The organism is Paenibacillus sp. RRE4 (assembly GCF_031844205.1).
Classification (GTDB): domain Bacteria; phylum Bacillota; class Bacilli; order Paenibacillales; family Paenibacillaceae; genus Paenibacillus; species Paenibacillus xylanexedens_B.
Genome location: NZ_JAUZUT010000019.1, coordinates 1 through 49,779, shown reverse-complemented (window position 1 = coordinate 49,779; position 49,779 = coordinate 1). Strand labels below are relative to the sequence as shown.

Here is a 49,779-nt window from a genome sequence, read left to right as displayed (position 1 = left end):
ATTTTTATTAATTAATGAAGATCATAAAAATCTTCAATCAAGGAATACTTAAACTACACTAACAATAAAAGCAGGCGTACCGATCTAAATGAAAGGGCGCTTTTTTGTTATATTTTCGAGGCTTGTCCACGTAAGGAACACAGTTGTGTGCAAGGGGAAGCACACCTGATTGTTCCAAGGAGTTTCCCTTGACATTCTAAATATCGCTTTGCTAAGATGGACAATAATATATTTTCAGAAAACGAATTTTCGGCATACAATACAGCCTGGAATCTTCGGGTTTTGGTCGGTAAAGCTGAGCAAACATAAGGAGGAACACTTGCGTGTGGGAAGATAAATTTGGTAAGGAAGGCTTCACCTTTGATGATGTATTGCTAGTGCCACGGAAATCCGAGACACTGCCTAAAGAAGTAGACGTGTCCGTTCGTTTGAGCGATAACGTCAAATTGAACATTCCTTTGATTAGTGCAGGGATGGATACTGTTACTGAAGCGACATTGGCAATTGCTATTGCGCGTGAAGGCGGTATTGGTATTATTCATAAGAATATGTCCGTTGAACAGCAAGCTGAAGAAGTGGATCGGGTTAAACGTTCGGAGAGCGGTGTTATCACCAATCCTTTTTCACTCACAGCTGAACATCTGGTATCTGATGCTGAGGCAGTTATGGCAAAATACCGGATTTCCGGTGTGCCTATCGTTGAAGGAGATCAGAAGCTCGTAGGGATTCTGACAAACCGTGACTTGCGATTTATCCATGATTTCAACATCAAGATTAGTGAAGTCATGACTCGTGAGAATTTGGTTACAGCTCCTGTGGGTACAACACTGCAGGAGGCAGAAGGTATCTTGCAGAAGCATAAAATTGAAAAACTTCCATTAGTGGATGAGTCCAACACATTGAAGGGCCTTATCACAATTAAAGATATCGAGAAGGCAATTCAGTTCCCGCAAGCTGCGAAGGATGCGCAAGGTCGCCTTTTGGTTGGTGCAGCAATTGGTATCTCGAAAGATACGTTTGAACGTGCAGATGCTCTGGTCAGAGCGGGTGTGGATCTGATTACAGTAGATTCAGCTCATGGGCATCATATTAACATTATTGAAGCGGTTCGCAAGTTGCGCGAACGTTTCCCTGAGCTCACTATCATTGCAGGCAACGTTGCTACGGGTGAAGCCACACGTGATCTGATTGAAGCAGGGGCTTCCGTTGTCAAAGTAGGTATTGGACCAGGTTCCATCTGTACAACTCGTGTTATTGCAGGTATTGGTGTACCTCAAGTTACAGCAGTATATGATTGTGCAAGCGTTGCGCGTGAATACGGCGTACCTGTTATTGCTGACGGTGGTATTAAATACTCTGGAGAGATCACCAAAGCTCTTGCTGCAGGTGCTCATGCCGTAATGCTGGGAAGCCTGTTTGCGGGAACAGCAGAGAGTCCGGGAGAAACGGAAATCTTCCAAGGACGCAGTTATAAAGTATATCGTGGTATGGGTTCGATGGCTGCAATGAAACAAGGTAGTAAAGACCGTTACTTCCAGGATGATGACAAAAAACTGGTTCCTGAAGGCATTGAGGGTCGCGTAGCATACAAAGGTCCTTTGTCTGATACCATTCATCAGTTGATCGGTGGATTGCGTTCGGGTATGGGATACTGCGGAACGAGCAATCTGGATCAATTACGTAATGACACAAGTTTTATCCGTATTACAGGCGCTGGTCTTCGAGAGAGCCATCCGCATGATGTACAGATTACGAAAGAAGCACCTAACTACTCGTTGTAATGCGAAGAGAGTTAATGATTTCCAAGGCAGGCTCGGCGATTTTCGCCGGGCTTGTCTTTTTTTGCGCATACCCCTGTGATAGAATAGAACAAGCGGTGACCGTCCTAGGATGGAACGGGGCGTTGCGGCGATTTTTTGACGTGATCCATGATTTTTTTATAAGACTCAAGGTAAGCCGGTTATGACTTATCATACTAGAAAGAATGTTTATTACGTTTTACATAAGATAAGCATTCAGCAAGATGCGAGCGAAGTGACCATTGATTTGAATATTAGAGCAACGAACTTGCTCATTTCGATACAGCGCATTCAGCAGAGAATCACATATCCATTGACACAATGACAGGGACTATGAAAATAGCAGCTTAAGCTGCACTGAGGCATTATTCAGAAGCTTCAGATCGAAGGGAGTATTCATCATTGAAAGCCAAACACATGAATAAGAAAAAACGTCAGATCCTCAAAAAGAGTGTAGCCTCCGTTATGCTCGTTAACATGCTATGCATGTCCGCAGTGATGCCTGTTATGGCTGCAGCAAAGGACTCTGGTCAGGTTCTGACTGCGGCAGCTACAACAACGAAAACGCCAGCAAAAGCCGTCAGCATCCCTTCCGTAGACTCGCTCGGACTTGATGTAAGATCGGCGGTCCTGATGGAGGCTTCTACAGGTCAGATTTTACTTTCGGTTGATGCGGATAAGGCAATGCCGCCAGCGAGTATGACCAAGATGATGACAGAGTATATCGTTGCTGAACAGGTTAAACAAGGGAAGTTTGGCTGGGATGATGTAGTTACTGTTAAAAAAAATGCGGCTAAAAGTATCGGATCACGCATTTTCCTGGCTGAAGGTGACCAGCATACGGTAAAAGACCTGTATATCGCAATGGCTGTTGGATCGGCCAATGATGCCACAGTGGCCTTGGCGGAGTATGTTGCGGGTTCGGAAGCCGAATTCGTAAAAATGATGAATGAAGAAGCGAAACGGATGGGCATGAAGGATACCCATTTCATTAACTCTACTGGTCTGGATCGTGCGGATATGCCAGCTGAATTCCGTCCAGCAGAAGACAAGGAAACAGTAATGTCCGCAATAGACGCTGCTATTTTGTGCCGATATATCGTTAGAGATCATCCCGACTACAAAGATTTTACAACGATTCAATCTTACAAATTCCGACCGAACGACAAAGCACCTATTATCAACTATAACTGGATGCTGGAAGCGAATAAAAATATAACCAACTTCAAAAGCTACGCTTACGAAGGTCTGGATGGCATGAAAACAGGCCATACGAGCAATGCAGGTAATAATTTTACGGGTACGGCTGAGCGTAATGGTATGCGTTTGATCAGCGTAGTGATGGGAACCGATTCCGAATCCGCACGTTTTAGAGAAACGAAAAAGGTGCTGGATTACGGCTTTGATAATTTTGAGGTGAAGCAGGCTGTTTCAGGTAAAACCAAAGTGAAAGGCTGGGAAACGGTACCTCTGAAAAAAGGGAAAGAGACGACAGTTCCTGTCGTAACCGATAATGCGGTAAGCTTTGTTGTGCCTAAAGGCACTCAAAATCTGAATGTTACATTTAAAGCAAGTGTAACGGAAGCAGATAAACTGGTTGCACCAATCAAAGCAGGTACCAAGGTTGGTACGGTCACTTACACATACAAAGCAGAGGGAATGGAAGCACAGGAGAAAACGGTAAATCTGATTACAGCCGAAGAGGCTGAAAAAGGCGGCTGGTTCCGTCTATTCTTCCGTGCGATCAAAGACTTCTTCGTTGATCTGTTCGATGGAATCAAAAACTTGTTTTAACCGAAAAATACAAACTAATACTGAATGAGTGGATTGTATATTTTCACTTTTTCCGGTAAAATATCAAGTTAGAATTCTACGTATTACAGTATAAAAGTCTAAGGCTCTTTCATCTGAATAGAAGCGTCATTATGCTTATTGAAAAATGGGAGACAACACATACACTACGGGGGGCTTGGAATATGGAAACGGGAACATCACGCGTTAAAAGAGGTATGGCTGAAATGCAAAAAGGCGGCGTAATCATGGACGTCATGAACGCTGAGCAAGCTAAAATTGCGGAAGCAGCAGGTGCAACAGCAGTAATGGCACTTGAGCGTGTTCCTTCTGATATTCGCGCAGCAGGCGGAGTGGCGCGTATGGCTGATCCAACGATTGTGGAAGAAGTAATGAAGGTTGTGACGATCCCTGTCATGGCCAAAGCACGTATTGGTCACTATGTAGAAGCTAAAGTACTTGAGTCACTGGGTGTGGATTACCTGGATGAGAGTGAAGTACTGACTCCTGCGGATGAAGTATTCCATATCGATAAACATGAGTTTACTGTACCGTTTGTATGTGGAGCGAAAGACTTGGGTGAAGCACTTCGCCGGATCGGTGAAGGAGCATCTATGATTCGTACAAAAGGTGAGCCGGGAACAGGCAACATCGTTGAAGCAGTTCGCCATATGCGTTTTATCAACAGCCAAATTCGTAAAGTAACTAATATGTCAAAAGACGAGCTGTATGCTGAAGCGAAGAACCTTGGCGTTGCCTATGAGCTTTTGCTCGATGTGCATGAGAACGGAAAATTGCCAGTGGTTAACTTTGCAGCAGGCGGCGTAGCGACTCCAGCAGATGCAGCCCTTATGATGCACCTTGGAGCAGACGGCGTATTTGTAGGTTCCGGTATTTTCAAATCGGATAGCCCGGAGAAGTTCGCACGTGCGATCGTTGAAGCAACAACACATTATACCGATTATAAATTGATTGCTGAAGTTTCTAAAAACTTAGGAGCACCAATGAAAGGTATTGAAATTTCCAAACTTGCACCTTCCGAGCGCATGCAGGATCGCGGCTGGTAAGAGAAGGGGAACTCAGACATGAAGATCGGCGTCTTGGCACTTCAGGGTGCTGTTACAGAACATATACGCAGTATTGAACGTGCTGGAGCTGAAGGTGTAGCCATTAAGCAGGTTCAGCAGTTAGAGGAGCTGGATGGCTTGATTCTGCCGGGTGGAGAGAGCACAACCATCGGAAAGCTCATGCGCAAGTATGGGTTCATGGAAGCCATTCGTGCCTTTGCTGCAGCTGGAAAGCCGGTATTTGGTACCTGTGCGGGTCTGATCGTCATGGCCAAGCGTATTCAGGGTCAAGAAGAAGCACATTTGGAGCTTATGGATATGACCGTTTCCCGCAATGCTTTTGGGAGACAGAGAGAAAGCTTTGAGGCAGATCTGCCTGTAAAAGGTATTGAAGAGACGGTACGGGCTGTATTTATACGCGCTCCGCTAATTGAGAGTGTTGGTGAACAGGTTGAGGTTCTTTCCACGTATAAAGATGAGATTGTGACAGCACGCCAGGGACATTTACTGGCTTGCTCCTACCATCCGGAGTTGACGGATGACTACCGTCTACATGCTTACTTTGTAGACATGGCAAGGGCATATAAACAATCGGTAGAAGCAAAATAAAGTATGATGTACAACCTATGATCTCCCGGTCATCGGAGCACTCCTCAGTTGTCTGTTCTAGGCTGCTGTGGCTGTTGCATCTGGACGGATGCCTCATGTTGCTTGTAACTGCTGCATAGCGGAATCGCAGCGGAGGTGCAACCGGGGACATAGGTTGTTTTTTCGGTTATTGGCACATTGTAGGTTATAATAGATATTATTGTGTTTTTAATTGAAAATATCGAGAACGGGCCTGATATGAGGCTCCATAATGTAGGTTTATTAGGAGGGGTACGTAGTGCTTGATGTGAAAATATTGCGGAATGAATATGCACGTGTAGAAGAAGCGTTAAATAATCGTGGCAAATCGCTCGACCTGATTGCTGGGTTTACGGAGCTCGATGCAAAGCGACGGGAATTGCTTCAGGAGAGCGAGAATCTGAAGAGTCGTCGTAACACCGTATCCGCAGAAGTAGCTAGACTGAAGAAAAACCGTGAGAACGCCGATGATTTAATTGTCGAGATGCGTGAGGTCTCCGATCGAATTAAAGCAATGGACGAGGAAGTACGCGAGCTTGAGGTTAAAATTAATGACCTCACGATGGCGATTCCTAACATTCCAAATGAAAGTGTGCCTGTGGGTACATCCGAAGAGGATAATGTTGAAATTCGCCGTTGGGAAGAGCCCAAGTCATTCCCTTTCGCTCCAAAAGCACACTGGGAGATTGCACAGGAGCTGGACATCCTTGATTTTGAAGCAGCAGCCAAAGTGACAGGTTCCCGTTTTACCTTCTATAAAGGACTTGGAGCGCGTCTGGAGCGTGCGCTGATTAACTTTATGATGGATCTGCACAGCGATCAGCACGGATACGAAGAAATTTTGCCTCCATATATCGTGAATCGGGATAGCTTGTTTGGAACAGGCCAGTTGCCGAAGTTCGAGGAAGATCTGTTCAAGCTTAGAGACACCGAGTATTATCTGATTCCAACAGCAGAAGTACCTGTAACGAACTACCACCGTGAAGAAATTTTGAATGCCGATGATTTGCCGAAGCATTTTGTCGCGTATAGTTCCTGTTTCCGCTCAGAGGCTGGTTCGGCTGGACGGGATACTCGTGGCTTGATCCGTCAGCATCAGTTCAACAAGGTGGAGTTGCTCAAGCTATCTTCACCAGAGACATCGTATGATGAGCTGGAGAAGATGACACAAAACGCAGAGCGTGTACTACAACTTCTCGGCTTGCCTTACCGCGTGTTGACGCTCTGTACGGCAGATATGGGGTTCACTTCGGCTAAAACATATGACATTGAAGTGTGGTTGCCTGAGAGCAACACCTACCGTGAGATTTCATCATGCTCCAACTGCGAAGACTTCCAGGCACGTCGTGCCAATATCCGTTTCCGCAGAGAGCCTAAGGCGAAGCCTGAATTTGTACACACACTGAACGGTTCAGGATTGGCAGTGGGGCGCACGGTAGCAGCCATTCTGGAGAACTATCAGCAAGAAGACGGAACGGTGATTATTCCGGAAGCATTGCGTCCATATATGGGTGGGATTGAAGTCATTGCTCGCCGTAAATAGTACGAAGTTCGAGATAGCATAATTAACGAATCATCTTACTCCACTCGCCATTTGAGGATGGCGGGTGGGATGGATGATAAGTTGCAGTGCGGGTCACCTGTTACAATCCGGTTTTAGCACAAAGTTTAAATAAAAACACTTGCATTCCATCATTAATCTATGGTATGATAATTTTCGTGGCAAGTTTATAAAATATTTTTTGGAGAGGTACCGAAGCGGTCATAACGGGGCGGTCTTGAAAACCGTTAGGGTGCAAGCCCACGTGGGTTCGAATCCCACCCTCTCCGCCATAACTTTTAAAATTGCACACCGCATATGGATTTGCGGTGATTATGTTTGAAACACACTAGACTGTTGAACAGCGGTCTAGTGTGTTTTTTTATTTGGGACCGTTAGAGATAATCTAAAGGGAGGACTTGTAAAGGCATTTTTATGAAGATAATAAAAGGCACACCTAGACAGGTATGCCCTTATACGAAAGCTATGTAGTTTTGGCTTGCTTTTTAGACACTGCTATTTTCTTCTGCAATTCTTTATGTGCAGCAAAACTCATAATAAGGAAGATTAGGTTAACGACTGCAAAGACCGAATAGCCTGGTTGATACGTTATTGCTAATAACAAAGCGATCACTTCTGCTACGACTAAAATTGAAAAGGTTGTAAATGGTAACGTGAAAATAAAAGCCCATGCAATGAATTGAACGAAGATTAGTCCTCCGCTTAATATGCGTGTAGTTTCTCCATCATAATCTACAGGTTGTGTTGTCAGAAACTTAAAGAACATGAATACAAGCCAAAAAGCGAAGATGATGCCTGTGGCAACTCTCAATAGATGATTCCCTCCTAACTCTACATAATGAAATGATTGTATCATGCACAATTGAAATTGTAATCATTTTAATGAAGTTTATGGTATTGCCAGATTCAATCATGCATAAAAACAACCTCTTCTCCGCACGTTATAGAAGTGGAGGTGGTAAAGATGAACCGCGAACTAAACATTGATCAGAACGAACTTGTAGGCGCTTGGCAGGAGCGTTTGCCTGAAGTCTTGAATGTGGGTGATCAGGCACAGGTTATGGCAGACGAAGCAAATCATCAGGCGATTCGGATACACATTGCAACAGCAGGTCACGAAATGTATTCTTTTGATTTTAAATGCCAATATGTTGATTCCCGTGAGGTCAGTGTAGAGCTAGTTGACGTGGAACGGGATGGGAGAACAACGGATGAACGCACAGAACCGATTCAGGAACTGGCGCATGATTACACTCGGCATATTCACGAGTGTGCTCAGTCATTGCAATCGATAACAAATTCTTAATACGAACCAAAAGGGGTCGAATGGAATGACTAAAGCCAAATCGAGCGTGGATAAAAACCTGCAAAATGTTGTTGGAGATCTCGAACAAACTGGTGTTAACAGCCATCATGCGCAGCAAATACAGCAAGATTCCAATGATCGCCGCCATCAGGATGCATTAAATCATGATAAAACGGAAGATAGAGACCCATCTCATTCCTAACCTATGATGAGGAGGTACTTATATGAGTAAACCAAAAGCAATTCCTGTACCCGAAGCTCAGGATAACCATCAGCAACATCATTCATCCAAGCTCTCTTCCATGCAGGAACCATTGTCTGGCTCTAAAAAAGTGAAGAATCAGAACCATGTGGATCATCTAAATCCGGAGGGGTAACCCTATAATGTTTTTGTGTAAAAGATAAGTACCAAACATAAAAAATTACTTCATTTCAAAAGTCCCTTGTTACCTAACAGGGGGCTTTTGCGTATTCATACATATGGAAAGACTAGCAGTCAGATCATCCCGTACCTGACATAGGTCTTTCTAGCCATTTTAAAGAGGAAAAATCACAATTTTCCCAAATTAGGTTTCAGTATCGGCCGAGATGGTATATCATTGGTATTGAATTATTTTTTTGGGGTTATCACGAGAGGAGAGAAACAAATGACTAAACGCATGGGGGCGCTTCTTCTTACGTTGTTGTTAACCGTATCTTTGGCTTTAACAGCATGTAGTAGCAAGCAAGAACCAAAAGAGGCATTGAAGACGGCTGCGGCAAATGCTTCTAAATTAACTTCGTACGAAATGAGTTCCAACTTTACAATCAATGAGTTGAGCTATAAACCTGGTGATGCATCTCAGACGGATCAAAGCATGACCCAGTTTATGAGCATGCTGAAGGACGCACAACTGAATGTCACAGGTGTATACCAAAGCGAGCCAATGCAGACAGAGATGACCGTTGGCATCGAGCTTAAAGGCGATATGGGGATGACTTTTAACATTCCTATGGTAATGACCAAAGAGAAATTGTATGTAAAAGTACCAAACATCCCATTCTTCCCGATTCCGGAGAATATGGTGAACAAATTTATTGAATTCGACTTGAAAAAATTGGCGGAGCAAGAGGGTACCGAATTCAACCCTGATGCACTGGACGCTGCCAAAACACAAAAGCTGAGCAACGAAATCATGGATGCGGTACTGGGTGAGTATGATGAAGCCAAGTTCTTCAAAAACCTCGATACCAAAGATGCAAAGTTGCCTGAAGGTGTAGACGCGAAGCAGGTCGTACAATTCTCTGTAAACAATGACAATTTGAAAGAAGCTGTTACTGTACTGGTAACCAAAGCGCTTCCTAAAGTGATGGATATTGTCTCCAAAGAAGAATACAGAGATATGTTGCAACTGAGCCAAGCAGATATCGACAAAGCCAAAGAAGATTTGAAAATCTCTGAAGCAGATCAAGCTGAAATGACTAAAGATCTGGATAAACTGAAAGACGTTCTGACAATCAACACGTTCAACATCGATTTTGCGTTGGATAAAAACGACTTCCCAGTTTATCAAAAAATGGTCGCTGATATGCTGATCAAACCAGAAGATACCAAAGACGAAATGAAATTGGCCTTCACTGGTTCGAACACATACACTAAAATTAACGAAAAGCCTGAATTCAAAATCAACATCCCGACAGGTGACGATGTAATTACAATGGAAGAGTTTGAGCAACTGATGAACTCCTCTTACGGATATTAAGATCTAAACCTGATCTATGAATAAAACCCGCCTGGATACTCAAGCAGAGAATGCTCTTTTCCTGCTAGTATCTAGGCGGGTTTTATTTGTATAAATACCGCACCACTGCCTTTTATAAGAAATGGTGTGGTGTTTATTATGTAAAACAATAACGGAGGCAAGGCAAAAGGGCTTAGTGATACGATTCATCGTGCAAATCTTCGGCAAGCACAGCGTAGATCTGATGATCCTGGTAGACTCCGTTAATTTTCAAATATTTACGAGCGATTCCTTCAGGCTGAAATCCGTTTTTCTCCAGTACCCGCTTAGAACCCTGATTTGATGGCAGTACAGCGGCCTGCACCCGGTTTAACTTCAGAGCACGAAACCCATAGGCTACAGCCAGCTTAACCGCGGCAGTCATTCGTCCCCCGCCTTGATAGTCCGGATGGATGAAGTACCCCATATCTGCATAGTTAGCAACGCCGAGAACAACATTGTTCAGACTAACCTGCCCGATGAGAAGGTCATCCTTAATCGTGAAGATGCCGAACTGATAACCGGTTCCCTCGTCTGCGGCTCGCACGCGATCCTCAATCCGCCGGGTCTGAGCTTCAAGTGTGTAGAAATCATTTTCGCGAATCGGTTCAACTGCTTGATACGGGATGCGGGTAAGCTCAATCAATTCAAGATAGGTTTGTGCATCCTGGGTGTTGAGTAAACGAAGACTTATGCCATGAGCTGTATCGTATAGTGTTAGTGCCATTGTAACAGACATCCTTTCATGTGTATTTATTTTCGATTCATCTGTATCGTACATTACTTTTTACGTAAACGTCTAAAAAATTGCGTTAGCATGGAAGAACACTCCGGTTGCAGAACATCAGGGATAACCTCGGTTCTATGATTGAAGCGCGGTTCTTGAAGTAAATTCATTAATGTCCCTGCGCATCCTGCTTTGGGATCCGCAGTACCGAAGATAACGCGTGGAACCCTGGATTGCACAATCGCACCGGCACACATTGGACAAGGCTCGAGAGTAACGTACAGTGAACAGTCCAGTAAGCGCCAAGCTCCAATGACTTCGCTTGCCTCTCGAATGGCTACCATTTCCGCATGGGCAGTAGGATCGAGCGTGGTTTCCCGCAGATTATACCCACGACCGATAATCTCGTTGTTACGCACAACTACGGCTCCGATGGGTACCTCACCAAGCGCCTCTGCTTTGTGGGCCTCTGCAATAGCCTGCCGCATCCAATATTCATGTAGCTCTTCCTCGCTCAGCACTGTGAGATCAGGCTGAGGATAATCATCCTTCATAGGTGTAAAACTCCCTTCGTTAGCATTTATTCAGCGAACAAACATTCGGTTTGTTAACATGTTGTGCACAGAATTGTGGATAACTATTAGTTAATCACATAGTTATGAACATACTATCCACAACCCTGTGGATTTGTGAACAAATCCAGTGATACATCTCATTGCATTTCATAAAAAGCAAACAAACAACAATATTCGATCTATTCAGCCAAAGTAGTAACTTTCGGGCAAAGGGCAATTATCCTTTTCAAATAGTCATACAAGCGTTATGATGGATATAGGTTTTGCCATATATCGCCAGAGGGCATAAGCCGAGAGGTGAAGAACGAATTTGTCTATTAAAACGAAATTATCCATGATTATGTCGTGCTCGGTGCTCGTTATTTTGGTATTAAATATCGCACTGAGTTATTATACTACAGAAGAGAATTTGAGGCAGGATAGCGAGAACAAGATGGTACTCACAGCGAAACAAATCGCAATTTCCGTCGAACAAAATCAGTACAGTGCAGATTATGTAAAAAGACAGATCGGAAACAATCTGTGGCTTGCTTCTATTATGGCAGCAGAGGAATTAGATCCAGACATCAAGAACATTACCAATGAAGATCTGGTTCGTTTGAGTAAAAAAGTAGGTGTATCCCATATCTCACTTCTGGAACAGACGGATGATGATATCGTAGTTAACCGTTCCTCTGATCCAAGGGAGATAGGCCTCTCCACGAAATCAATGACGTACTGGTATCAGGCGTTTAAACAGTTATTCGAGAAGCATCAGGTAACGATCCCCGAGGGACAGAAGCTGGATCATTTCTGGTCAAATGGTTTCGAGTATTCGACGTCCAGTCCTACAGATATCGATATCTGGGGTTATTACCATGATGGAAAGAGAAATTACATAATCAACCCCTTCTATAATAATACTGAAGTAGATGACTATGTGAAGATCTCTAGTCCGGATGAAATCTTAACTAAAATTCGTGAAGTCAATCCTTCCATTTTGGAGATTACAGGCATCAATCCTTTGACGTTTGCGAGCCCCGATATGAGCGATGATGGAAGAGATATCAATTTCAGCAAACTGAATAACAGACCGATCCGTTTTGGTACATATCAGTATGGCTCGGTAGATGAAGACCACCGTGCTGTGGTGCGAGCTGTTCGCACGGGGCAGAATGTGTCTTTTGTGAGTGAGACGCATGATCAGAAGGTATTGAAGAGTTTTATTCCGATTTTCACTCCGAATGAGTCTTCCTATGTAATCAGTATTGTCATGGATTACAAACAAATATCATCGATGGTCTCGGAACAGTTGGTTAGCCATGCTTCGATATCTCTGGTTTTGCTGGAGATTGTGATCTTTGGCAGTTACTTGCTTGCTGGTTACATTACACGTCCCATCCAATCGATCTTGGGCAAGGTGAATGATGTGGCGGATGGACATTTTGATTTTCGTCTGAAGATAAAACGCAAGGACGAGCTGGGACAGCTCGCCAACCGGATTAATGCGATGATTCGAAATCTGGGTCACTATACAAGCCGTCTGAAGCAGATGTATGAAGAGAACCGGGCAGTGAAGGAGCACCTGGAGTCTATCATTAATCAAACAGCTGATGCAATTCATATAACAGACCTTGAAGGAAAAGTGCTACGGGTTAACCGTGCATTTGAACAATTATATGGCTTTCGTAGCCGTGAGGTGGAAGGACGTTTGCTGAAGATTATTCCTCCTGAGGCGGAAGAAGAAATGAAGCAACAGCATGCTCAGCTTATTGAAGGCATGTCGATTACGTCTAACGAAACGATCTGGATGAAAAAAGACGGAACCCGGGTTGAAGTCAGTGTAAGTACAGCGCCTGTACGCGACGAGGCGGGTGAGATTACAGCACTCATCAGTGTCTCAAGAGATATTACAAGCCGTAATCGGATGGAAGAGCTGCTTAGACGGTCGGAGAAGCTAACGACGGTTGGACAGCTCGCCGCTGGTGTAGCCCATGAGATTCGAAATCCACTTACAACGTTACGCGGCTTCCTACAGCTTCAACAGGAAAGCAACAAGCTAAATCATCGTCATCTGGATCTGATGTTATCCGAGCTTGATCGAATCAACCTGATCGTGGGCGAGTTTTTGATTCTGGCGAAGCCGCAGGCAGTTCATTTTCAAGAGCGGGATATTCGTTTTATTCTTGGGGATGTTATCTCATTGCTGGATAGTCAGGCGCATCTGCACGGGGTTGAGTTTGTGTTGCATGCATCATCGGATTCAGCTATGGTACACTGTGAAGAGAATCAGTTAAAGCAAGTATTCATCAATGTTCTGAAGAATGGTATGGAAGCTATGCCGAATGGAGGAAGCATCCATATCAAGCTGAAGGTTAACGAGCTTGCCAATCGGGTTAGAATTGAAATTAAGGATGAAGGGATTGGCATCCCGGAAGAAATGATGCCAAAGCTTGGGGAGCCGTTCTTCACGAATAAAGAATCCGGTACAGGACTCGGCCTCATGGTAAGTCAGCGAATTATTCAATCCCATAAGGGCATGATGGATATTAAGAGTGCTATGAATAGGGGAACCACTGTCATTATTGAACTGCCGGCTTCTGAAGTGCAGACACAGTTACAGGAGGCAGATCCATCAGCGGAAGAACAACAACCAGATGAAGAGAACTAGATGAGGTGAGATGACCTTTTGCGTATTAATAAATTTATTAGTGAGACAGGTTACTGCTCCCGCCGAGCAGCCGACAAATTAATTGAAAGTGGTCAGGTGACCATTAATGGCATCAAGGCGGAGCTCGGCAGTCAAGCAGAAGAAGGCGATGATGTTCGAATCAACGGGAAGCCGATTAGTGAGAAGAAAAAGCATGTGTACATCGCGCTGAACAAACCTGTAGGAATCACAAGCACAACCGAGCAACACATTCAGGGGAATATCGTTGATTTTGTTGGACATCATGAGCGGATCTTCCCGATCGGACGTCTAGACAAGGATTCGGAAGGTTTGATTCTGATGACGAATGACGGGGACATCGTGAATCGGATTTTGAGATCCGAAGGTCGTCATGAAAAGGAATATATTGTAACGGTTGACCGGACAATCACACCAAGCTTCCTCAGGGGAATGAGCACCGGTGTTAAAATCCTAGGTGAAATGACGCTGCCTTGCACCGTAACTAGAATGACAGACCGTGTGTTCCGTATTATTTTGACGGAAGGCAAGAACCGTCAAATCCGGCGGATGTGCAGTGCATTCGGATATGAGGTTCGCAAGCTGAAGCGGATTCGTATCATGAACATTCATCTTGGAGAGCAGGCAACAGGAACATGGCGGGAGCTTACATCTGCTGAAAAAGCAGAACTTGGTAGCTTACTGGACTATTCGCTGGAATAAAGGATGCCGAAAATGAGCCGGGTCAAGACTCAGCTTGCTTTAGCATGAAAGAAAAAGCATTGTTTCCTTTAAGGAGGAGGCAATGCTTTTCAGTTTAAATACAGAAGGATGCCCATTGCTTAACGCCTTAAAAAGAGAAAAACCGCTCTCCTTCATTACATGGAGAACGGTCTTGAACGCATAACGTGCTGAGGACGGCTATTTGCCTCCACTTACGGATTTTACATTCGCATTGTTACTTTGATACTTCCGGATAATCGACACTTCTACACGCCGATTCTGTGCTCTTCCGATGTTTGTATCATTGCTGGCGATTGGATGATATTCTCCGTATCCACTAGGTGTGAACTTGGAAGGATCAAGCTGCGGATTCAGCAACAGAATTTTCAGAAAGTTCAGAGCACGATCTGCACTCAAATCCCAGTTATCCTTATATTGGTTATTGGAAATGGGAATATTATCTGTATGACCGGATACGACAACTTCGTACTCAGGGAACTCTTGCAACATGCTGGAGATCGCCTTGGCCAGTGAACGTGATTCAGGCTTCACATCTGCTCGCCCAGAGGAGAACAAGGCTTTATCACTGATGGTAATCTTGAGTTCAGACTGGTTGAGTTTGGTATTCAGTTGGTCTGATAGTCCGTTCTGAGCAATATACTTGTCGAGTCGCTTCTTGAGCTTCTCTAGATCTTCCTGTTCTTTTTGGGCCATCTGGGCATCCGTAATCTGCGCAGGAGTTTTCTTTGTGATTACCTCCGGTACTTCCTTGTTTTTGCCTAGATCTGTACTGGAGTCCGTTGGATTCATTGACGTGTGATCCAGAACGCCGGAACCTCCGTTGAGCGCGCTGCTTAGTGCCGAGGCCATTTGCTCGAATTTGGCAGCATCCAGTGAACTCATGGAGAACAGGGTGATGAACAAGGCGAGCAACAAGGTCATTAAGTCGGAATAGGGAAGCAACCAACTTTCATCAATATGCTCCTCATGCGGTTCGTGTTTTTTACCCTTTTTCACCTGATGATCCCTCCTTCTCTTCCAGTTGTTTACGTTCGGAAGGTGTCAGGAATACGGATAACTTTTGGTTGATGGCAATAGTAGATACGCCAGATTGAATAGACAAGAGTCCTTCAACCATCATCAACTTGATTTCCATCTCTTTCTTGGACATCCGCTTCAGTTTGTTGGACATCGGGTGCCACAACACGTAACCACTGAAGATACCAAGAAGGGTTGCGATAAATGCCGCTGCAATCGCATGAGAGAGCTTCTCCATGTCACTGAGGTCGGCGAGTGCCGCAATCAGACCTACGACTGCCCCGAGAACCCCGAGTGTCGGTGCATACATCCCCGCTTGAGCGAAGATCAGTGCGCCGCCGCGATGTCGTTCTTCGGTTGCATGAATATCTTCCATCAGTACATCACTGACGAATTCCTGGTCGTTACCGTCAATAATCATCCGCATGCCGCTGCGAAGGAACTGATCATCGATCTCTTCTACTTTTGATTCCAGAGCGAGCAAACCTTCACGACGGGTAGTGGAAGCCCAGTCCATAAATGTGCCAATCAGAGAAACACGGTCAATCAGTTGTTGCTTTTTGAAAAGGATACCGAATAACTTCGGAATCTTCTTAACTTCAGACATTGGAAACGCCATAAAGATGGTTCCTGCCGTACCAACGAAGATAATAACGTATGCTGCCGGGTTATTAACGAGATTGATCAGCGGAGCACCCTTCAAAAACATACCAAGTACAAGGGAGACTAACCCCAAAACTAGTCCGATAATCGTTGAAATTTCCATCATACACCTCATCCATGAGATAAAATTGAATCCTTTCAGGCGGCAGAATTCGGGCTTCCAGACGAAGGTTCTGCTGCAGTCCGTTACATGTCTGGCAACCTCCAAAGCTGCCGAAAACGAATGAAACGGTCATGTATAGTATTTATCGACCAGAGGGGCTTTTTTTTTAAGGGTTATTTTCAGGTATAATAAGATCAAATCCGCCTTTTACAAGGTGAGTGGGAGTGAGAAGTCAATGGGCGTAAAGCATGGACGTGATTATGAAGGAATATTGACAGATTTAACGGTGGCCATAGGACGCATACCGGATCGCTATGTTTTCTTTGAAATGGATGCGGAAGAGTGGGGGAGACTAGGTGAACCAGAACAGCTTGAGGTGGACGAAGCGCTGGCGGAGGATTTGTTCTACGCGCTTGGAGAGGAATCCGTCATTCCGGTTGGAAGCGGTGTGGTGATCCATGACAAAGACCAACACCGAATCCATATTTTGATCGGAGAAGAAGAGCTGACCTTTGTACCTTTAATCTAAAGGATGTATTAACGATAAAACCTTGCGCCTCAAGGCACTGAGCCGTCTGTTCTATGGATTTTGGTGCTTTGACGTGGTAAGATGATACTCATGAAAAAGGCGCCGCTGGGCGGTGGCCTGCCTTTAAGGCTGTATGGGCAGCATGCAAAGGTGCCGATGGTCATGTGGATGTAAGTCCGCGATGTCTCATCATATGGGGAGGAAGATAACGCATGGTTTTTACGCAAGAGGAAGTCGAAGCTCATCTGGGAAGGCTGGAAGGCTGGGAACTGGAAGAGGGACGGTGGATTGTCCGCAAATTTGTGTTTTCTAACTATATGAAAGGGATTGCGTTTGTGGATGAAGTCGCTGCGATTTCGGAAGCATTCAATCATCACCCTTTTATTACTATTGATTATACAACGGTTACACTGCGTCTTACGTCTTGGGATGCAGGTGGCATTACATCGGTAGACATCAAAGAAGCAGAGCAGTACAACGAAGCTTTTGAGAAAATGAGAACATAATAATCTGCTACAACGTCGTTTGCAAGATGATGTTTGTAATGCATACCAAAAGAGGCTCCTGTCTCCCTAACGGGAGGGTGAGAGCCTCTTTGATGTCTTGCGCGCAAAAATTCTTATTTCTTCTCTGCCAGCCACATTGCGATATGGGCAATTTCCTCGTCCTGCAGTCTGCCTTTGAACGAAGGCATGCCGCCTTTACCTTTGACAATGGTGGAATAGATTTTCTCCACATCATCCTTACTACCAATGTTTGCAAGTGCCGGGCCTACGCCACCTTGAAGCTGATCGCCGTGACATGAAATACAGTTGGCTTTCACTAATGTCTCAGCCTGTCCAGCATCCATAGTCACTTCAGGCATGCTTGGTTTGGCTTCCTGCTCCACTTCCTCTTTACCTGGAAGCGTAAACATTAAAACAATAGCTAAAGCACATGCTGCAAAAAATACCCCGCTCATGATCCATTTGTGCATCCCTTATGTCCCCTCCAGAATGAAAGATCATCTAACTCAAACTATCCCTATCATTATAACGGAAGCTGTCGTTACATCATAGCATTTTGTGGTAATTTTTTGAACTAATCACAAAAGAGAGACAAATTGAAACCATTTACTTGTGAGTTTACTCTCTTGGGCCTTCATAGACCATGCAATGGAAGGGCTTTAAACCACTAGGAGTTTGGCGTTCATATGTATCCTGGATGACAAATCCGCTCTTCAGATATACCTGAATGGCACGGTTATTCCAAGTGAGCACTTCAAGATCAATCTCATAGGATGGATTGCGGCGGATGGCCTCTTGTACGATCGCAGTAACGAATGTTTTACCAAGACCTTGACCACACAGATCGGGGCGCATACCGAGACCGATTCGTGTGACATGCTGGAGCGGAAAATATTGTGCAAACCCATAAACCTGGTCATGTTGATCCAGGATAATGGCATATTGTTGTTGTCTGAGCTGTGCATCACCGAACTCGACTTCGAGTGCTTTCATCTGTTCCCAAGGTAGCCAGCTATAGATATTGTAAGGTGGGGCGTATTTCCAGCCACATATAAGTTCAGCATGTTCTTCTTGCATCGGTACAACATGAAGTATCAAAGAGGCTTCATTCTTCATATAACAGTGCATGCTCCTTTCTTCAATATCCGAATCATTGTTCACTCTACAAAAGAGCTGTGTATTAGGCAAGTCTTCATATGATCAGATAAAAATTGAAACAAAAGTCGTGATCATTCCGTTTATATTATAACAGGCTGGGTAAAAACATGATAAGGGCACGGACAAACGAAAGAAGGCGAACGTGTTGGTTCAGATACACACCATGACTGTAACATCATAAACCACACAGAGTCAGAAAGCATAAAAAAACCGCCGGATACATTCCTGCGGAGAATGCACCGGGCGGTTCTGTTTATACTTCCTTCGTATTTCGTTACAGTATAGTTACATGGTTCCAACATCATGTTGATTACAGCTTGTACCTAGTCAAGGGCCAGTGACTCATAATCGTCCGTGCTCATGATCCGTTTAGCGCCAACGTAGCGGTTAGCCCAGTAGTTCTCGCTCAAAGAGCTGATCGTTACACCTTTGGAAGAAGAAGAATGTGCAAACTTGCCACTTCCTACAAAAATGCCTACGTGTGATATGCCTTTACCTGTTGTGTTGAAGAACACCAGATCTCCAGGTCTCATTTCCATGCGGGATACGGAATCACCCATGTCGTATTGGGAGCTGGATTGACGAGCCAAATCAATACCTAATTTGTCGAATACATACCGTGTGAATCCGGAGCAGTCAAAACCGTCAAGCGTTGTTCCTCCGCTTTTGTATGTAGTTCCCATTGCTGAATCAATTACTTTATCCATCTTAGAATCTGCAAATGCGCTGCCTGCTCCAAGTGATAATGCAAATGTAAGGCTAAGTACTGCTGCGGTCAGTTTCTTCTTAAACAAGTGATATACCCCTTCCAACGCCTGCGAGGTTAGCTTAAGGATTCGGTTGAAGGTCCCCTATGATCCCTCTGTTTCAAGATCAATTCACCCATAACTGGTTCCCCCGCTTCCCAGGTGCCAGGAATTTGGCTATGCTAGTTATGCACCTGAAAAAGGAAAAAGAAAATTTAATTTTAAGGATTTAATTTAAAGTTGTTACAAATAAGGATTTAAAGATTACAAAGTTGTTACTAAAAACTCACTGCGCTTATTGTACCAGAGGCTTAGTACTTTGGCAACGTTTAGCAGTAAAATTAACAAAAAAAACCTCGACCTTTGACGGGGAAAGGTCGAGGTTTGCGTATTTATACGTAATAACGAATGAAATGTTTAACATGAGATGGTAACATTTTTTTATTTTTGAAAGCGATCTCAGATTGTGTGTAACATTTTAGTTCAACGTATATGATTTTCATGTCTGGTGGATGTGGACTGCCATAAACGGAAATGACTACATACTTTCCACATACTGAGTAGGCTTCGGGCAAGCGGATAGGTTTGTTGCAGGATTAATCCGGATAGTCCTGTCAAGAACCAGGAGGCGGAAGTGAATGCGCCGAAGACCAACAAATGGACAACTCCCAACACCAGCGCAACACCGATAACAGCGAAGATGCGGCGCACAGCAATCCACAGTCCCTTGAGCGTCCCGTGGATTCGCCCTTCTGCTTCCGGGTCAGAAATACCAAACTGCATGTAGAGCACTGCATGATGTACGATCCAGCCATAAATAATCCAGCCTGCTATATATGGAACGCCGGGAAGTAATAAATGAAGAGAATGAAAACCGTCCATTATTGTAGAATACAATTTGGGCAGAAGCCAGTACGCAGGCAAGAATATGAGAAAGGTACGCATAGTGTGTAGCAATAGCATGGATTTCCATAACGTTTTGATGCCCCGAATAAAAGGAATGCGTTCTTCTGTAGATTGATAATGTTGCAGGGAGTAGAGCAACCCAGCCTGAATAAGTGGACTGATCAGCAAGCGAAGGAATAACATGCCGCCCAGAATCCACAGATAGCGCTGGACCTCCGGACCAGACAGGCCGAGCTGGCTTTCCATTTTGAATAAAAGCGTGCTTAGCTCTCCGGCATCATCCGTTGGATAACGTAATAATAGAGGAACGACAGCCGATTGAACCAACCGGTAGATAAAATAACCCCAAGTTAATTGATAGATAAACAAGAGCGCGGCAATAAACATATGCTGACGGACGAGAAACCAGCCTTCACGAATTTTTGCTTTCACTGTCTCCACCTCACCATGACAGACCTCCGAATATGGCTTCAATTAGTTTCGTAGCACTCATGTTCCAGCGGGATTTGACTTGCTCGTCCAGTCCGGTTCTCAGGAAATTGTTCATATGGCGATTTTCGAGCACGATGTCATACAAAGGGTCCGTCATGGCCCAGGTGACAGGAGATGTATATGTCAGTTTATAGGTGACCCGCTCCTCGCGGCCATCCCAGTGTTTGGTTACGGTATGTCCGTCCTCAAACGTTATCCGAACAGGAACCTTGGGAAAGTCACTGCCTTTTTTGACGATGGTGACAGAGGACTCGTACATTTTTTTGCCGTCCTTCTCTATAGAAGAAACGTTGATCTTCTCTACAGCAAAATCGGCCATGCCGTTCCGGTAGACATATTGGTCAAAGTAATCCGCCCAGGAGGTGCGGGTGACTTGCTCAACCACCTTTTGAAAATCACCCGTTGCGGGATGTTTAAAACGATATTTTTTTACATACGTCGAAAGGATTCGTTCCATAGTCTTCGCTCCGACTTGCTGTTCAATGCCGAGTAGCACCAGTTTGCCCCTTGTGTACACGTTGGAAGCATATTGATTCTGTGAGTCAAACTTCCACGAGGGCTGTGTTAGAGGAGCCGGAGATGTGATCAGACCCGATTGTACCGGTAGATTCGGAATCAATCCGTATTCCTGTTCCATCAGTTTATCTTCTGCATAGGAGGTGAACCCTTCATCGAGCCAGGCCTCCTCAAACTCATTGCTCGCAACCATGCCGTAGAAGTATTGATGTCCAATTTCGTGTACAACGGTGCGTTCCAGATCGTAACCCGGCGTTGTGTCATCGGCCCCAAAGGCTGTAATGAGAGTTGGGTACTCCATGCCTCCGGCCCCGTTTGCGGCTTTTGGAGGGACCACGATAGATAAGGTGGCATAAGGATAGGGACCAAACCACTTGCTGTAATTCGTTAATGCGGCTTTGGCAGCAAAGAGATACCGCTCCTTCAGATCCTGATGTGCCGGATCAAGGTAGAGTTTAATGCGTACACCGGGCACGTTGGGAGCAGAGAAGGGTTCCTCCGCATACACAAAATCAGGTGAGGCTGCCCAAGCGAAATCATGTACATCATCGGCATAAAATTGATACACTTTCTCACCATTCTTCAAGGCCGCTTGCTGCGTTGGGAATCCGGTTGCTGCCACCTTGTATGTTTCGGGTACTCGGATACGCACACTGTAGATACCGAAGTCGGCATAGAACTCGGAGTTTCCGTGATACTGATGCAGGTTCCAGCCTTCCAAGGTACGGCCCCGTCTCCCAACAGGCTCGTAAGCACTGAGTTTAGGGAACCACTGGCCTGCCATGACAAAATCATCCGTTTTGCCCATCCTTGCGAAAATTTTAGGTAAACTCACTTCGAACGTTGTGCGAATTGTGATGCTTTCACCGCCCTTGACGGGTTTGGGCAGACGAACCTTGATCAGCGTTTTGTCTTTGATGTTCCCGTCATCCGGCTGTACATACTGCATCCGGTGTAAAAGAGAGAGCCCATCCTCCGTCTGCATGTCAGTAAATTTCATGGAGCCATAACCATCTGTGGGCATGACATCGCCGCGAAGCTTACCGCCCGATTCTTTCATAAATGTAGTATCCGCAGAGGAGAATGCATTAGGGTACATATGAAAATAAAGTTCGTTCACCGTTTTCTTGCCCGGATGAGTCCAGGTTATGGTCTGTGTGCCTTGCAGTTTGTTCCCCTCGTTCAGCTTCACATCCATGTGGTATTCAACCACACGTTTGCTGTATACCTCGGCTGTAGGAGACTGTACACTTTCCGGGGGAGCGGGCGCTCCGGTTTTGGCTGGAGGCTTGCCCGATTCTGGAGCGAGTACGGGTAACTCAGATGAAATGGAGCGATTGTAACCGAGTGTGATCCATACCCCTCCGGCAAACAGGCATAAGGCCAGGGATATGATGAGCCAGCTCTTGGCGCGTCGTGGAATCATCGTTAAATACCTCCCGTTGACAAGCATCTACAGCATGTATATGTTTGCATTGGGCCAATTATTAGTTAAAATATTTGTATCAACTCTTGGAGGCTATGAACATGGACCAAAATGAGCAAAACGGCAAGAAACAGATTGCCTTGAATATCGTGAGTGCAAAGAGCAAACATAAAGGCTTTGGTGCAGGTTCCATTGATCTGAACAATCTTTCTCCTGTCATCATTGACCAGGGCGAAGCGAAGATCGACATCGGTGCCATGCACGCGAAGAGTAAAGTGGAACGAGGCATTAAATTTTCAACGAATCGTGAAGACGTTCCGAATGGACGTCAGGTATGGCTGGTATGGGTTGCTGTGGATCGAACAGAGCAAGGACAGTTGTATGGCGGGGCAACGGCATGTGAGATGTGGATTGACACGGAAGCCAAACGGGGGTGGAAGCTGCTCGCGGATCACGTCAACCGGATGGATTATGCGATGAAACGCCGATTTATGCTGGATGAGCTGGGACCGGAAGACAAAGCGGCGCTGAAGACACTTCTGATCTCTCATAATGAAGAATGGTGGAATGCTTCACCGGATGAATTGAAAGAGGCGCTTGCCTGAGGATAAAAATAGAACAAAAGCAAGAAGCCCCGAACCGGAATATCCGGTTTCGGGGCTTGCTTTATTTCTGTGATGAAGATGTAGCGCAGGCTTCATACAGTCATCTGTATATTTATGAATCCTCCATGTAATTAATGGAGGCTGTTAAATCAGAGATCTTCATGACGCAATCAAGTCATTACGGATATGCGTCACTCTACCCACCAGCGTTTGAAATCACTCCACCAGGAATGTTTCTGCTCCTGAATACCCTTTTGATTCTCTGCCGAACGTTCCTTTTCATCCTGCGTACCATCCGGTTTCTCTGCCTCACCACGGCAGACTTCAGTGGGTTCGGTTCCTTGGATGAATACTTCCAGCCGCTTCTCTTCACAGCCGTTACCTGCAAGTTTTCCGGTCTCCGGGTTAATGTAGACGCTCACGACCTGATCAGGTACAGAGAAGATTTTGGGTGGTACACTTGCAAGGGCTTGTTCTGTAAACTGAGCAAAGATCGGGGCTGCGCGGCGGCCATCGGACGTCGAGATCGCTTTGCCCTGATCATAGCCCACCCATACAGCGGTAGACAGCTCTGGGGTAAACCCAACTAACCAGGCATCCGTATTGGTTGTTCCTGTTTTGCCAGCCACCGGACGTTTGATCGTGGCAGATACCCGATTGCCTGTGCCTCCGTTCTCAAAAACACTCTCCATCAGACGTGTCAGTACGTAGGCTGCTGCCGGTTCCACCACGGTGTCTGCCTTGGTCTGCGGAGATTCGTACAACACACGCCCTGCCGCATCCGTCACTTGTAAAATAGCTACGGGTGGTGTCCGTTGTCCTCCTGCAGCAATAACGGAGAAGGCGGAGGCCATCTCCAGTGGACTGACAGGTGAAGTGCCTAATGCAAGAGAAGGCACAGGACTCAGCTTGCTTGTGATACCGAGCTTTTGAGCCATGGTTACGACTTGTTCCGGACTGATCTTCATAATCGTGTTGACCGCATAGATGTTATCAGATGCAGCGATGGCTTGGCGAAGATCAATTTCACCTAAATATTTATCGCCGAAGTTGCCGGGTTTGTAAGTTTTGCGGTCATTATCGTAATGGAACAGGGTAGGCTGGCTGTTGAAAATAGATGCACTGGTAAGCTGCTTCGATTCGAGAGCAGCGAGATACATAATCGGCTTAAAGGCTGATCCCGGCTGGCGTGTGGTTGTCAGCACATGGTTGATCTGGTTGGTACGATAATTTTTGCCACCAACCATCGCTTTAATGTAACCGGTGCGCGGGTCAATGGACACGAGTGCCGTCTCAAGCTCGCTTTTCGCATCCATTCCTTTGGTAACTGCCATCTCCGCAGCCTTCTGCACACGTAAATCCAGTGTTGTGTAGATATTCAGCCCGCCGTGATCCAGCATCGCTTCGCTGATGCCAAGCTCCTTCACTGCAAGACTTCGAATGTAGTCGCGGAAATACGGTGCGTTCTCCACCGTCTTGCGCTCGCCCTCGGGTTTGAAATCCAGCATTTCTTCGTAGGCAGAGTCCGCTTGTTTTTGCGTAATTTTACCCGTTTCGATCATAGCTTTCAGCACAATCTTCTGTCGATCTTTGGCATTTTTCATATGATTGTAGGGGGAATAATAGGTCGGTCCCTTCGGAATACCCGCAAGCATAGCGCTCTCGGCCAGATCAAGTTTCTTTGCGGATTTGCCAAAATACATCTGCGCAGCTGCCTCAATGCCATAGGCACCGTGACCATAATAGATTTCATTTAAGTACATCTGCAAAATTTCATCTTTGCTGTACTTCATCTCTAGCTGTGCGGTGTACATCGCTTCCTTGGCTTTTCGTGTCCAGGTTTTCTCATGGGATAGGTAGAGGTTACGTGCCAGCTGCTGTGTTAACGTACTGGCTCCCTGAGACATTCGCATGTGCTGGATGTTGACAAGGACTGCTCGGCCCATGCCCTGAATGTCGAATCCGAAATGCTGCCTGAATTTGCGATCCTCTACGGCTAACGTAGCGTTCACCAAATCAGGGGTAATATCCTGCAGTTGAACGGGAATCGAATCCTTGCCGCCAGCGGAGAAGGTGGCAATGACTTCACCCTGACTGTCGAGCAGTCTGGAATTGCGATCGGAGTCGGCGAGGGGCAGGCTGGTTGCGTATAGATATACCAAAATGGCAACCGTGGCAATAAGGCCGAGCGCCATAAGTATGGATAGATATTTGATAAATTGGAATACACGGAACCCGCGTTTGCGGGTCTTGACGCTTGGCTTGTTCATGGAACGGGCTCCTCTCTTTTCTTTCCAGTATGGGAAGGGAATAACCGGGATATTCAATTCGTCTGTGAAGTGGATAAATTATAAGTCAATTTCGGCTTGAAAACCGTTTTACAGTTGAATCGTCTATCGCGTATAATGCAAAAGGGTAATGAAAAGGTAGGGTTCGGCACAACATACTAAAGCTTGTGTAGACGAACAGACCAGTGATTATGCATTTTAAAATGATCACTCATTACTTTTACGGAAAGAAGGTAGCGATCATGGAATTGTGGTTTACAGAAAAGCAGACCCCTGTGTTCGGCATTACCGCAAAGATTAAGCAGACCTACGTCACGGAGCAAACGGATTTTCAGGACCTCGCAATGGTTGAAACCGAAGAATTCGGCAATATGCTAGTATTGGACGGCATGGTGATGACGACGGTTAAGGACGAGTTTGTATATCATGAAATGGCTGCACATCCGGCCTTGAACACTCATCCTAATCCGAAAAAAGTGTTGGTGGTTGGCGGTGGTGACGGCGGTGTAATCCGTGAAGTCATCAAACATGCGGCTGTAGAAAAAGCAGTTCTCGTCGAAATTGACGGTAAAGTGATCGAATATTCCAAAATGTATTTACCTGAAATCGCCGGCAAGCTCGATGAGCCGAACGTTGAAGTGCTCGTTAACGATGGTTACATGCATATTATTGAACATAAAGATGAGTACGATGTTATTATCGTAGACTCAACAGAACCTGTAGGCCCGGCTGCTCCGCTCTTCGAGCGCGGTTTCTATCAGGGGATCTATGAAGCACTCAAAGAAGACGGAATCTTCGTCGCCCAGACGGACAACCCTTGGTTTAAGGCGGATCTAATCCAGAAGGTGAACAAAGACGTCAAAGAAATCTTCCCGATCGTACATGTGTACGGCTGTAATATTCCAACCTACCCGAGTGGTCTATGGACATTTACCATGGGCAGCAAAAGGCATGATCCACTTAAGGTGGACGAGACTCAAATTCCGGAGATGGATACGAAGTATTATTCTCCGCGTCTGCACAAAGCGGCATTTGTACTTCCAAAATTCGTGGAAGATTTAACGAAATAAAGGGGAAATGAAAAATGAAACTGGATCAAGCTTATTCAGGAAACGTATTTATTTGCAGCTCTGAAGATTATGAAAACTCCAAAGCGGTCATCTACGGTATGCCGATGGACTACACGGTCAGCTTCCGCCCGGGTTCGCGTTTCGGCCCGGCTCATATCCGTCAGGCATCGGTTGGACTTGAAGAGTACAGCCCGTATCTGGATAAAAGTATCGTGGACATAACCTATTTCGATGCGGGAGATTTGTTGCTCCCTTTCGGTAACGCAGGACGCAGTCTTGAGGTTATCCATGAGTACATCGGTAGTCTGCTGGCAGATGACAAGTTCCCGATTGGCTTGGGCGGCGAGCACCTCGTGACTTGGCCCGTGATTCAACAGATGTACAAGAAATATCCGGATCTGATCCTGATCCACATTGATGCACATGCAGACCTTCGCGAAAACTATGAAGGCGAGCCCCTGTCTCACTCCACACCTGTGCGTAAAGCTGCTGAACTGATGGGCGGTCAAAATATTTATCAGTTCGGTATCCGTTCGGGCTCCCGTGAAGAGTTCCAGTATGGCCGTGACAACATTAACTTCTATCCGTTTGAAGTAGCGGCTCCAATGAAGGAAGCTCTTCCGAAAATGGGCAACCGTCCAGTCTATGTAACGATCGACATTGACGTGCTTGATCCGTCTGCTGCACCAGGAACTGGAACAGCAGAAGCTGGTGGAATCACATCCAAAGAACTGCTTGAAGCAGTTCACATGATCGCTGGATCGGATGTGAATGTCGTGGGCTGTGACTTGGTGGAAGTAGCACCGATCTATGATCCGACACAACAGACACAGATCGTAGCGGCCAAGTTGATTCGTGAAATGCTGCTTGGATTCGTGAAGTAAATATTTTTGCAATGCTGAATACACCTAAACGTATAAAGCGAGTATGAAATCCTCGTCTGTGCAGATGTGAACATCTGTGCAGGCGAGTTTTTGTTTTTATAGCAGGATAGTGGCCGATAAAAATGAATTATGCTAGGTTGAAAGTTAAGTTAAGTTAACTTAACTTATGTTTCGGGCTATGTTATACTGGACACATAAGAGTTTAGTAATATATTAATCAATATATTACAGTCGTGAAGTATAGGGTGTGCGGGTTCGACCATATACTAAATAAAGAGTCATTATCGTTGGCGCGATAATGACTCTTAGGACCTGAAAGGCTGTGGATTGCCACGGCGTGCAAGAATTAAATAATGCTATTCAAGCAAAACCCACCGTCAGGCGTTCAACCTTATGAGGTGGGTTTTCGCTTGCTCTGAAGCTTTTTGCGTAACCAACGATACAGCTTTCGTCCACTCAGCACAATGCTGAGGATCGCAGCAATCCACCGGATTACATCAAGCAACGCCACAAGTTTGACCATCGACGTCACCCCCTCTCGGACAGCAACGCCGTGATCAGAAAACATCCACACTCAATCATGAGCCCATACTTCTAATTATAGCACATACGTTCCTGTTACTCTATCGTATAATAGACGTATGTGTATGTTGGGATCGTTTATCCAAAAATAAAAAAACTCGGGTTAATGAATAAACCGGGTTACATAACGTATTGCACACCACTTTTAACCAGATGAACTCCATCATGGGTAAAGGTGTTTTTTTTCTTGCAAAATTGTCATCTTCGTTCACCAGAATTGTTACGATATGAAGCGTGATTTGGGGTAAAACGATAGAAGGAGGTGTTACTGATGAGAATCAAGACAACAAAGAACACCAAGACATGGAAACGAGCAAGTGTGATCACTCTAGTGCTTACACTATTATGGGGAATGGGGCAGGCGCATACATCACCTGATGCCAGCGCAGCACCTTTAACCGCAACATGCGGCACAGGAGATCATGGACTGACATCAGATTTGAAAAAGGGCAGTGGCGTGGAAGGACAGCAGCTACAATTCACGGATATCGATTTTCTGAATCAAACTACAGGACGGGCGGCAGGTAAAGGGTTCTTGATTGGAACTTCGAATGCAGGCTGTACTTGGCAATCCATATACACGGGACAGTGGCAGTTCGAACAATTAAACTTCCCAAATAACGTTACAGGATATGCACTGGCGGGCGTGAAGGGCTCCTCACTAACGTATCTCATTCGTACGGACGATGGGGGTTCACACTGGAAGAGACTGAGTACTCCAGGTGTTCCGCCGTTCAAGCGGATTGATTTCAGCGATAAAAATAACGGCTACGGATACAGCTATAACGGTGCATATCGAACGACCAATGGCGGTGTAACGTGGAGTAAAATGAATACGCCAGCCAACACCAGAGCCGCTACATTTAATACAGATAAGCTGGGGTATGCTGTTGTAGTTGTACCCGGGACAGGCTATAAGATCGAGAAGACAAGTAATGGAGGAAAGAGCTGGAATACAGCTCTTCAGGTGAAATCCGGTACATGGAACGGAGCAGACCTATATGAAAATGGATCACAGGTATGGGCTATCCTATATGGAGATGCGGGCATGTCCCAGCAATCTTACTCTTTGTACGCAAGTGGTGATCAAGGAGAGAGCTGGAGGCAGGTTTTCGCTCAATCGACAGCAGGCGCAGGGCCGGCACCCGGTGCCAGTCAAGAAGGGAAAGGAAGCGGCCCGGCTAATCCCGGTGGACATCCAGGCAACATGGCACTGATCGGTAACCAGACTGCATATCTCTCTGCTGGATCGCCAGCGACAGACAAGGTTGGAATTGGGCGTTCCTTTGATGGAGGTTCCACGTGGAAAAACATTGATCTGAAAATGGCAGGTTATCGTGCCCGTATCTCGTTCCCTACAACCAAGATCGGCTGGTTCGTTGTCACAAGTAAGAACAGGCCTGCCGTCTATGAGACAACGGACGGTGGAATAACCTGGTCGGCAAAAATTTTATTTCACTCAGAACAGGATTAACAAGTTTTAAAATGAATTTATGTATTAGCTAATTCAAATCAAAGATGTCTATATGAAATTTTGATTGGATTGGAGAGATATGATATCAAATATGCCCTTTTCCTGAAAATAAACATGGAAAAGGGCTTTTTGTATAGGAAATAAAAGGGTTGAAACCTGTCTCGAAACAGGTTATTGTAAGCGGTGACAACATACTTCAAGGGGGTTGGAATAATGGTTAATGTTATTTTAAAGGCTGATTCAGATAAAGGATTAATAAATCGCAATATATATGGTCACTTTTCCGAGCATTTGGGACGTTGTATTTATGAAGGCCTCTGGGTAGGTGAAGATTCACCTATTCCAAATACGGAAGGTATTCGAAACGATGTACTTGCGGCACTTCAGAAGCTGAACATTCCTGTGCTTCGCTGGCCAGGTGGTTGTTTTGCTGACGAATATCACTGGAAGGATGGTGTAGGGCCCAAAAGCGAGCGTGCACGCATGATTAATACCCACTGGGGTGGCGTGGAAGAGAATAACCATTTTGGTACACATGAATTCATGAGGCTGTGTGAACTGCTGGGGGCAGAACCTTATATCAGCGGCAACCTAGGCAGTGGAACCGTGCAGGAAATGCAGGAGTGGGTAGAGTACATTACGTTTGACGGTGAGTCTCCTATGGCGAACTGGCGGAAGCAGAACGGCCGGGAAGAACCGTGGAAGCTCAAGTATTTTGGCGTCGGCAATGAGAACTGGGGCTGCGGTGGCAACATGCGTCCAGAGTATTATGCGGATGAATATCGTCGTTACGCTACATATGTACGTAATTATTCAGAAAATAAGATTTACAAAATTGCTTGTGGACCGAACGACAGCAACTATGAGTGGATGGAAGTGCTGATGAGAGAAGCGGCCCGTTTCATGGATGGCATCAGCCTTCATTATTACACGATTCCGACAGGCGTATGGGAAGACAAAGGGAATGCTACCGGTTTTGGAGAGGCTGAATGGTTCACTACATTGAAGAAAACGCTGTTTATGGATGAATTGCTTGTGAAGCACTCCGAGATCATGGACAAATATGATCCGGAAGGCCGGGTAGGTATTATCGTAGATGAGTGGGGAACATGGTACAACGTTGAACCAGGAACGAATCCGGGTTTTCTCTACCAGCAGAATACGATGCGGGATGCAGTGCTTGCAGCGGTGAACCTGAACATCTTCAATCAACATAACAAACGGGTGCATATGGCGAATCTGGCTCAGATCGTTAATGTACTTCAATCGCTTGTATTTACTGAAGGGGATGAAATGCTTCTGACGCCGACGTACCATGTGTTCGATATGTATCAGGTCCATATGGATGCAAAGCGTCTGGATCTCAGTTATGAGAGCCCGGGGTATACATTTGGTGAGGAGACGATTCCGCAACTTAGCCTGTCTGCATCACGGAACAAAGATGGCGTTATTCATGTGACAGGATGTAATCTCAGTCATACGGATGAGCTTGAAGTAGTTGTGCAACTGGAGGCAGGTCAAGCGGCAAGCGTATCGGGGCAGTTGCTCCATAACACGGACTTTGGGGCATTTAATACGTTTGAACAGCCGGACCAGGTGAAACTTGTAGCTTGGGAAGGGCTTGTTTTGGAGAATAATACATTGCGTTTTGTATTGCCTCCGGCTTCCGTTGGTCTGGTCGCTGTTCAGGGGTGAGGTATGAAGCCGAGCAATTACCAATACCAACAGCAATCCCATGAGGGAAGAAAAGAGCCCTGTAAAGGGTGTGACAGCCAGTATGATATTCATATCAGTGATGCCAAAATGGCCCGTCTGGTGGAGATCGCTTCGCGCTCACGCACTACGGTAGAGGATGAGGAGTATGAGCGTCGCCTTGCGATCTGCTTGGGCTGTCCTGATCTGCAATATGGAACAACATGCCGGCACTGCGGTTGCCTTGTACAAGTGCGTGCGAAACTGGCCGATTCCACCTGTCCCTATCCGTATGCATCGCAGTGGTTATGAAAAGAGTTCATCATTTATATAATGAAGCAAGATGGCAAAATGTATGAAGTATGATAGTGAAGTGAATGAAGTGAGACAATGAAATTGATGTGAAGTGGGGGAGGGTTGCACGGTATAGGTGCGGCCCTTCTTTTTGATGGTTGACAAAAAAACTCTGAATTTGGATTTGAATTGAGCGGGTGAACTGGATATAGTTATACAGTAGAGTGTAGGAGAGCAAGTTTATTCGGAATATGAGCGTGTATAGCGACACAACCATTCAGGAAAGGCTGTTCTCGCCAGCTGTCCTGATTTTGCGTCGCCTCGAATATAATGGAGGTTAACATTCATGTCGAAGATGCGACCGGTTCAGATCCGGCTGCACAGCCGTTATGAAGGGGAAAATGTACTGCAGGAAATGCAGGGAGAAGCTGTGGTCAAGGGAGCATACTTGTATGTTCGTTACGAAGAACCGCAGGCTGGGCCCGAGGGAGGCATAACCCGTACAACATTGAAGCTGGGCGGACAATCCATCAAGATTATACGTCATGGTGAGGTGGAGTCGGAGCAGACGTTCGAATTGAACCGCAAGCTTCCGGGCTTCTACCGTTCACCATATATGTCGTTTGCCCTGTCCACGCATACACAGAAGCTGGAGCTTTCCATTCAGGGATTGAGCGCACGCGCAGCGTGGAGCTACGACTTTTACCGCTTTGATGAAGAAGCCGGACATTTTGCGATTAGTTTGCATATACAGGAGGAACCAAATTCATGACACGTAATCCACTAGATACGATTAACGAACGGGTAAGTACAGCCATCGGCAATGCGATTGTTGCTGCCGGCATCGTAACACAGGAGGAGCTTCCAGCCATTACGCTTGAAGTGCCGCGCGAGAAGTCCCACGGTGATCTGGCTACCAATGCAGCGATGCAGTTGACCAAGATTGCTAAACGGAACCCTCGTCAGATTGCCGAGGAAATCATCGCCAACCTGAATCTTGAAGAAGCCGGAATTGAAACTGCGGAGATTGCAGGACCAGGATTCATTAACTTCAAATTGAACAAGAGTTATCTCTATCCCGTGCTGAACTTGGTGCATGAGCAAGGCGAGAACTACGGAAGAATCGATGTTGGAGCGGGGAAAAAGGTGGAGATGGAATTTGTCAGCGCCAACCCGACAGGCAGTCTGCATCTGGGTCATGCCCGTGGAGCGGCTGTAGGCGACGCGCTGTGCAATATTCTTGATTACGCAGGTTACGATGTAACTCGTGAATATTACATTAATGATGCGGGTAACCAGGTGTTTAATCTGGCCCGTTCTATTGAGGCACGTTATTTGCAAGAACTCGGTCAAGAAGCCGAAATGCCGGAAGATGGCTACCATGGTGAAGACATTAAAGGTTTCGCGAAGGAACTGGTTGCTGAAAAAGGAGACAGCTTGCTGTCTATGCATCCGGGAGATCGCGCGGCATACTTCCGTGATTATGGTCTGGAGAAAGAACTCGACAAGATCAAACGTGACCTGAACCGCTTCCGTGTGAATTTCGATATCTGGTTCAGTGAAACATCGCTGTATGATAACGGTGAAGTACTTCGCGTGCTGGACGAGCTGCGTGACCGTAACGAAATTTATGAAAAAGACGGCGCAACTTGGCTGAAAACGATGCAATATGGTGATGACAAGGAGCGCGTTCTGATCAAAAACGATGGTACGTATACCTACCTGACACCGGATATTGCATATCACCGCGATAAATACTCCCGTGGTTATGACACGATGATCAACATCTGGGGAGCGGATCACCACGGATATATTCCGCGTATGAAAGCAGCAATGCAAGCGCTGGGCAACGATCCGGACAAACTGGTTGTCTTGATTGCACAGATGGTCAGCCTGTTCCAGAATGGTGAAAAGGTGAAAATGTCCAAACGTACAGGTAAAGCTGTAACGATGGAAGATCTGATGGATGAGGTTGGCATTGATGCCATTCGTTATTTCTTCACGATGCGTAGCATGGATTCCCATCTGGACTTTGACATGGATTTGGCGATTTCGACATCCAATGAAAATCCGGTATTCTACGTACAATATGCACATGCGCGTGTGTGCAGTGTGTATCGTCAAGCCGAAGAGCAAGGTATCGAGTTGTTGCCACTGGCACAGATCGATCTGTCCAAGCTGACTACCGAGCACGAGTATGACCTTCTTCGTAAAATGGGAGAATTGCCTGAAGAGATTGCTGCAGCGGCTACAGGTTATGCGCCGCATCGCATCATTCGTTATGTCTACGAACTGGCATCCCTGTTCCATAGTTACTACCGGGCTGACCGCGTCATTACCGAAGACGCGCAGCAGACCCAGGCGCGCCTGGCGCTGATCGGTGCCGTTCGCACCGTCATCGCGACAGCGCTCCGTCTGGTGGGTGTATCCGCACCAGACAAAATGTAATCCCTTCGACCAAGCGGCGGGCAGCATCCTGCCGCTCGGCCGAAGGCAAAGTCTCCATGCCCCGCGCGAGCAGTTGCTTATGCGCGCGGGCATGGAGACTTTTTTGTGCCCGTGGTTGGCGGTGGCCAGCCCCTGGCCCTTGCGGGTACTGGCGATGCTCGCCAACAAGTACCCGTAAGGGCGCAGGCTTGCCGCCTGCCGCGGGCACCCGGCAGTGCCCTGCCATCGGCACAGCCGCAGGGCACTGCCTCAAGAGCAGGCTCGGTTGCGCCTGCTCTCGCTCTTGCCTGCTGCGCAAGGCGTGCCCGGCAGTGGCCGGCATCCGTTGCTGCGCAGCACAGGTGCTGGCGGCTTACAGCATGCGCCGCCAGGTCACCCCCCGCCCTCTTGCATCAGCTTGAGGGCGTCTAGCTCGCCACCGCGGATTTTACTCTTCGCGGTGGTGCTTTTGCGGGCGCGCAGGGGAACCGTCGCGCGCTTCACAAGCGTTTTGATCTCGGCTGGAGACAGGCCGGGATGTTTGGCGAGCAGCAGCGCGATTGCGCCGCTCACATGGGAGGTGGCCATGGATGTTCCACTCATCTCATGGTGCTTGCCCTGCACCCAGGAGGACACAATCTTGTCTCCGGGGGCATAGACATCCACATAAGCACCGCGATTGCTGAACGAAGCAATACGTCTGTTTTTGTCGGTAGCACCAACCGAGATGGTCTGCGGATATCGAGCGGGATAATCGATACTGCGGCGTTTACCGTCATTTCCTGACGAAGCCACAATGACGATTCCTGCATGATACGCACGGTTGACCACATCAAGCAAAGATTTACTCCGTGTTTTCATACCAAAACTCATATTGATAATATCCACCTTGTTGCGTACACACCAGTCGATACCGAGTACGATGTCCGAGACATAAGCAGAGCCGTTGTGATCGAAGGCTTTGACGGGGTAGATTATTGAACGCGGGGCAACGCCGATCATGCCTTCGGTACTGTTGGCTGCGGCAATGGTTCCTGCAATATGGGTACCGTGACCGTTGTCATCATGGGGAAGCAAGCTTCGGTTCAACAGATTAATGCCACGGGCAAGAGAGTATCGTAGATCAGGATGGTGGTAATCTGCTCCTGTATCAATAACACCAATTTTGATCCGGTGTCCTGTCGAAACAGACCATACTTTAGGGGCTCGAATCTGTTTCACACCCCAAGGTATGCCTTGAGGCGTGCTGGGTTTGTTGTGGAGTGCAGTAGAATGCAGCGAGACAGGAGTGTCTTCCTCTAACGTAATGTCGTCCCCGTATCGATATAACACATCCGGGCTCTGGACAGGAGCGATGAGAGTTCTGGCAAGCCTTGAGGTTCGGACGCCTCCCAGATCGATGAATTCATTGCGCATTCGGGATAATTCAACGAGACAGGCCTCGTACTGCTGCGGTTTGGCGAATCGAATCAGATAACGTCCCCCGTGTTCAGGCTCGGGGCATCTCATTCCGTCAATCAACTGATGCAATAAACCGGTATAGTCCATTATGGGCTGCCCCCTTCGGGATGAACATGCTGAGGTATTCTATGAATGCGCTCATCCCGGCGCATGGGGAACTTGCCCTTTTTTTATAAAAACACATTCTCTCCGTGTCAAAACGGGCGCAGGTACATATGATGGATGGAGGGCTAGAGGGCTCTTGCGGGGAACCTGGTGAGGAGCAATCCTACGAGGGTATACAGTCAGAAGGCGGAGGGGACTCCGTCTTTTACATATGATTTGGGCTTTTGTTCATAGTGATAGCGTACATGTTATTCATTGCTTCCTTATCATTCTGTCGATCAAGTTGAGCAGATTGCGATATGGATCAAAGGACGGATGTGTAAATATGGGACATGCTTACATAAAAACTTGCTTTTTAACGCTAAATAGGTTTTACTTAGGTTTGTTAATGGATATGTTATACGTAACGATCCAGTTTGCAGGGGATATAAAGCGAATTATGTGTGAGAGGAAGTGTCTTCAGTGAGTACCTCGCTCAATTTGAAAATTGATAAAGAAAAGGTAAGAGAGATCCCTTTGGTGGATCTGGCCTTTATGGTGCTGAAAGCGGCAAACACGCCGTATTACTACCGGGATCTGATGAATGAGGTAGCGAAACAGCGCGGAATGACAGATGAAGAGATCAACGAGTATATCGCCCAGCTGTATACCGAAATTAATATCGATGGCCGTTTTGCTTGCGTCGGTACGAGTCTTTGGGGATTGAAACGCTGGTATCCGGTTGCTGGAACAGAAGATTCCATGACGGGTGCGAAGCGTCCGCGTATCATCAACGATGAAGATGATGATCTGGAAGACGAAGACTTCGGTGAAGAGGACGACAGCTACAACAGTGACGAAGACTTCGACAGCACGGATGATGATCAAGACGAAGATGATGACGATGATGACGACGATGATGACATCTTCGATGAAGACGACGGTGAAGAAGAAGTACTGGTTGAAGATGACGATTTGGAAGACGAAGACCTCGAAGAAGACGATGAAGAGTCTGAAGACGAGGATGAATTTGACGACGATTCCGATAATCGGTAATCCTTTTTGCTGACGAAAAAATGCCCGTTTTTTCCCCGATAGTCAGCCTTGACAGCAGACGGGGTAACGGGTAAACTATTGCATGGGCTTATGAATGAGCGACAATATATTTATGTTTTTTTAGAGAAAGTGCCCCGTCCTGCGGGAGTACTTTCTTTTTGTATTTTTAGAGGCAGAATGATGCCAAACGATTACTTTTCCGACTGCTTCCGGCCAAACCTTTTCGGCCTGTTTTTTTGTATGTTCAAACAAAGAAAATGGAACTGCCGACGAGGTTTGTAGCGGGGACAAGCGTGGATGAAGGCTCCCGGAAAGTTTGCATTATTTTAGCCAGGGATGATGTGTTAGTTAAAGCCGTCTTCGCTGGAAAGAGCAGTTGGTAGATGCAGTTAATTTCTTCCATTGCTCTTTTTAACGATGATTACCTGGGAAACGGGTTACGATAACACCATATATCGCCTGAATTTCTGTACTTATATTAGGAGGGTAATAACAGTGACAAAGTATATTTTCGTGACGGGCGGAGTTGTGTCTTCCCTGGGCAAAGGGATTACAGCAGCCTCGCTGGGCAGATTGCTGAAGAACAGAGGACTCAAAGTAACAATCCAAAAATTCGATCCATACATCAACATTGACCCGGGAACCATGAGTCCTTATCAACATGGTGAGGTATTCGTAACGGATGATGGCGCAGAGACGGATCTGGACCTTGGCCACTACGAACGTTTTATCGACATCAATCTTTCCAAAAACAGCAATGTCACGACAGGTAAAGTGTACTCTTCCGTAATCAGCAAAGAGCGTCGCGGAGAGTATCTGGGCGGTACAGTTCAAGTTATTCCACATATCACCAACGAGATTAAAGAGCGTGTATTCCGCGCTGGACGTGAAGCGGGTTCGGATGTTGTTATTACCGAGATTGGCGGAACTGTGGGTGACATCGAGAGTTTGCCGTTCCTGGAAGCGATTCGTCAGATCAAGAGTGATGTAGGTCGTGACAACGTGATGTACATTCACGTTACACTGATTCCGTATATCAAAGCAGCGGGTGAAGTCAAAACAAAACCGACACAACACAGTGTGAAGGAATTGCGTAGCATTGGTATCCAACCAAACGTTATTGTTTGTCGTACGGAATATGAGCTGTCCAAGGACATGAAAGCCAAAATCGCACTTTTCTGTGATATTGACGAGAATGCCGTAGTTGAATGCCGTGATGCAAGCACGTTGTATGAAGTACCACTGAACCTTCGTGAAGAGGGTCTGGATGAGATCGTGGTTAACCATCTGAAACTGACTACTCCTGCACCGGATATGAGCGAGTGGGAAGGTCTGGTGAACCGGATCAGCAAGCTGGAGCGTACGGTCGAGATTGCGATCGTCGGTAAATATGTAGCGTTGCATGATGCTTATCTGAGTGTTGTAGAGTCCTTGTCACATGCAGGGTTTGCATCCAATGCGGACGTGAAGATCCGCTGGGTTCCTTCTGAAGATATTACCGATGAGAATGTAGGCGACATGTTGCATGGTGTCGGTGGCATCCTTGTTCCTGGCGGTTTCGGTGATCGCGGTATCGAAGGCAAAGTATCGGCAATCCGTTATGCACGTGAGAAAAACATTCCGTTCTTCGGAATTTGCCTTGGCATGCAGGTTTCTGTCATTGAATATGCACGCTCCATCGTTGGGTTGAGCGGTGCCAACAGTTCGGAGATTAACCCGGCTACCGAGTTCCCGGTAATCGATCTGTTGCCTGAGCAAAAAGATATCGAAAATCTGGGTGGCACGATGCGTCTTGGTTTGTACCCTTGTAAGCTGCAGGAAGGTTCTTTGGCGATGTCTTGTTACGATGATGAATTGGTATATGAAAGACACCGTCACCGGTATGAGTTCAACAATGAATACCGTGAAGCGATTGAAAAAGCGGGTCTTGTTATTTCCGGCACATCACCGGATGGACGCTTGGTTGAGATTGTGGAGCTTCCTGGACACCCTTGGTTCCTGGCAGTGCAGTTCCACCCGGAATTCACTTCCCGTCCGAACCGTCCGCAGCCATTGTTCCGTGAGTTTGTGAAAGCTTCTCTGGAGAACGCGGAGAAATAATAAATTTAATCATTGAAATACCGAGTATTACAAGGATGTTTCCGGTTGCTGTTATAGCGCGGAAGCATCCTTTTCTTTTTAGTAAAGATGTAGATTGAATTACCCTTCGTCAATTTGAGATAATTAAAGGATTTATGTGGAAGAGGTTTGAGATAGTAGAAGGATTTTACTGGAAGAGGTAGAATACTTATCATGACGACTATGGGATAGTTATCCAGATGTAATGTGTATATGCTTTCCTAATTCTAGGAGGTTACAGCGTGGAAGAGAAAAAAGTTCTGATTGTCGATGACCAAAACGGTATTCGTATTCTACTGATGGAAGTGTTCAGCAGCGAAGGGTATAACACATTTCAGGCGGCGAACGGCAAGATTGCGCTCGAAATCGTCAATAAGGACAAGCCGGACCTGGTTTTGCTGGATATGAAAATTCCGGGGATGGACGGGCTTGAAATACTGAAGCATATCAAGGAGATTGACCCTGATATCAAGGTTATTATGATGACGGCGTATGGAGAACTTGACATGATCAAGGAAGCTACCGATCTTGGTGCACTCATGCATTTTACGAAACCGTTTGATATCGATGAGATGCGCGTGGCCGTCAATATGCAACTTCGCAATGGCGCTGCGAACAAATGCAGTTAAATCCTGTCGATACAGGATTTTTTTGCGTCAACTACCAGTAGCATGTAATCATGAGAAAATGGGGTATTTCACCTGTTATTGTAGGGAATATTGGAAATGGTAACGTCATCATGCCGTGTCTGTGAAAGCTGTGCTGCAAAGCACAGCATTTTTGCAAAAGCTTGTTTAGTATTTGACATGGGATGTGGTATAATAAGCCCGTATGTGATTTCGGCTAAAAACCATAGACACAACCCAAACCCCTAGGAGGATTGAAACCATGCCATTAGTATCTATGACAGACATGTTGAACAAAGCACTTGAAGGAAAATACGCAGTTGGTCAATACAACATCAACAACCTTGAGTGGACTCAAGCGATTCTTGCTGCCGCTGAAGAAGAGAAATCCCCAGTAATTCTGGGCGTATCCGAAGGTGCAGCACGTCACATGGGCGGCTTTACTACTGTAGTTAAAATGGTAGAAGGACTCTTGATTGACATGAAAATTTCCGTACCAGTTGCAATCCACCTGGATCACGGTTCAAGCTTCGACAAATGTAAAGAAGCAATCGATGCTGGCTTTACATCCGTTATGATCGACGGTTCCCATCACCCAATCGATGAGAACATCGAAATGACTAAAAAAGTGGTTGAATATGCACACGCTAAAGGCGTTTCTGTAGAAGCTGAAGTTGGTACTGTAGGCGGACAAGAAGACGACGTTATCGGTGGTATTCAATACGCTGACCTGAACGAATGTATCCGCATCGTTAAAGAAACAGGTATCGATACTTTGGCACCAGCTCTGGGTTCCGTTCACGGTCCTTACCAAGGCGAGCCAAACCTCGGCTTCAAAGAAATGGAAGAAGTTCGTGACGCGGTACAAGTTCCACTCGTATTGCACGGTGGTACAGGTATTCCTAAACACGATATCGATAAAGCAATCTCTTTGGGTACTTCCAAAATCAACGTGAACACAGAGAACCAAATCTCGTTCACAAAAGCAGTTCGTGAAGTACTTGCAGCAAAACCAAACGCTTACGATCCACGTACGTTCATCGTACCAGGCCGTGATGCAATCAAAGAAACTGTTAAAGGTAAAATCCGTGAGTTTGGTTCCAACAACAAAGCGTAATTGATCTTTAAAAGTTCCATACTGTGAAATGGAAGAACACCGCCTAGCCGGTGTCTTTCCATTTTCACACCTTATTTCTACATCGTTAGCCATCAGCACGTATTGCCGTTCATCGGCTGCAAAACACGTAGGGGGACATTAAGCTTTATGGAAAAATTAATGATTAGTGGCGGACGTCCGTTACAGGGAACTGTAACTATAAGCGGTGCCAAAAACAGCGCCATTGCGCTTATTCCTGCAGCATTGCTTGCCGAGTCAGAGGTCGTGTTGGATAACTTGCCATTACTCAGTGACGTGGCCGTATATGCAGAAATTTTGGAGGAACTTGGAGCGCGTGTGACTTGGGAAGGCAGTCAGATGAAAATCGACCCTTCTGATATTAAATCCATTCCGATGCCAAACGGTCCTGTGAAGAAGCTTCGTGCGTCGTATTATATGATGGGAGCACTGCTTGGACGTTTTAAAGAAGCAACAATAGGTTTGCCTGGAGGTTGTAATTTTGAACCTCGTCCAATTGATCAACATATCAAAGGGTTTGAAGCGCTTGGCGCAACCGTAACAAACGAACATGGCTCTATCCATTTGTATGCCAAAGAGCTACGTGGAGCTAAAATATATCTTGATGTAAGCAGTGTTGGTGCAACCATCAACATTATGCTGGCGGCCACTCGTGCCAAAGGCTCTACAATTATTGAAAATGCGGCTAAAGAGCCTGAGATTATAGATGTAGCAACACTTTTGAATTCCATGGGTGCCAGCATCAAAGGTGCCGGTACAGAAACGATTCGAATCGAAGGGGTCTCGGAGCTTAAGGGTTGCCGTCACTCCATTATTCCGGATCGGATTCAAGCGGGTACGTACATGATCGCTGCGGCGGCCACGCGCGGAGACGTGCTCATTGATAATGTTATTCCCAAACATCTGGAGGCTTTAACAGCCAAGTTGCTGGAGATGGGAGTAGGTATCGAGGAGCTGGACGAAAGTATTCGGGTTATTGGACGTCCGCAGTACAGTCATGTTGATGTAAAGGCACTGGTATATCCAGGGTTCCCGACTGACCTGCAGTCCCCGATGACCAGTGTATTAACACAAGCGAACGGCGTAAGTGTACTGAGCGACTTTGTATACAGCAATCGCTTCAAACATGTGCCTGAGCTGGTTCGTATGGGTGCCAAAATTCGTGTAGAAGGCCGATCAGCCATTATTGAAGGCAGTGCACTGAATGCGGCTAAAGTGAAAGCGTCGGATCTTCGTGCTGGTGCGGCACTTGTCATAGCAGGGCTTACCGTCAGTGAAGGAGTTACTGAGGTGACGGGGGTTGAGTTTATTGATCGTGGTTACGATCATTTGGTGACCAACCTGCGTTTGCTTGGTGCAGACGTGTGGCGGGAAACCGAATAGATATTGATTAAGGCGGCATCGCAAACATTTCCGCTTGATGCGTGTTTTGTAGCGGTGCTGCATAACCTATAGTAGAATGGGGTATACTATTCTAATAGATTTTGCATTCTCTTCCGGATATGATGAACTGTAACAGGTTCTTGTTCCGGAGGGTCTTTTTTTGAAATAATCATCATAAGGCTTTATGAACACATCTTTCCTTATATTGTTTTTGAAAATCATTCCCTTTCTCCAATCCCCGGATTTGTTTGAACCTGCGCTTCATAGCCGGTCTTCCCGGATCGATCGCCCCATGTTTGGAGTTCACTCATTAAGGATTATGCCATGTAATGGCCATTCCACCCGGAAAACTTACACACCAAGACATGTATTTGCATTATAACGGTTACATTCCGTACAATGGATAGAAGAGATTGTGGTAGAACTGCTTTCTATGGCTTGAATTAGCTAACGAAACTATCCATTTCACGGACTCATTAATTGAATAGGTGGTTATTATATGGATCTGCAAATTTCCGATTTGGAAGAAATGAAATTAACGGACCTCTATAAGCTGGCGAAAAAATACCAGATTCCTTATTACGGGACCCTTAAAAAGAAAGAGTTAATCTTTGCTATACTCCGTGCACAAGCGGAACAAAGTGGTTTGATGTTTATGCAGGGCGTGCTCGAGATTTTACCTGAAGGTTACGGCTTCTTGAGGCCAATTAACTATTTGCCAAGTACAGAAGATATTTATATCTCAGCCTCACAGATTCGCAAGTTTGATCTACGGACGGGTGACCTTGTATCAGGTAAGTGTCGAACGCCAAAAGAAAATGAGAGATATTTCGGTCTGTTGCAAGTTAACGCTGTGAATGGTGAGAATCCATCGGCGGCTGCGGAGAGACTTCACTTCCCGGCATTAACCCCATTGTATCCGCAGAAGAAACTGGTTCTTGAAACATCCCCGAACCATTTATCCACACGTATTATGGATGTGCTTGCCCCTGTAGGATTGGGACAACGTGGATTAATCGTAGCACCTCCCAAAGCCGGTAAAACGCTTCTCCTTAAAGAAATTGCCAACAGCATCTCAACTAACAATCCAGAAATTGAACTTTTTGTCCTGTTGATTGATGAACGTCCAGAAGAAGTAACGGATATGTCTCGTTCGGTAAAAGGGGAAGTTGTTGCTTCCACGTTTGATGAGCTGCCCGAGAATCATATTAAAGTAGCGGAACTGGTGCTGGAGCGCGCATTGCGTTTGGTTGAAGCCAAAAAGGATGTCGTGATTTTGCTGGATAGTATTACACGTCTGGCCCGTGCATATAACCTGGTGATTCCGCCATCTGGACGTACACTAAGTGGTGGTATCGATCCAGCAGCATTCCATCGTCCAAAACGTTTCTTTGGTTCTGCTCGTAATGTGGAAGAAGGCGGCAGTTTGACCATTCTGGCAACAGCGTTAATTGATACGGGATCACGTATGGATGACATCATTTATGAAGAATTTAAAGGCACGGGGAATATGGAGCTCCATCTGGATCGCAAATTGGCTGAACGCCGTATTTTCCCTGCCATCGATATTCGCCGTTCCGGTACACGCCGTGAAGAGGTATTGCTTAGCAAGGAAGAGCTGGATACGATCTGGGCTATTCGTAAAAATATGAATGATTCCCATGACTTCGTTGAAGGTTTCCTGAAGAAACTTCGCAACAGTAAAACGAATGCCGAGTTCCTGGCTGCATTCGATGCAGCTGGCAATGCGCCCTCCAGCAATGCTGGAACGACGACAACTCGCCGTTCGCCAAGACAAACGGCTACATCAGGAACATCGAATTAACATTTGAACCGCAGTTTAACTCGTATAACGTGGCCATGATCGTTGTAAGATAAAGATGTGGCTGACTTATTATGAACTGACTGCAATATAATATACTCGTCGTCAGGTTTAACCCAATAGATGTGAGGAGAACATCATGTATTTAGTATACGCAGATGAAAAAGGTAATGTTTTTGATCATCCCTCCCTGTACGGACTCGCCCGTAGCGGAGATATGATTGTAGAGATCATGGAGGATGAGTTAATTCCTCTGCCGGACGGTGCAACATTGGTTGGTCTTCCAAGCACCCGTCCTATTGGCATGGACCCGGATACCGGCGAGATGTTGCCGTTGCCGAGTGATACACAAGCTGTAGGGGCTCTGTTGCCGCAAGGTTTTACGCGTCTGTGCCTGCCGGGGTATGTGAAAACGGATAAGGATTACAAGTTGCCGTTGTTTGGATACTCGGCTGTCGTTTGGAAAGATGGCGGTTTCTACGTTACGGCTTCCCAGTCCGACATTCCGGAGAAATGGAATCCGATGAACTGTGATCGTGACGATGTGCGCTCCGGTGTTAAACGATTTACGGAGAAGTATCCAGAGAACCGTTTGTACACCCATCTGTCCAATTGTGCACTGGGTTATGAGTGTCTCACGTCTTCCAACACATTTTTGAATCGCTGGGAAGGCGGCGTTCCTGTATCGTACTCATGTAATGCTGGTTGTTTCGGTTGTATCTCTGAACAGCCGGATGACAGTGGCTTTGTATCACCTCAGACACGGATGAATTTCCGTCCTCGTGTGGATGAGATCGTTGAAGTGATGCTGGAACATCTGAAAACACCTGAATCTATTATTAGCTTTGGACAGGGATGTGAAGGTGAACCTTCCACGCAGGCCAAGCTGATTATTGAAGCTATTCGCGAAGTGCGCTCCATTACGGATATGGGGTATATCAACATCAATACCAATGCTGGCCTGAATGATCATATTCGCGGCATTGTGGACGCAGGGCTGGATCTGATGCGTGTGAGTACGATCAGTGCACTGGATGATCATTACAACGCATATTACAAACCTCGTGGATATACACTGGCTAATGTGGAGAAGTCCATGAAGTACGCTGCGGAGCAGGGAGTATATACGTCCATTAACTATCTAATCTTCCCGGGTGTAACGGATCGTGAGGAAGAGATCGAGGCAATGGTTGAATTTGCACGCCGCACCAACCTGCGTTTAATTCAGATGCGTAACCTGAATATTGACCCAGAGAGCTATCTGGAGTTAATTCCACCAGCACAGGGCGATATTTTGGGAATGAAGCAGATGCTGGAGATTTTTGCGGAAGAGTTGCCGGATGTTGTCATCGGGTCGTATACGCATGTTCCACCAGCAGGGATGGCTCGCCCTAAAAAGCTGATTACCTCTTGAATGAATTAGATTGCAACCGGGTTTAGGCCGTGATATAATCTGCTGTGTTGTGCCATTTACTCTGGGTCCGCTTGAGGCTCAGGGCGGAAAGAGGTGAAAGGTAATGAAAGAAGCAATTCATCCTAAATACACGATTGGTCAAGTATCCTGCGCATGCGGTAATACTTTTGAGGCTGGTTCGGTTAAAGACGGACTTCGTGTAGAGATTTGCTCCGCGTGCCACCCGTTCTTCACAGGTAAACAGAAGTTTATCGATGCTGGCGGCCGTGTGGATCGTTTCAAAAAGAAATACGGAATCTAATCGTACAATTCCTTGTGAATTGTCTAATTATTGTATCCCAATCACCCCTGCTGTTTTGGCAGGGGTTTTTAGTTGCTTATCAGAGTGTAGTGGAGTTTCCATTTTCCAGCTGGTTGCATTTTGGACTACCTTACGTTATACTATTTCTTACCGTGCTAGATGGGGAGGTAGCGGTGCCCTGTAACTCGCAATCCGCTATAGCGAGGTTGAATTCCTGTTAGAGGTTTTGTCGATGTGAGGTTTGGTCCCTGAACGTGGTGTTGACGGTTGGGTCCTCCGCAATGAGTACTCATGAACCTGGTCAGGTCCGGAAGGAAGCAGCCATAAGTGAGATCACTCTTGTGCCGGAGGGTTGCCTAGCCTGAGCTATTGTTCAGGGGTGCCGCTTGGATCGCAAATATCGATAGCAGGTGCACGGCTTAACCTTTTAAATTTGTAGAGACCTTTGCAGCAGTATAAATGCAAGGGTCTCTTTTGATTGTTGAAAAAACTGTGTATGAATGAGTCAGATAAAGTTTGGATTCACTCTGGAATATAGTATAATGGGGTGACGACAACGGACTCGAATGCGAAGTGGAAGGAAGGTAACGCATCATGGAGCATATCGCGTTATACCGGGCGTGGCGTCCTCAGTCATTCCAGGATATGGTTGGACAACAACATATTATTCAGACCTTGCAGAACGCGATTCGTGAACAGCGGACTTCCCACGCTTATTTGTTTAGCGGTCCCCGAGGGACGGGGAAGACAAGTGCGGCCAAAATATTGGCCAAAGCTGTAAACTGTGAACGCGGACCTGCAACTGAGCCTTGTAACGAATGTGAGGCTTGCCGCCGAATTACGAACGGCGCTGTTATGGATGTGCAGGAGATTGATGCTGCCTCTAATCGGGGCGTCGAGGAGATCCGTGACCTTCGGGAAAAGGTAAAGTATGCGCCTACCGAAGTCCGGCAGAAGGTTTATATTATTGATGAAGTGCACATGTTGACGACAGAAGCGTTCAATGCTTTGCTTAAAACATTGGAGGAGCCGCCGCCACATGTAATGTTTATTTTGGCAACGACAGAACCGCATCGTCTGCCTGCTACCATTATATCGCGTTGTCAGCGATTTGATTTTCGCCGTGTATCTCTGGAAGAACAGACAGCCAGATTGGCTTTGATCTGTGAGCAGGAAGGGATGGAAGCGGATCATGATGCGTTGCAGTACATCGCCCGTCTATCTGATGGTGGGATGAGGGATGCGCTCAGTGTGCTGGATCAAATCTCTTCATTTACCGATGGAAAAGTAACGTATCAGCAGGTTATGGATATGACAGGCGGTATTCCTTCAGAACAATTTGCCAAGCTCGCAGCCTCTTTACTCAAAGGGGATGTCGGTCATATTTTGCAGATGATCGAAGGCTTTATGCACGAAGGCAAGAGTGCGGACAAATGTATGGAGAATCTGCTCTACTATTTCCGTGATTTGCTGATGATCAAGATGGTGCCGGATGCGGACAAACTTACGGATCGGGTGTTGAACCCGGAATCGTTTCGAGATATGGCGGAATCGTTTACGAAGGAACAGTTGTTTCAGATGATCGATACGCTGAATCGGTACCAGAGTGAGATGAAATATGCAGTTCAGCCGCAGACATTATTTGAAGTGGCTTTGCTTAAACTGTGTAGTATCCCGGCTATGGGCGGAGCCGCTTCGTCGGTTGGAGTGCCTTCTCCTTCTGCGCCAGCTGATGCTGGTGAGATTAGCCGACTTAAACAGCAGCTTGCTGAGCTGGAGAAAAAGCTAGATCGGGCGCTCAAGAGTGGTCTGTCAGGTGGGGATGCGGCTTCAAATGCTCCTGCGCGACCGGCAACACGTGCGCCAATGTCCAGAGCGAACGCTCCGGTGAAGCTTCCGGCGAATTTGGATCAATATATTGCGCGCAAAGGGTCTTCGGAATTCACGGAGATCAGCAAAAAGTGGAGCCAGATTCTGCAACGTGTCAAAGAGGAGAAAGTTACGGTTCATGCCTGGTTTATGGATGGAGAGCCGGTTTCACTACTCGAAGACAGTGTGCTGGTTGCTTTTAAGAACAACATTCACCGGGAAACAACGGAGAAACAGGCGAATCGTGATGTCATTGAGCGGGTGCTTTCGGAACAGCTTGGACGTCCGGCTCGACTTGTGACGATGATGCTTAGAGACTGGACCGGTGCGATGGAAGGAGCTTCTGAAACGCCAAAGGAGGATTTTAAGCTTGAACCAGAGCATGAAGACGGTGGTTCAGGCGATAAACAGCCTTGGATTGATGAAGCTATTCAGTTATTTGGCGAAGATCTCGTAGTCATTAAAGAGTAGTACATTGCGAAGTAGTGTGTATAATTTGAGATAACTATATTATAAGGAGATGACGGATATGAATAACATGAACCAAATGATGAAACAAGTGAAGAAAATGCAGGAGCAAATGTTGAAGGCACAGGAAGAACTCGCGGACAAAACGGTTCAAGGTACTTCTGGCGGCGGAGTGGTAACAGCTGAAGTTAATGGACATAAAAAACTGCTTGCTATCACGATCAAGCCTGAAGCCGTAGATCCGGATGATGTTGAAATGCTTCAAGACCTTGTCATGACTGCTGTGAATGATGCTTTGACCAAAGCGGATGAAATTGCGAATCAGGATATGGGTAAATTCACGGGCGGCATGAAAATTCCGGGGTTATTTTAATATAAACTGATCCTGTCAAAAGGAGACACAACCGATTGTATTATCCTGAACCGATAGCCAAGCTGATTGATGCCTTCACCCGTCTTCCTGGGGTGGGTCCGAAGACAGCGGCTCGTTTAGCTTTTCATGTGCTTAACATGAAAGAAGATGACGTTATTGATTTTGCCAAAGCGCTCGTGAGCGTGAAGCGTAATCTCCATTACTGTTCTGTGTGCTGTAATATTACAGATACGGACCCTTGCCGGATATGTCAGGATAAGTCGAGAGATGTATCCGTTATCTGTGTAGTCCAAGATTCTAAAGATCTGGTAGCTATGGAGCGGACTAAGGAATTTGATGGGTACTACCATGTGTTGCAGGGGGCAATTTCTCCAATGGAGGGAATTGGCCCGGATGATATACGCTTGAAAGAGTTGTTAACTCGTTTGAGTGATGAGCGGGTAAAAGAATTGATTTTGGCGACTAATCCCAATATTGAGGGAGAAGCTACGGCAATGTACATTTCCCGTCTAGTGCGTCCTTTTGAAATTAGTGTGACCCGTATTGCTCACGGATTACCCGTGGGCGGCGATCTGGAGTATGCAGATGAAGTTACACTTTCGAAGGCGCTGGAAGGACGCAGAGAGATGCGCTAATGTATCTAGTTGCGTGTGAGCTTGATAAGGGTGTCGTTCGTATAGAAGACAATCCAATAAATTGATTTATATTGCAAGAGAGAGCTATGAGCTCTCTCTTTTTTTATTTTAAAAGTAGATGTCCAAGTTCTAAGTTTGTCCCTTCCTTGATATGTATGAGAGTGTGCTATACGGATGGATAAGGGAGGGTGTTTATGTTGATATGGCGAAAAAAGCGAAGCTTAAGGGACGGAAAGAAAAGAGAGCTGGCGAAACTGGAGGCGGAGTTGGTTTATGCGGATGTGCAGAAGGCCAAGCAAGAGTGGGAACGTGCGATGCGACAGTTTGAGGATGCTCTGGGAGAGGATGAGATCGATTATGCTATCTATGTGCTTGAAGCGGCCGAGAGAAAATACCAAATTCATTTGAAGCGGGCCAAACGGTTGATTGGGATGGATGTGGCTACTACCGATCGAGAACTCAGTGTGTAATTACTGTGAGGTAAGGTGTTTTTATATATAGCTGGAGGTGGAACGTATGAAGAGTGTTATTCTGGGAAGCATATTGGTTGCCTCTCTGTTGGCATTGGTTATTATTTTGTTTAGAAAACGCTTGGGATTATCAATCTTTACATCAATCGGAATTCATGTGGTGCTTGCGGCCGCTGGGATATATATCGTAAATTACTCAGGTTGGATAACAGGGATTTATATCCCGTTAAACCCTGCAACAATAGGTACAGTTACGGTTCTGGGACTCCCGGGGGTTGGTCTGTTATTGGGGTTGAAAATTTCTTTATTTGGGTAGTTGACTACCGAGCGTTATATATGGTACATTATATCTCGTTGCTTTGCTTGAAACAAATGAAGTTCATTACGAACTTCAAAAATAATTTCAAAAAAGGCTTGACCAAAACAAACGGAGTATGATATATTATAAAAGTCGCCGCTGAGACAAAATGGTGACAAAAAAAGAAGTTTGATCTTTGAAAACTGAACAACGAGTGAGTAAACATTCTGCTTGCAGAATGACGTGAAGGTTTTTGGTACATGCCATCTGGCTGTATGAAAACC

Annotated in this window: 47 protein-coding genes, 1 tRNA gene, 1 other RNA gene and 1 riboswitch; of the genes, 36 read left to right on the top strand and 13 right to left on the bottom strand. The window is 46.1% G+C overall.

Annotated elements, in window-relative coordinates; genetic code table 11:
* Positions 1 to 323 precede the first annotated feature (323 nt).
* The 6 genes from guaB to Q9R46_RS28230 all read left to right on the top strand — a co-directional run bounded on the left by guaB (position 324) and on the right by Q9R46_RS28230 (position 7,117).
* The gene (guaB, locus tag Q9R46_RS28255; protein WP_311282583.1) at positions 324 to 1,781 is read left to right on the top strand and encodes an IMP dehydrogenase; all 1,458 of its coding nucleotides are present in this window, start codon (positions 324 to 326) and stop codon (positions 1,779 to 1,781) included.
* A gap of 420 nt (positions 1,782 to 2,201) precedes the next feature.
* Complete coding sequence (locus tag Q9R46_RS28250; RefSeq protein ID WP_311282582.1) at positions 2,202 to 3,593, top strand: D-alanyl-D-alanine carboxypeptidase family protein; 1,392 nt, start codon at positions 2,202 to 2,204, stop codon at positions 3,591 to 3,593.
* A gap of 182 nt (positions 3,594 to 3,775) precedes the next feature.
* Positions 3,776 to 4,657 (top strand): pyridoxal 5'-phosphate synthase lyase subunit PdxS, encoded by an 882-nt coding sequence (gene pdxS, locus Q9R46_RS28245; protein WP_062329598.1) that lies wholly within the window; start codon positions 3,776 to 3,778, stop codon positions 4,655 to 4,657.
* Between the two features lie 18 nt (positions 4,658 to 4,675).
* Positions 4,676 to 5,266: a pyridoxal 5'-phosphate synthase glutaminase subunit PdxT gene (gene pdxT, locus Q9R46_RS28240; protein ID WP_311282581.1), complete on the top strand. Its 591-nt coding sequence runs from the start codon at positions 4,676 to 4,678 to the stop codon at positions 5,264 to 5,266.
* A 277-nt stretch (positions 5,267 to 5,543) separates the two neighbouring features.
* Entirely contained in the window at positions 5,544 to 6,827 is a 1,284-nt protein-coding gene (serS, locus tag Q9R46_RS28235; protein ID WP_311282580.1) for a serine--tRNA ligase, read from the top strand.
* A 201-nt stretch (positions 6,828 to 7,028) separates the two neighbouring features.
* A tRNA-Ser gene (locus Q9R46_RS28230) sits at positions 7,029 to 7,117 on the top strand.
* Positions 7,118 to 7,308: 191 nt separating this feature from the next.
* On the opposite strand, the gene Q9R46_RS28225 is transcribed toward Q9R46_RS28230, so the two are convergent.
* On the bottom strand, positions 7,309 to 7,656 hold the full coding sequence (locus tag Q9R46_RS28225) for a hypothetical protein (protein WP_145336576.1): 348 nt from the start codon (positions 7,654 to 7,656) through the stop codon (positions 7,309 to 7,311).
* A gap of 153 nt (positions 7,657 to 7,809) precedes the next feature.
* On the opposite strand from Q9R46_RS28225, the gene Q9R46_RS28220 reads away from it, so the two are divergent.
* The 4 genes from Q9R46_RS28220 to Q9R46_RS28205 all read left to right on the top strand — a co-directional run bounded on the left by Q9R46_RS28220 (position 7,810) and on the right by Q9R46_RS28205 (position 9,893).
* Entirely contained in the window at positions 7,810 to 8,151 is a 342-nt protein-coding gene (locus Q9R46_RS28220; protein WP_145336574.1) for a hypothetical protein, read from the top strand.
* A gap of 25 nt (positions 8,152 to 8,176) precedes the next feature.
* Positions 8,177 to 8,353, top strand: coding sequence for a hypothetical protein (locus Q9R46_RS28215; protein WP_311282579.1), 177 nt, complete (start codon positions 8,177 to 8,179; stop codon positions 8,351 to 8,353).
* 22 nt (positions 8,354 to 8,375) lie between these two features.
* A complete protein-coding gene (locus Q9R46_RS28210; protein WP_311282578.1) occupies positions 8,376 to 8,528 on the top strand; it encodes a small acid-soluble spore protein P in 153 nt (50 codons plus the stop codon).
* 270 nt (positions 8,529 to 8,798) lie between these two features.
* The gene (locus Q9R46_RS28205) at positions 8,799 to 9,893 is read left to right on the top strand and encodes a hypothetical protein (protein WP_311282577.1); all 1,095 of its coding nucleotides are present in this window, start codon (positions 8,799 to 8,801) and stop codon (positions 9,891 to 9,893) included.
* Between the two features lie 172 nt (positions 9,894 to 10,065).
* On the opposite strand, the gene Q9R46_RS28200 is transcribed toward Q9R46_RS28205, so the two are convergent.
* Together Q9R46_RS28200 and tadA are read right to left on the bottom strand one after the other, a co-directional pair.
* A complete protein-coding gene (locus tag Q9R46_RS28200; protein WP_145336568.1) occupies positions 10,066 to 10,638 on the bottom strand; it encodes a GNAT family N-acetyltransferase in 573 nt (190 codons plus the stop codon).
* 53 nt (positions 10,639 to 10,691) lie between these two features.
* Positions 10,692 to 11,192, bottom strand: coding sequence for a tRNA adenosine(34) deaminase TadA (gene tadA, locus Q9R46_RS28195; RefSeq protein WP_311282576.1), 501 nt, complete (start codon positions 11,190 to 11,192; stop codon positions 10,692 to 10,694).
* A gap of 331 nt (positions 11,193 to 11,523) precedes the next feature.
* Between tadA and Q9R46_RS28190 the strand changes: the two genes are divergently transcribed.
* Positions 11,524 to 13,863 (top strand): ATP-binding protein, encoded by a 2,340-nt coding sequence (locus Q9R46_RS28190; protein ID WP_311282575.1) that lies wholly within the window; start codon positions 11,524 to 11,526, stop codon positions 13,861 to 13,863.
* A gap of 18 nt (positions 13,864 to 13,881) precedes the next feature.
* Positions 13,882 to 14,583, top strand: coding sequence for a pseudouridine synthase (locus Q9R46_RS28185; RefSeq protein ID WP_090924886.1), 702 nt, complete (start codon positions 13,882 to 13,884; stop codon positions 14,581 to 14,583).
* 198 nt (positions 14,584 to 14,781) lie between these two features.
* On the opposite strand, the gene motB is transcribed toward Q9R46_RS28185, so the two are convergent.
* Both motB and motA read right to left on the bottom strand, forming a co-directional pair.
* Entirely contained in the window at positions 14,782 to 15,600 is an 819-nt protein-coding gene (gene motB / locus Q9R46_RS28180) for a flagellar motor protein MotB (RefSeq protein ID WP_311282574.1), read from the bottom strand.
* Positions 15,587 to 16,387, bottom strand: a complete 801-nt coding sequence (motA, locus tag Q9R46_RS28175) for a flagellar motor stator protein MotA (RefSeq protein ID WP_110899509.1) — start codon at positions 16,385 to 16,387, stop codon at positions 15,587 to 15,589. The genes motB and motA overlap by 14 nt, the downstream gene beginning before the upstream one ends.
* 235 nt (positions 16,388 to 16,622) lie before the next feature.
* Between motA and Q9R46_RS28170 the strand changes: the two genes are divergently transcribed.
* A complete protein-coding gene (locus tag Q9R46_RS28170; RefSeq protein ID WP_090924883.1) occupies positions 16,623 to 16,916 on the top strand; it encodes a hypothetical protein in 294 nt (97 codons plus the stop codon).
* A 212-nt stretch (positions 16,917 to 17,128) separates the two neighbouring features.
* The gene (locus Q9R46_RS28165; protein ID WP_090924882.1) at positions 17,129 to 17,422 is read left to right on the top strand and encodes a 4a-hydroxytetrahydrobiopterin dehydratase; all 294 of its coding nucleotides are present in this window, start codon (positions 17,129 to 17,131) and stop codon (positions 17,420 to 17,422) included.
* Between the two features lie 113 nt (positions 17,423 to 17,535).
* On the opposite strand, the gene Q9R46_RS28160 is transcribed toward Q9R46_RS28165, so the two are convergent.
* The 5 genes from Q9R46_RS28160 to Q9R46_RS28140 form a co-directional block, all read right to left on the bottom strand.
* The gene (locus Q9R46_RS28160; protein ID WP_145415483.1) at positions 17,536 to 17,892 is read right to left on the bottom strand and encodes a c-type cytochrome; all 357 of its coding nucleotides are present in this window, start codon (positions 17,890 to 17,892) and stop codon (positions 17,536 to 17,538) included.
* Between the two features lie 148 nt (positions 17,893 to 18,040).
* Positions 18,041 to 18,538, bottom strand: coding sequence for a GNAT family N-acetyltransferase (locus tag Q9R46_RS28155; RefSeq protein ID WP_311282573.1), 498 nt, complete (start codon positions 18,536 to 18,538; stop codon positions 18,041 to 18,043).
* Between the two features lie 365 nt (positions 18,539 to 18,903).
* Positions 18,904 to 19,374, bottom strand: coding sequence for a C40 family peptidase (locus Q9R46_RS28150; RefSeq protein WP_090924879.1), 471 nt, complete (start codon positions 19,372 to 19,374; stop codon positions 18,904 to 18,906).
* 3 nt (positions 19,375 to 19,377) lie between these two features.
* A riboswitch (cyclic di-AMP (ydaO/yuaA leader) is annotated at positions 19,378 to 19,515 on the bottom strand.
* A 294-nt stretch (positions 19,516 to 19,809) separates the two neighbouring features.
* Complete coding sequence (locus Q9R46_RS28145) at positions 19,810 to 20,664, bottom strand: hypothetical protein (RefSeq protein ID WP_311282572.1); 855 nt, start codon at positions 20,662 to 20,664, stop codon at positions 19,810 to 19,812.
* Positions 20,665 to 20,674: 10 nt separating this feature from the next.
* Complete coding sequence (locus Q9R46_RS28140; protein ID WP_145336552.1) at positions 20,675 to 22,666, bottom strand: M1 family metallopeptidase; 1,992 nt, start codon at positions 22,664 to 22,666, stop codon at positions 20,675 to 20,677.
* A gap of 101 nt (positions 22,667 to 22,767) precedes the next feature.
* Between Q9R46_RS28140 and Q9R46_RS28135 the strand changes: the two genes are divergently transcribed.
* Entirely contained in the window at positions 22,768 to 23,271 is a 504-nt protein-coding gene (locus Q9R46_RS28135; RefSeq protein WP_145336550.1) for a YwhD family protein, read from the top strand.
* 191 nt (positions 23,272 to 23,462) lie between these two features.
* Here Q9R46_RS28135 and Q9R46_RS28130 read toward each other — a convergent pair whose 3' ends face one another.
* A complete protein-coding gene (locus tag Q9R46_RS28130) occupies positions 23,463 to 25,541 on the bottom strand; it encodes a transglycosylase domain-containing protein (protein WP_311282570.1) in 2,079 nt (692 codons plus the stop codon).
* 260 nt (positions 25,542 to 25,801) lie between these two features.
* On the opposite strand from Q9R46_RS28130, the gene speE reads away from it, so the two are divergent.
* Positions 25,802 to 26,629, top strand: a complete 828-nt coding sequence (gene speE, locus Q9R46_RS28125; RefSeq protein ID WP_311282569.1) for a polyamine aminopropyltransferase — start codon at positions 25,802 to 25,804, stop codon at positions 26,627 to 26,629.
* 14 nt (positions 26,630 to 26,643) lie between these two features.
* Positions 26,644 to 27,513 (top strand): agmatinase, encoded by an 870-nt coding sequence (gene speB / locus Q9R46_RS28120; protein WP_311282568.1) that lies wholly within the window; start codon positions 26,644 to 26,646, stop codon positions 27,511 to 27,513.
* Between the two features lie 391 nt (positions 27,514 to 27,904).
* Here the strand turns inward: speB and Q9R46_RS28115 are convergent, their stop codons facing one another.
* A complete protein-coding gene (locus Q9R46_RS28115; RefSeq protein ID WP_311282567.1) occupies positions 27,905 to 28,036 on the bottom strand; it encodes a hypothetical protein in 132 nt (43 codons plus the stop codon).
* Positions 28,037 to 28,366: 330 nt separating this feature from the next.
* On the opposite strand from Q9R46_RS28115, the gene Q9R46_RS28110 reads away from it, so the two are divergent.
* The 5 genes from Q9R46_RS28110 (at position 28,367) to argS (ending at position 34,003) form a co-directional block, all read left to right on the top strand.
* Positions 28,367 to 29,569, top strand: a complete 1,203-nt coding sequence (locus tag Q9R46_RS28110; RefSeq protein WP_311282566.1) for a WD40/YVTN/BNR-like repeat-containing protein — start codon at positions 28,367 to 28,369, stop codon at positions 29,567 to 29,569.
* 213 nt (positions 29,570 to 29,782) lie between these two features.
* Positions 29,783 to 31,264, top strand: coding sequence for an alpha-N-arabinofuranosidase (locus Q9R46_RS28105; protein WP_311282565.1), 1,482 nt, complete (start codon positions 29,783 to 29,785; stop codon positions 31,262 to 31,264).
* Positions 31,265 to 31,267: 3 nt separating this feature from the next.
* A complete protein-coding gene (locus tag Q9R46_RS28100; protein ID WP_311282564.1) occupies positions 31,268 to 31,573 on the top strand; it encodes a DUF6171 family protein in 306 nt (101 codons plus the stop codon).
* A gap of 328 nt (positions 31,574 to 31,901) precedes the next feature.
* The gene (locus Q9R46_RS28095; RefSeq protein WP_311282563.1) at positions 31,902 to 32,327 is read left to right on the top strand and encodes a YwiB family protein; all 426 of its coding nucleotides are present in this window, start codon (positions 31,902 to 31,904) and stop codon (positions 32,325 to 32,327) included.
* Entirely contained in the window at positions 32,324 to 34,003 is a 1,680-nt protein-coding gene (gene argS, locus Q9R46_RS28090; RefSeq protein WP_311282562.1) for an arginine--tRNA ligase, read from the top strand. The genes Q9R46_RS28095 and argS overlap by 4 nt, the downstream gene beginning before the upstream one ends.
* A gap of 372 nt (positions 34,004 to 34,375) precedes the next feature.
* On the opposite strand, the gene Q9R46_RS28085 is transcribed toward argS, so the two are convergent.
* Entirely contained in the window at positions 34,376 to 35,530 is a 1,155-nt protein-coding gene (locus Q9R46_RS28085; protein WP_311282561.1) for a S8 family peptidase, read from the bottom strand.
* A 480-nt stretch (positions 35,531 to 36,010) separates the two neighbouring features.
* Here Q9R46_RS28085 and rpoE point away from each other — a divergent pair, with 480 nt between their 5' ends.
* The 14 genes from rpoE (at position 36,011) to Q9R46_RS28015 (ending at position 49,513) form a co-directional block, all read left to right on the top strand.
* Positions 36,011 to 36,583 carry a DNA-directed RNA polymerase subunit delta gene (rpoE, locus tag Q9R46_RS28080; RefSeq protein WP_145336534.1) on the top strand — a complete coding sequence of 191 codons (573 nt, stop codon included), beginning with the start codon at positions 36,011 to 36,013 and terminating at the stop codon, positions 36,581 to 36,583.
* A 495-nt stretch (positions 36,584 to 37,078) separates the two neighbouring features.
* The gene (locus Q9R46_RS28075) at positions 37,079 to 38,683 is read left to right on the top strand and encodes a CTP synthase (protein ID WP_311282560.1); all 1,605 of its coding nucleotides are present in this window, start codon (positions 37,079 to 37,081) and stop codon (positions 38,681 to 38,683) included.
* 260 nt (positions 38,684 to 38,943) lie between these two features.
* A complete protein-coding gene (locus Q9R46_RS28070; protein WP_090924863.1) occupies positions 38,944 to 39,330 on the top strand; it encodes a response regulator in 387 nt (128 codons plus the stop codon).
* 259 nt (positions 39,331 to 39,589) lie between these two features.
* Complete coding sequence (gene fba / locus Q9R46_RS28065; protein WP_145336530.1) at positions 39,590 to 40,444, top strand: class II fructose-1,6-bisphosphate aldolase; 855 nt, start codon at positions 39,590 to 39,592, stop codon at positions 40,442 to 40,444.
* Between the two features lie 147 nt (positions 40,445 to 40,591).
* Complete coding sequence (locus Q9R46_RS28060; protein WP_145336528.1) at positions 40,592 to 41,845, top strand: UDP-N-acetylglucosamine 1-carboxyvinyltransferase; 1,254 nt, start codon at positions 40,592 to 40,594, stop codon at positions 41,843 to 41,845.
* A gap of 499 nt (positions 41,846 to 42,344) precedes the next feature.
* Positions 42,345 to 43,670, top strand: coding sequence for a transcription termination factor Rho (gene rho, locus Q9R46_RS28055; protein WP_145336526.1), 1,326 nt, complete (start codon positions 42,345 to 42,347; stop codon positions 43,668 to 43,670).
* Between the two features lie 136 nt (positions 43,671 to 43,806).
* Positions 43,807 to 45,081: a radical SAM family protein gene (locus Q9R46_RS28050; protein WP_145336524.1), complete on the top strand. Its 1,275-nt coding sequence runs from the start codon at positions 43,807 to 43,809 to the stop codon at positions 45,079 to 45,081.
* 103 nt (positions 45,082 to 45,184) lie between these two features.
* Entirely contained in the window at positions 45,185 to 45,382 is a 198-nt protein-coding gene (gene rpmE, locus Q9R46_RS28045; protein ID WP_145336518.1) for a 50S ribosomal protein L31, read from the top strand.
* A gap of 150 nt (positions 45,383 to 45,532) precedes the next feature.
* Positions 45,533 to 45,800, top strand: an RNA gene (ffs, locus tag Q9R46_RS28040) — signal recognition particle sRNA large type.
* Positions 45,801 to 45,976: 176 nt separating this feature from the next.
* A complete protein-coding gene (gene dnaX / locus Q9R46_RS28035) occupies positions 45,977 to 47,722 on the top strand; it encodes a DNA polymerase III subunit gamma/tau (RefSeq protein ID WP_311282559.1) in 1,746 nt (581 codons plus the stop codon).
* A gap of 58 nt (positions 47,723 to 47,780) precedes the next feature.
* The gene (locus tag Q9R46_RS28030; protein WP_090924857.1) at positions 47,781 to 48,092 is read left to right on the top strand and encodes a YbaB/EbfC family nucleoid-associated protein; all 312 of its coding nucleotides are present in this window, start codon (positions 47,781 to 47,783) and stop codon (positions 48,090 to 48,092) included.
* Positions 48,093 to 48,127: 35 nt separating this feature from the next.
* Positions 48,128 to 48,727: a recombination mediator RecR gene (gene recR, locus Q9R46_RS28025; RefSeq protein WP_062329683.1), complete on the top strand. Its 600-nt coding sequence runs from the start codon at positions 48,128 to 48,130 to the stop codon at positions 48,725 to 48,727.
* Between the two features lie 194 nt (positions 48,728 to 48,921).
* On the top strand, positions 48,922 to 49,197 hold the full coding sequence (locus Q9R46_RS28020; RefSeq protein ID WP_311282558.1) for a DUF2508 family protein: 276 nt from the start codon (positions 48,922 to 48,924) through the stop codon (positions 49,195 to 49,197).
* 46 nt (positions 49,198 to 49,243) lie between these two features.
* The gene (locus Q9R46_RS28015) at positions 49,244 to 49,513 is read left to right on the top strand and encodes a pro-sigmaK processing inhibitor BofA family protein (RefSeq protein WP_145336512.1); all 270 of its coding nucleotides are present in this window, start codon (positions 49,244 to 49,246) and stop codon (positions 49,511 to 49,513) included.
* The last annotated feature ends 266 nt before the right edge of the window (positions 49,514 to 49,779 follow it).

What these genes read in the sequence shown, in the direction of transcription:
- pdxS (WP_062329598.1), top strand. Translation starts at nt 3,776, where the DNA reads ATGGAAACGGGAACATCACGCGTTAAAAGAGGTATGGCTGAAATGCAA.
- pdxT (WP_311282581.1), top strand. Translation starts at nt 4,676, where the DNA reads ATGAAGATCGGCGTCTTGGCACTTCAGGGTGCTGTTACAGAACATATA.
- Q9R46_RS28220 (WP_145336574.1), top strand. Translation starts at nt 7,810, where the DNA reads ATGAACCGCGAACTAAACATTGATCAGAACGAACTTGTAGGCGCTTGG.
- Q9R46_RS28215 (WP_311282579.1), top strand. Translation starts at nt 8,177, where the DNA reads ATGACTAAAGCCAAATCGAGCGTGGATAAAAACCTGCAAAATGTTGTT.
- Q9R46_RS28210 (WP_311282578.1), top strand. Translation starts at nt 8,376, where the DNA reads ATGAGTAAACCAAAAGCAATTCCTGTACCCGAAGCTCAGGATAACCAT.
- Q9R46_RS28205 (WP_311282577.1), top strand. Translation starts at nt 8,799, where the DNA reads ATGACTAAACGCATGGGGGCGCTTCTTCTTACGTTGTTGTTAACCGTA.
- Q9R46_RS28200 (WP_145336568.1), bottom strand. Translation starts at nt 10,638, where the DNA reads ATGGCACTAACACTATACGATACAGCTCATGGCATAAGTCTTCGTTTA.
- tadA (WP_311282576.1), bottom strand. Translation starts at nt 11,192, where the DNA reads ATGAAGGATGATTATCCTCAGCCTGATCTCACAGTGCTGAGCGAGGAA.
- motA (WP_110899509.1), bottom strand. Translation starts at nt 16,387, where the DNA reads ATGGAAATTTCAACGATTATCGGACTAGTTTTGGGGTTAGTCTCCCTT.
- Q9R46_RS28170 (WP_090924883.1), top strand. Translation starts at nt 16,623, where the DNA reads ATGGGCGTAAAGCATGGACGTGATTATGAAGGAATATTGACAGATTTA.
- Q9R46_RS28165 (WP_090924882.1), top strand. Translation starts at nt 17,129, where the DNA reads ATGGTTTTTACGCAAGAGGAAGTCGAAGCTCATCTGGGAAGGCTGGAA.
- Q9R46_RS28160 (WP_145415483.1), bottom strand. Translation starts at nt 17,892, where the DNA reads ATGCACAAATGGATCATGAGCGGGGTATTTTTTGCAGCATGTGCTTTA.
- Q9R46_RS28155 (WP_311282573.1), bottom strand. Translation starts at nt 18,538, where the DNA reads ATGAAGAATGAAGCCTCTTTGATACTTCATGTTGTACCGATGCAAGAA.
- Q9R46_RS28140 (WP_145336552.1), bottom strand. Translation starts at nt 22,666, where the DNA reads ATGATTCCACGACGCGCCAAGAGCTGGCTCATCATATCCCTGGCCTTA.
- Q9R46_RS28135 (WP_145336550.1), top strand. Translation starts at nt 22,768, where the DNA reads ATGGACCAAAATGAGCAAAACGGCAAGAAACAGATTGCCTTGAATATC.
- Q9R46_RS28130 (WP_311282570.1), bottom strand. Translation starts at nt 25,541, where the DNA reads ATGAACAAGCCAAGCGTCAAGACCCGCAAACGCGGGTTCCGTGTATTC.
- speE (WP_311282569.1), top strand. Translation starts at nt 25,802, where the DNA reads ATGGAATTGTGGTTTACAGAAAAGCAGACCCCTGTGTTCGGCATTACC.
- speB (WP_311282568.1), top strand. Translation starts at nt 26,644, where the DNA reads ATGAAACTGGATCAAGCTTATTCAGGAAACGTATTTATTTGCAGCTCT.
- Q9R46_RS28115 (WP_311282567.1), bottom strand. Translation starts at nt 28,036, where the DNA reads ATGGTCAAACTTGTGGCGTTGCTTGATGTAATCCGGTGGATTGCTGCG.
- Q9R46_RS28110 (WP_311282566.1), top strand. Translation starts at nt 28,367, where the DNA reads ATGAGAATCAAGACAACAAAGAACACCAAGACATGGAAACGAGCAAGT.
- Q9R46_RS28105 (WP_311282565.1), top strand. Translation starts at nt 29,783, where the DNA reads ATGGTTAATGTTATTTTAAAGGCTGATTCAGATAAAGGATTAATAAAT.
- Q9R46_RS28100 (WP_311282564.1), top strand. Translation starts at nt 31,268, where the DNA reads ATGAAGCCGAGCAATTACCAATACCAACAGCAATCCCATGAGGGAAGA.
- Q9R46_RS28095 (WP_311282563.1), top strand. Translation starts at nt 31,902, where the DNA reads ATGTCGAAGATGCGACCGGTTCAGATCCGGCTGCACAGCCGTTATGAA.
- argS (WP_311282562.1), top strand. Translation starts at nt 32,324, where the DNA reads ATGACACGTAATCCACTAGATACGATTAACGAACGGGTAAGTACAGCC.
- Q9R46_RS28085 (WP_311282561.1), bottom strand. Translation starts at nt 35,530, where the DNA reads ATGGACTATACCGGTTTATTGCATCAGTTGATTGACGGAATGAGATGC.
- fba (WP_145336530.1), top strand. Translation starts at nt 39,590, where the DNA reads ATGCCATTAGTATCTATGACAGACATGTTGAACAAAGCACTTGAAGGA.
- Q9R46_RS28060 (WP_145336528.1), top strand. Translation starts at nt 40,592, where the DNA reads ATGGAAAAATTAATGATTAGTGGCGGACGTCCGTTACAGGGAACTGTA.
- rho (WP_145336526.1), top strand. Translation starts at nt 42,345, where the DNA reads ATGGATCTGCAAATTTCCGATTTGGAAGAAATGAAATTAACGGACCTC.
- Q9R46_RS28050 (WP_145336524.1), top strand. Translation starts at nt 43,807, where the DNA reads ATGTATTTAGTATACGCAGATGAAAAAGGTAATGTTTTTGATCATCCC.
- rpmE (WP_145336518.1), top strand. Translation starts at nt 45,185, where the DNA reads ATGAAAGAAGCAATTCATCCTAAATACACGATTGGTCAAGTATCCTGC.
- dnaX (WP_311282559.1), top strand. Translation starts at nt 45,977, where the DNA reads ATGGAGCATATCGCGTTATACCGGGCGTGGCGTCCTCAGTCATTCCAG.
- Q9R46_RS28030 (WP_090924857.1), top strand. Translation starts at nt 47,781, where the DNA reads ATGAATAACATGAACCAAATGATGAAACAAGTGAAGAAAATGCAGGAG.
- Q9R46_RS28020 (WP_311282558.1), top strand. Translation starts at nt 48,922, where the DNA reads ATGTTGATATGGCGAAAAAAGCGAAGCTTAAGGGACGGAAAGAAAAGA.
- Q9R46_RS28015 (WP_145336512.1), top strand. Translation starts at nt 49,244, where the DNA reads ATGAAGAGTGTTATTCTGGGAAGCATATTGGTTGCCTCTCTGTTGGCA.